This window comes from Methanomassiliicoccaceae archaeon DOK (assembly GCA_009911715.1).
Lineage (GTDB): Archaea > Thermoplasmatota > Thermoplasmata > Methanomassiliicoccales > Methanomethylophilaceae > Methanoprimaticola.
The window spans coordinates 1,494,254-1,551,307 of record CP047880.1; the positions used below are offsets into that span (position 1 = coordinate 1,494,254).

Annotated in this window: 56 protein-coding genes, 4 tRNA genes and 2 rRNA genes (2 of these 62 only partly in view); 27 read left to right on the forward strand and 35 right to left on the reverse strand. The window is 58.9% G+C overall.

Annotated features, from left to right (window positions below; translation table 11 throughout):
- From JS82_07440 to JS82_07475, 8 genes are all read right to left on the reverse strand, one after another.
- Positions 1–30 carry the 5' end (the start) of a hypothetical protein gene (locus tag JS82_07440; protein ID QHK17950.1) on the reverse strand. 831 nt of this gene lie to the left of the window's left edge, so 30 of the gene's 861 nt are visible here — the first part of the coding sequence; the start codon lies at positions 28–30; the stop codon falls past the left edge of the window.
- A gap of 91 nt (positions 31–121) precedes the next feature.
- Positions 122–967: a DNA-directed RNA polymerase subunit D gene (locus JS82_07445; GenBank protein QHK17951.1), complete on the reverse strand. Its 846-nt coding sequence runs from the start codon at positions 965–967 to the stop codon at positions 122–124.
- A 12-nt stretch (positions 968–979) separates the two neighbouring features.
- Entirely contained in the window at positions 980–1,366 is a 387-nt protein-coding gene (locus tag JS82_07450) for a 30S ribosomal protein S11 (protein QHK17952.1), read from the reverse strand.
- Positions 1,366–2,013 carry a 30S ribosomal protein S4 gene (locus JS82_07455; protein ID QHK17953.1) on the reverse strand — a complete coding sequence of 216 codons (648 nt, stop codon included), beginning with the start codon at positions 2,011–2,013 and terminating at the stop codon, positions 1,366–1,368. Before JS82_07455 ends, JS82_07450 begins: the two co-directional genes overlap by 1 nt.
- A gap of 10 nt (positions 2,014–2,023) precedes the next feature.
- On the reverse strand, positions 2,024–2,497 hold the full coding sequence (locus JS82_07460) for a 30S ribosomal protein S13 (protein ID QHK17954.1): 474 nt from the start codon (positions 2,495–2,497) through the stop codon (positions 2,024–2,026).
- A gap of 364 nt (positions 2,498–2,861) precedes the next feature.
- Positions 2,862–3,806: a deoxyhypusine synthase gene (locus JS82_07465; GenBank protein ID QHK17955.1), complete on the reverse strand. Its 945-nt coding sequence runs from the start codon at positions 3,804–3,806 to the stop codon at positions 2,862–2,864.
- Positions 3,807–3,822: 16 nt separating this feature from the next.
- Positions 3,823–4,158, reverse strand: coding sequence for a hypothetical protein (locus JS82_07470; GenBank protein ID QHK18431.1), 336 nt, complete (start codon positions 4,156–4,158; stop codon positions 3,823–3,825).
- 25 nt (positions 4,159–4,183) lie between these two features.
- A complete protein-coding gene (locus JS82_07475; protein QHK17956.1) occupies positions 4,184–4,513 on the reverse strand; it encodes a hypothetical protein in 330 nt (109 codons plus the stop codon).
- A gap of 83 nt (positions 4,514–4,596) precedes the next feature.
- Here JS82_07475 and JS82_07480 point away from each other — a divergent pair, with 83 nt between their 5' ends.
- Positions 4,597–4,926, forward strand: coding sequence for a hypothetical protein (locus JS82_07480; GenBank protein ID QHK17957.1), 330 nt, complete (start codon positions 4,597–4,599; stop codon positions 4,924–4,926).
- A gap of 32 nt (positions 4,927–4,958) precedes the next feature.
- On the opposite strand, the gene JS82_07485 is transcribed toward JS82_07480, so the two are convergent.
- The 6 genes from JS82_07485 to JS82_07510 form a co-directional block, all read right to left on the reverse strand.
- Positions 4,959–5,046: transfer RNA gene (locus JS82_07485), tRNA-Leu, on the reverse strand.
- 35 nt (positions 5,047–5,081) lie between these two features.
- A complete protein-coding gene (locus JS82_07490; GenBank protein ID QHK17958.1) occupies positions 5,082–5,972 on the reverse strand; it encodes a type II methionyl aminopeptidase in 891 nt (296 codons plus the stop codon).
- Complete coding sequence (locus JS82_07495; GenBank protein ID QHK17959.1) at positions 5,966–6,604, reverse strand: threonylcarbamoyl-AMP synthase; 639 nt, start codon at positions 6,602–6,604, stop codon at positions 5,966–5,968. Before JS82_07495 ends, JS82_07490 begins: the two co-directional genes overlap by 7 nt.
- Positions 6,605–7,246 carry an MBL fold metallo-hydrolase gene (locus tag JS82_07500; GenBank protein ID QHK17960.1) on the reverse strand — a complete coding sequence of 214 codons (642 nt, stop codon included), beginning with the start codon at positions 7,244–7,246 and terminating at the stop codon, positions 6,605–6,607.
- A 190-nt stretch (positions 7,247–7,436) separates the two neighbouring features.
- Positions 7,437–10,275: ribosomal RNA gene (locus JS82_07505) — 23S ribosomal RNA — on the reverse strand.
- Between the two features lie 498 nt (positions 10,276–10,773).
- The gene (locus tag JS82_07510) at positions 10,774–11,169 is read right to left on the reverse strand and encodes a DUF61 family protein (GenBank protein ID QHK17961.1); all 396 of its coding nucleotides are present in this window, start codon (positions 11,167–11,169) and stop codon (positions 10,774–10,776) included.
- 109 nt (positions 11,170–11,278) lie between these two features.
- Between JS82_07510 and nifB the strand changes: the two genes are divergently transcribed.
- The 3 genes from nifB (at position 11,279) to JS82_07525 (ending at position 14,827) form a co-directional block, all read left to right on the forward strand.
- Complete coding sequence (nifB, locus tag JS82_07515; protein ID QHK17962.1) at positions 11,279–12,538, forward strand: nitrogenase cofactor biosynthesis protein NifB; 1,260 nt, start codon at positions 11,279–11,281, stop codon at positions 12,536–12,538.
- A gap of 23 nt (positions 12,539–12,561) precedes the next feature.
- Positions 12,562–12,978, forward strand: a complete 417-nt coding sequence (locus JS82_07520) for a hypothetical protein (protein ID QHK17963.1) — start codon at positions 12,562–12,564, stop codon at positions 12,976–12,978.
- 70 nt (positions 12,979–13,048) lie between these two features.
- The gene (locus tag JS82_07525; protein QHK17964.1) at positions 13,049–14,827 is read left to right on the forward strand and encodes an alanine--tRNA ligase; all 1,779 of its coding nucleotides are present in this window, start codon (positions 13,049–13,051) and stop codon (positions 14,825–14,827) included.
- 261 nt (positions 14,828–15,088) lie between these two features.
- On the opposite strand, the gene JS82_07530 is transcribed toward JS82_07525, so the two are convergent.
- Positions 15,089–15,165 (reverse strand) — tRNA-Ala (locus tag JS82_07530).
- 302 nt (positions 15,166–15,467) lie between these two features.
- On the opposite strand from JS82_07530, the gene JS82_07535 reads away from it, so the two are divergent.
- From JS82_07535 to JS82_07565, 7 genes are read left to right on the forward strand one after another with little or no spacing between them, the layout of a single operon-like run.
- The gene (locus JS82_07535; protein QHK17965.1) at positions 15,468–16,262 is read left to right on the forward strand and encodes a fructose-bisphosphate aldolase; all 795 of its coding nucleotides are present in this window, start codon (positions 15,468–15,470) and stop codon (positions 16,260–16,262) included.
- A gap of 5 nt (positions 16,263–16,267) precedes the next feature.
- A complete protein-coding gene (locus JS82_07540) occupies positions 16,268–17,281 on the forward strand; it encodes a 3-dehydroquinate synthase (protein QHK17966.1) in 1,014 nt (337 codons plus the stop codon).
- Positions 17,281–18,588, forward strand: a complete 1,308-nt coding sequence (gene aroE, locus JS82_07545; protein QHK17967.1) for a shikimate dehydrogenase — start codon at positions 17,281–17,283, stop codon at positions 18,586–18,588. Before JS82_07540 ends, aroE begins: the two co-directional genes overlap by 1 nt.
- A complete protein-coding gene (locus JS82_07550) occupies positions 18,585–19,424 on the forward strand; it encodes a shikimate kinase (GenBank protein ID QHK17968.1) in 840 nt (279 codons plus the stop codon). The genes aroE and JS82_07550 overlap by 4 nt, the downstream gene beginning before the upstream one ends.
- Positions 19,421–20,680, forward strand: coding sequence for a 3-phosphoshikimate 1-carboxyvinyltransferase (gene aroA / locus JS82_07555; GenBank protein ID QHK17969.1), 1,260 nt, complete (start codon positions 19,421–19,423; stop codon positions 20,678–20,680). The genes JS82_07550 and aroA overlap by 4 nt, the downstream gene beginning before the upstream one ends.
- Entirely contained in the window at positions 20,680–21,744 is a 1,065-nt protein-coding gene (gene aroC / locus JS82_07560) for a chorismate synthase (protein QHK17970.1), read from the forward strand. The genes aroA and aroC overlap by 1 nt, the downstream gene beginning before the upstream one ends.
- On the forward strand, positions 21,741–22,793 hold the full coding sequence (locus tag JS82_07565) for a prephenate dehydrogenase/arogenate dehydrogenase family protein (protein ID QHK17971.1): 1,053 nt from the start codon (positions 21,741–21,743) through the stop codon (positions 22,791–22,793). The genes aroC and JS82_07565 overlap by 4 nt, the downstream gene beginning before the upstream one ends.
- Here JS82_07565 and JS82_07570 read toward each other — a convergent pair.
- The 13 genes from JS82_07570 to JS82_07630 all read right to left on the reverse strand — a co-directional run bounded on the left by JS82_07570 (position 22,786) and on the right by JS82_07630 (position 37,053).
- Positions 22,786–24,327, reverse strand: coding sequence for a carbohydrate kinase (locus JS82_07570; protein ID QHK17972.1), 1,542 nt, complete (start codon positions 24,325–24,327; stop codon positions 22,786–22,788). The genes JS82_07565 and JS82_07570 overlap by 8 nt on opposite strands.
- Positions 24,328–24,408: 81 nt before the next feature.
- On the reverse strand, positions 24,409–25,890 hold the full coding sequence (locus tag JS82_07575) for a PH domain-containing protein (GenBank protein QHK17973.1): 1,482 nt from the start codon (positions 25,888–25,890) through the stop codon (positions 24,409–24,411).
- Position 25,891: 1 nt separating this feature from the next.
- The gene (locus JS82_07580; GenBank protein ID QHK17974.1) at positions 25,892–26,218 is read right to left on the reverse strand and encodes a PH domain-containing protein; all 327 of its coding nucleotides are present in this window, start codon (positions 26,216–26,218) and stop codon (positions 25,892–25,894) included.
- Positions 26,219–26,251: 33 nt separating this feature from the next.
- Complete coding sequence (locus JS82_07585; protein ID QHK17975.1) at positions 26,252–26,422, reverse strand: hypothetical protein; 171 nt, start codon at positions 26,420–26,422, stop codon at positions 26,252–26,254.
- 231 nt (positions 26,423–26,653) lie between these two features.
- A complete protein-coding gene (gene ilvD, locus JS82_07590; GenBank protein QHK17976.1) occupies positions 26,654–28,306 on the reverse strand; it encodes a dihydroxy-acid dehydratase in 1,653 nt (550 codons plus the stop codon).
- Positions 28,307–28,472: 166 nt separating this feature from the next.
- Positions 28,473–28,643, reverse strand: a complete 171-nt coding sequence (locus JS82_07595) for a hypothetical protein (protein QHK17977.1) — start codon at positions 28,641–28,643, stop codon at positions 28,473–28,475.
- A 195-nt stretch (positions 28,644–28,838) separates the two neighbouring features.
- Positions 28,839–29,153 carry a 30S ribosomal protein S10 gene (locus JS82_07600; GenBank protein ID QHK17978.1) on the reverse strand — a complete coding sequence of 105 codons (315 nt, stop codon included), beginning with the start codon at positions 29,151–29,153 and terminating at the stop codon, positions 28,839–28,841.
- Positions 29,154–29,192: 39 nt separating this feature from the next.
- Positions 29,193–30,458: a translation elongation factor EF-1 subunit alpha gene (tuf, locus tag JS82_07605; GenBank protein ID QHK17979.1), complete on the reverse strand. Its 1,266-nt coding sequence runs from the start codon at positions 30,456–30,458 to the stop codon at positions 29,193–29,195.
- A gap of 78 nt (positions 30,459–30,536) precedes the next feature.
- Entirely contained in the window at positions 30,537–32,777 is a 2,241-nt protein-coding gene (locus JS82_07610) for an elongation factor EF-2 (GenBank protein ID QHK17980.1), read from the reverse strand.
- A 22-nt stretch (positions 32,778–32,799) separates the two neighbouring features.
- Positions 32,800–33,384 (reverse strand): 30S ribosomal protein S7, encoded by a 585-nt coding sequence (locus JS82_07615; GenBank protein ID QHK17981.1) that lies wholly within the window; start codon positions 33,382–33,384, stop codon positions 32,800–32,802.
- A 5-nt stretch (positions 33,385–33,389) separates the two neighbouring features.
- The gene (locus JS82_07620) at positions 33,390–33,818 is read right to left on the reverse strand and encodes a 30S ribosomal protein S12 (protein QHK17982.1); all 429 of its coding nucleotides are present in this window, start codon (positions 33,816–33,818) and stop codon (positions 33,390–33,392) included.
- A gap of 159 nt (positions 33,819–33,977) precedes the next feature.
- A complete protein-coding gene (locus JS82_07625; protein ID QHK17983.1) occupies positions 33,978–35,153 on the reverse strand; it encodes an aminotransferase class I/II-fold pyridoxal phosphate-dependent enzyme in 1,176 nt (391 codons plus the stop codon).
- Position 35,154: 1 nt separating this feature from the next.
- On the reverse strand, positions 35,155–37,053 hold the full coding sequence (locus tag JS82_07630) for a hypothetical protein (GenBank protein ID QHK17984.1): 1,899 nt from the start codon (positions 37,051–37,053) through the stop codon (positions 35,155–35,157).
- A 240-nt stretch (positions 37,054–37,293) separates the two neighbouring features.
- Here JS82_07630 and pyrG point away from each other — a divergent pair, with 240 nt between their 5' ends.
- From pyrG to JS82_07645, 3 genes are all read left to right on the forward strand, one after another.
- Positions 37,294–38,910: a CTP synthase (glutamine hydrolyzing) gene (pyrG, locus tag JS82_07635; GenBank protein ID QHK17985.1), complete on the forward strand. Its 1,617-nt coding sequence runs from the start codon at positions 37,294–37,296 to the stop codon at positions 38,908–38,910.
- A gap of 406 nt (positions 38,911–39,316) precedes the next feature.
- A complete protein-coding gene (locus JS82_07640) occupies positions 39,317–39,952 on the forward strand; it encodes a translation initiation factor IF-2 subunit beta (GenBank protein ID QHK17986.1) in 636 nt (211 codons plus the stop codon).
- Complete coding sequence (locus JS82_07645) at positions 39,952–41,181, forward strand: tRNA (N(6)-L-threonylcarbamoyladenosine(37)-C(2))-methylthiotransferase (protein QHK17987.1); 1,230 nt, start codon at positions 39,952–39,954, stop codon at positions 41,179–41,181. The genes JS82_07640 and JS82_07645 overlap by 1 nt, the downstream gene beginning before the upstream one ends.
- Before the next feature lie 3 nt (positions 41,182–41,184).
- Here JS82_07645 and JS82_07650 read toward each other — a convergent pair whose 3' ends face one another.
- Positions 41,185–42,081, reverse strand: coding sequence for a hypothetical protein (locus JS82_07650; protein QHK17988.1), 897 nt, complete (start codon positions 42,079–42,081; stop codon positions 41,185–41,187).
- 42 nt (positions 42,082–42,123) lie between these two features.
- Between JS82_07650 and JS82_07655 the strand changes: the two genes are divergently transcribed.
- Both JS82_07655 and JS82_07660 read left to right on the forward strand, forming a co-directional pair.
- Positions 42,124–42,702: a hypothetical protein gene (locus tag JS82_07655; protein QHK17989.1), complete on the forward strand. Its 579-nt coding sequence runs from the start codon at positions 42,124–42,126 to the stop codon at positions 42,700–42,702.
- 47 nt (positions 42,703–42,749) lie between these two features.
- A tRNA-Gln gene (locus JS82_07660) sits at positions 42,750–42,825 on the forward strand.
- A 1-nt stretch (position 42,826) separates the two neighbouring features.
- On the opposite strand, the gene JS82_07665 is transcribed toward JS82_07660, so the two are convergent.
- From JS82_07665 to JS82_07675, 3 genes are all read right to left on the reverse strand, one after another.
- A complete protein-coding gene (locus JS82_07665) occupies positions 42,827–43,300 on the reverse strand; it encodes a hypothetical protein (protein ID QHK17990.1) in 474 nt (157 codons plus the stop codon).
- Positions 43,301–43,463: 163 nt separating this feature from the next.
- A 16S ribosomal RNA gene (locus tag JS82_07670) occupies positions 43,464–44,941 on the reverse strand.
- A gap of 669 nt (positions 44,942–45,610) precedes the next feature.
- On the reverse strand, positions 45,611–46,018 hold the full coding sequence (locus JS82_07675) for a hypothetical protein (protein ID QHK17991.1): 408 nt from the start codon (positions 46,016–46,018) through the stop codon (positions 45,611–45,613).
- Positions 46,019–46,126: 108 nt separating this feature from the next.
- Between JS82_07675 and JS82_07680 the strand changes: the two genes are divergently transcribed.
- Together JS82_07680 and JS82_07685 are read left to right on the forward strand one after the other, a co-directional pair.
- Positions 46,127–46,214 (forward strand) — tRNA-Ser (locus JS82_07680).
- A 91-nt stretch (positions 46,215–46,305) separates the two neighbouring features.
- Positions 46,306–47,505: a hypothetical protein gene (locus tag JS82_07685; GenBank protein ID QHK17992.1), complete on the forward strand. Its 1,200-nt coding sequence runs from the start codon at positions 46,306–46,308 to the stop codon at positions 47,503–47,505.
- Here JS82_07685 and JS82_07690 read toward each other — a convergent pair.
- Positions 47,495–47,845, reverse strand: coding sequence for a DUF1648 domain-containing protein (locus JS82_07690; protein ID QHK17993.1), 351 nt, complete (start codon positions 47,843–47,845; stop codon positions 47,495–47,497). The genes JS82_07685 and JS82_07690 overlap by 11 nt on opposite strands.
- Before the next feature lie 283 nt (positions 47,846–48,128).
- Here JS82_07690 and JS82_07695 point away from each other — a divergent pair, with 283 nt between their 5' ends.
- The 3 genes from JS82_07695 to JS82_07705 are packed head-to-tail and all read left to right on the forward strand — an operon-like array spanning position 48,129 to position 50,804.
- Complete coding sequence (locus JS82_07695; protein ID QHK17994.1) at positions 48,129–49,139, forward strand: hypothetical protein; 1,011 nt, start codon at positions 48,129–48,131, stop codon at positions 49,137–49,139.
- Positions 49,111–50,571, forward strand: a complete 1,461-nt coding sequence (locus JS82_07700; GenBank protein ID QHK17995.1) for a hypothetical protein — start codon at positions 49,111–49,113, stop codon at positions 50,569–50,571. Before JS82_07695 ends, JS82_07700 begins: the two co-directional genes overlap by 29 nt.
- Positions 50,572–50,609: 38 nt before the next feature.
- Positions 50,610–50,804 (forward strand): hypothetical protein, encoded by a 195-nt coding sequence (locus tag JS82_07705; GenBank protein QHK17996.1) that lies wholly within the window; start codon positions 50,610–50,612, stop codon positions 50,802–50,804.
- On the opposite strand, the gene JS82_07710 is transcribed toward JS82_07705, so the two are convergent.
- Positions 50,764–51,369 (reverse strand): hypothetical protein, encoded by a 606-nt coding sequence (locus tag JS82_07710; GenBank protein ID QHK17997.1) that lies wholly within the window; start codon positions 51,367–51,369, stop codon positions 50,764–50,766. The two genes, JS82_07705 and JS82_07710, sit on opposite strands and share 41 nt — an antisense overlap.
- Positions 51,370–51,569: 200 nt before the next feature.
- On the opposite strand from JS82_07710, the gene JS82_07715 reads away from it, so the two are divergent.
- From JS82_07715 to JS82_07740, 6 genes are all read left to right on the forward strand, one after another.
- Positions 51,570–51,791, forward strand: a complete 222-nt coding sequence (locus JS82_07715; protein ID QHK17998.1) for a hypothetical protein — start codon at positions 51,570–51,572, stop codon at positions 51,789–51,791.
- Between the two features lie 4 nt (positions 51,792–51,795).
- Positions 51,796–52,761 (forward strand): tyrosine-type recombinase/integrase, encoded by a 966-nt coding sequence (locus tag JS82_07720; GenBank protein QHK17999.1) that lies wholly within the window; start codon positions 51,796–51,798, stop codon positions 52,759–52,761.
- A 178-nt stretch (positions 52,762–52,939) separates the two neighbouring features.
- A complete protein-coding gene (locus JS82_07725; GenBank protein ID QHK18000.1) occupies positions 52,940–53,419 on the forward strand; it encodes a GNAT family N-acetyltransferase in 480 nt (159 codons plus the stop codon).
- A gap of 62 nt (positions 53,420–53,481) precedes the next feature.
- Positions 53,482–55,389: a hypothetical protein gene (locus JS82_07730; protein ID QHK18001.1), complete on the forward strand. Its 1,908-nt coding sequence runs from the start codon at positions 53,482–53,484 to the stop codon at positions 55,387–55,389.
- Between the two features lie 33 nt (positions 55,390–55,422).
- Positions 55,423–56,067 (forward strand): phosphoesterase, encoded by a 645-nt coding sequence (locus JS82_07735; protein ID QHK18002.1) that lies wholly within the window; start codon positions 55,423–55,425, stop codon positions 56,065–56,067.
- Between the two features lie 78 nt (positions 56,068–56,145).
- The gene (locus JS82_07740; GenBank protein QHK18003.1) at positions 56,146–56,526 is read left to right on the forward strand and encodes a 30S ribosomal protein S8e; all 381 of its coding nucleotides are present in this window, start codon (positions 56,146–56,148) and stop codon (positions 56,524–56,526) included.
- A 95-nt stretch (positions 56,527–56,621) separates the two neighbouring features.
- Here the strand turns inward: JS82_07740 and JS82_07745 are convergent, their stop codons facing one another.
- Positions 56,622–57,054: the 3' portion of a hypothetical protein gene (locus tag JS82_07745; protein ID QHK18004.1), read on the reverse strand. 305 nt of this gene lie beyond the right edge of the window; only the last 433 of its 738 coding nucleotides appear in the window; the start codon falls outside the window, past its right edge — the gene reads right to left on this strand; it ends in the stop codon at positions 56,622–56,624.

Sequence of the window (57,054 nt, forward strand, 5' to 3'; positions counted from 1 at the left end):
CACCTTGCCGCAGGAAGGGCATCTCCTCATGTGCGACACTATGCGAAGGGGGATGATAATTGTTGGCTCGAAAGGGGTTGTATCGGCCCCTCCCGGAGAAGGGGAGGGGCCTTCAGTGGTTTCAGTTGGACTCGAGCTCCTCGAGCTGGATCTTGAAGTCCTTGGCCTCGTCGGCCAGGACCTCGAGGGCCTTGTCGAGGGTCTGCTGGGCCGTCAGGGACCCGTCCGTCTCGAACTTGAACAGGAAGTTCCTGTCGTCGGCGGTGATCCTGACGCCGCCCCTCTCGCCGAGGGACTGCTCGCAGGTCCTGCAGAGGCTGCAGTCCAGCGGGTTCTTGGCCACGAGCTTCCCGTCCTCCACGGAGAACACCTTCCTGGGGCAGATCTCCGCGCAGTTCACGACGTCCTCGTCGCCCGCCCTGGCGGGGTCGACCTCGACGCCGGGCATGTACTTGTACCCGACACCGTTGGCGACCTGCCACTTGACGTGCTTCCTGGCGGTGCCCATGACCGCTGTCGCGTAGATGAGCACGGCCTGTCCGTCGGTGAGCTCAACGATGGGTATGAACTCGTCCTTGACCCTGAGGTCGGGGTTGCCCAGAGGCTCGAGGTCTCCGGAGTACACAGTGCACGGCCCGATCTTGTTCAGGCTGTACATTATGGTGCAGTTGGGGCAGCCCTCCCCGCCGCAGGTGCATTCGCTCTGCGGGACGAAGAGGTCCAGATCGGTGGGCACAGGGACCATTCCCAGCCTGTGGGCGATGATCTCGTCGAACAAGGGCGTGACGCTCTCGTACTCCTTGTCATCGTACATGATCGGTCCGAGGTGGAACTCGACCTTGTCGATGGCCATCTTGGGGATGTCGGAGAGGAGTGTCCTCCTGAGGGCGTTAGCCATGGCCGGGGAGGAGTTCTTCAGGATGAACTTGGCCTTCCTCTCGGCCATTTCGAGAATCTCTATGTCCATAGGAGATCCCCCTCAGACCCTGCGTCCCCTGCGTCCGCCCTTCTTCTTGGTACCGTCGTGCGGTATGGGTGTGACATCCTCGATTCTGCCGATCTTCAGGCCGGCCCTGGTGAGGGCACGGATCGCGGCCTGGGCTCCGGGACCGGGGGAGACGGATTTGTTGCCTCCGGGGGCCCTGACCCTGACGTGGATACCGACGAACTCCTTCTCCTTGGCGACCTCGGCGACCTTCTCGGCTGCCTTCTGGGCCGCGTAGGGCGAGGACTCGTCCTTGGCCTGCTTGACGACCATTCCACCGGTGGCCTTGGTGATGGTCTCGGCTCCGGTGATGTCGGTCAGCGTGATCATGATGTTGTTGTAGCTGGCGTAGATGTTGGCAATTCCCCATTTCGCTGTCATCAGTGAACACCGTCCTCTGCTGTGATTCCCGCCTCCTCGGCGTCTGCCTTCGCGGCCGCGGCGTCGGCTGCGGCCTGGTCCGCCTCCGCCTTGGCCCTGACCGCTGCGTTGGCGGCGGCCTGCTCGGCGGAGATCCTCATGGGGTGCATCTCGTCGGTGAAGGGGGATGCGGGGTTGAACTCGATCGAGGACTCCTCGGCCCTGGTGACCAGGTATCCGGGGACGGTCACCCTGTGGCCGTTCATGAAGATGTGGCCGTGGGTGATCATCTGCCTGGCCTGCTTGATGGTGCTGGCCAGTCCCTTCTCGTAGACGATGGTCTGCAGGCGCCTGGACAGGACGTCCTCGTCCTTCAGCGCCAGGATGTCGTTCAGGTTGGATCCGACGGGCAGGTATCCCAGACGGCCGCACTTGGCCAGCAGGGCGTCTGCCTCGATCTTGGCCTGCTCGTCGCCGGTCCTCAGGCGTGCCTGGAGGTCCCTGGACTGCTTCCTCAGGTTCCTGAGGATGGTCTCGGCCTTCCAGACCTCGGTCTTGTTCTTGAGACCGAAGGCGCGAACGACCTCGACCTCGGCTTTGATCCTCTCGCCCTGCCAGGGGTGGGAGGGCGTGTCGTATGTCTTCCTTGAAAACTTAGGGTCTCCCATTCAAACCACCTCAGGATTTCCTCTGGACACCCATGGTGAGTCCGTGCCTTCCGTTGGACCTGGTCCTCTGTCCGCGCACCTTGTGGCGGCCCTCGTGCCTGATTCCGCGGTAGCAGCGGATCATCTTCATCCTGTTGATGTCATCCTTCTGGATGATGTCCAGGTCGTTTCCGAACAGGTGCATGTCGGCACCGGTCTCGTAGTCCATCTGCCTGTTGATGGCCCAGGAGGGGGCGTACTCGACGTAGGACTTGACGAGGGCCTCGATCTCCTTGACCTTCTCGTCGGAAAGGGATCCCATCTTGACGCTGGGGTCGACGTCGGCCTTCTTGGCGACGATCTGGGCGACCCTCTTTCCCACTCCTTTGATGCTCTGGAGTCCGACGACGGTCCTCTTCTGACCGTCGATGTCGGTGTTGACGATACGGACGATGAAGTTGAAGTTCTCGTCCTCCGTCTGCTGCTGCTCTTTCTTCTTAGCCATTTCGCTAAACCTCCGTAAATGCCTCCCGGTCTGGGCCGGGTTGGACGCAAGCTCCTTTCCCCCATGGGGAGGAGCTCTCAGTTTTCACCGTCCGGAACGTACGCCGAGCGAGGGTCCTGAGTTCACGTGGTTCGTGCGATGCCCTTCTTATAAATAAAGGATTGGTCGGGAGCAAACCCCTGTGTCCCGATGATGAGCATCGTGATACGTCGGCACAGCAGTAAGAACAGCATGTTCCGTCAGACAGACCCCCAAGGGACGGGAGACCTGAAAACAGCCTTTCCTAGGACTGCTGGCACATTGCAATGACGGGTGTTGCGGCCCCGGCAGAAGGAGGTCGCCGGGACCGCCAAGCGGTTTAGCGTCAGGGCCTTGTGTCCAACCTCTCCCGGAGGGCCGCATAGATGATCGGCAGCGATATCGTGGCGTCACCCTCCACGATCATCTTGGCCGCGTCCGGCTTGACCTTCCCCCAGGACACGGCCTCGCGGATCTGCGCCCCCGAGGCAGAGCCATCGTACTCCATGGCCGTGGTCAGGTACACGCAGTAGTCCAGCCCTCCGCGGAACTGGTTCCACCAGATGACATGGTGCTTCGAGATGCCGCCGCCCACGAGCAGTCCCCCGGTGCGTTCGGCATGGTTCGTCATCTCCGAGAGCATCTGCTCGTCACCGAACAGGTCGATCCTCAGACCCCGGTGCGTCTGGTAGTACATCCACAGCTGGCATCCGAAGGACCCGTCCGTGATGCCTGGGACGACCACCGGCACACCGTGCAGATGGCATTGACGGAGCAGCGAGCCCTCGTCCTCCATCCTCGCACCGACCTCGTCGATGATCTCATGCGTGCTGAGCGACTTGGTCTCCGCGAAGATCTCGTCGAACATGGGCAGGAGGACATCCTCCAGGACCTCTCCGTAGCACGAGTCCGGGACGAGCACATTGCCCAGCCTGCTGATGGACTCCTCCCTCAGTTCGGCATCGTCCAGCATGAAGTCCCCCTTGTAGTATGCCGCGTACGTCCTGGAGATGTCGTGATCCAGCGTCCCGCAGGTCGTGATGATCAGGTCCACCATGCCGTTCCTGACCATGTCCACGATCACCCCGCGGGTGCCGGTGGCCATGATGCACGCCGGGAACGACAGTATCCTCAGACATCCCTCGTCCCTCACCATGGACTCCACCACGTCCACGGCCTCGGCCAGCTTCCTTCCCGTGAATCCTCCCGAAGCCCCCATCATCCTGATGAGACCGTCCACGGAGACCTTCCCGTCTATCCTTATGTCGATTACCTCTTCGAGTCCTTCCATATGATGCCCTCTCTGTTCATTGCTCGCGGACGCCGCCGTGGCTCCTCCCGGTCGCCTGCAGCCCGATGACGCCGACGGCGACCATCAGCACGAACAGCAGCGACCCTGCGGAGAGGTGCTCCATGCCGATCAGCGAGCTCACTGCTACTGTCCCCAGCGCGCCTATGCCCACCCATGTGGCGTACGCACCGCCCACCGGGAGGCCGTGGTCGAGGGCCCTGGACAGCAGCCATGTGCTGACCGTCAGGAACAGAGCCGTGACCAGCGTCCATCCGACCTCCCTGAATCCGTCCGACAGCCCCATCGCGGTGGCCCACACCACCTCGGTGAGCCCCGCTGCCAGCAGTATCATCCATCCCCTCGAGTCCCCGTCCATGTCAGTGGCCCCCCGTCGTGAGATGCAGGCCGACTATGCCCGCCACTAGCAGAACCGCGAAGAACACCCTGGCCGGGGACATCGGGTCCCTGTACAGCACGACGCCCATGATCAGCGTCACCACCGCCCCTATGCCCGCCCACACGGCGTAGGCGACACCGGCGCCGATGGACCTCATCGCGACCGACAGCAGCGCCAGGTCAACCACGATCAGGACAACCGTGGCCAGGGCGAACCCGGGCCTGCGGAAGCGCTCTGAGCGTTCCATGGTGTACACCCAGCAGGGCTCCATCAGCCCTGCTATTACCAGCAGGATCCACGCGACATCCATAACATGATTATACGGCGTAGGATACTAAGAGACTCCCGCCAGGTGTATAGCCTATACACGTGAGGGCGGACGGGGACCGGACCATGGAGGAGGGAGACGGACTGAGGATGTTCGAACGGAAGCACATGTCAGCGATCATGCTGTACCTGCGTGCGAACGGCGGTTCCGCCACCAGGATGTCGATCTACAACGACATAGCCAACAACGACCACATGCCGGACAAGTTCGCAATCCTGGAGAGTGCGGGCCTCATAGTGCAGACAAGGGACAGGTTCACACGCGCCGTCACCCTGACCCTCACCGACAGGGGGCGGGCGGTCGCGGACGCCCTCGCCGAGCTCGACTCGATGGTTCTCGGGCGACGGCCCTCCGGACGGACGGCGCCGCGGATGTATGGAATGTGTACGTTCTGAAGAAAGCGGTCCGCAGGCACGGATGCATGGGATGGTGCTGGGGAAGGGATTCGAACCCTTGAAACCCTACGGTAAGGGATCTTGAGTCCCTCGCCTTTGACCAGGCTCGGCTACCCCAGCTTGGAGGATGAGGAAAGGGGTTTGATTGAAAACGTTTACGGAAGGGTGGTGACCTCACCGCGCTTCCCGTCGATGTAGAACGTGTACTCGTGCTGGGAGACGATTCCCCCGTCGACCTCCACCAGCTGGGCGTAGCTGGAGAGGACGCCGTGTCTGATCAGGGTCCTGACATGCTTCTCCGCATCGGGAAAGTCGCAGCTCCTGGCGCAGAACGGGAAGGTCTTGAACTCCCCCTTCACGTAGTCGAAGAACTCCTGGGTCTTGGGGTCGGCGATGGGCCTCTCCCTCAGGATCCTGACGATGTTCCCGGGCTTGCCGTTCTTGACCTCGCCCCTACCGTTGGTCGCGAAGGGCTCGACGGCCACGATCATGCCGGCCTTGATCTGCGTCTCCTCGCCGCTGGCGTAGCTGGGCACGGACATGCCCGCGTGGAGGTTGTACTGCTCGATCTGATGCCCGCAGAGGTTGACTATGGGGTGGAAACCCTTGCCCTCGATGGTCATCTGTACCGCGCGGCCGATCTCCCCGAGGGGGACGCCGTCCCCGATGAACTCCGCGACGGTGTTCCTGGCGGTCTTCGAGATCTCTACGAGATCCCTGTACGTGTTGGTCCCGACCTCGACGGTCCCGGCGGTGTCGCCGACGTACCCGTCGAGCTCCGCTCCGCAGTCGACCTTGACGACGTCGCCGACCTGGAACACGGACTTGTCCGTGCAGCTGGGCGTGTAGTGCGCCGCAATCTCGTTGATGCTGATGTTGCAGGGGAACGCGAGGCCGCACCCGTGCTCGCGGATGTAACCCTCCACCTCCTGAGCGACATCGTACAGCTTGACCCCTTCCTTCACCATGGAGAGGCCGAGCTCCCTGGCCGCTCCGGCGACCTTCCCGGCCGTGCGGAGCTTCGCCAACTGATCCTCGTTCAGCATTCTAAGACTTCCTTGATCTTGTCGACCGGGATCGCCCCCTGACGGACGATCTCGACCTGCTTGTCCATGAGCCAGACTATGGTCGAGGGCTGTCCCAGGGTGCACGGTCCGGCGTCGACGTAGGTGTCGACCGCGTCGCCGAAGTCGGAGATCGCGGCATCGACGTCGACGGCATCGGGACGTCCGTGGAGGTTGGCGGAGGTGGCCACGACGGGCCCCGTGCGCCTGATCATCTCCAGTGCGAACCTGTTGTCCGGGATGCGTATGCCAACCTTCTGGGATGATGACGTGACGATGTCTGGCACATCGGGCTGCTTCTTGATGATGATCGTCAGAGGTCCGGGCAGGAACGCCTTGACGAGCTTGTCGGCGTTCTCGTTGAGGACGGCGATGCTCTCGAGCATGGCCTTGTCCGAGACGGCGACGGAGAGAGGCATGTCGAACGGCCTGTTCTTGGCCACGTACAGGTTCTTGACAGTGGACTCGTTGTAGATGTCTGCACCGATTCCGTAGACTGTCTCAGTCGGGTACACGATGAGCCTGCCCGCTGCGAGATCCTCGGCAGCGGCGGCGACGGCCTCTTCGCAGTGGGCGTCGAAGCCGTGGGAGTAATCGCACTTGATGATCTTCATTCAAATACCTACCAGTGTCTTGATCCTCGCCATCATAGCTGGATCATAGTTCTCACAGATGTTTCCATGACCCGGATACAATTCCCTTATGTCAATGTTGCTCAGACACTCAATCGAGTGACGGAGGTCCCTCATGGATCCGCCGGGGAAATCCGTCCTCCCGACACCCGTGTCGAAAAGGGTGTCTCCCGAGAAAAGCGCCCCCGAGACCTCATCGTAGAGGCAGATGCCCCCCTCGGTGTGGCCCGGTGTCCACATCACACGAAACCTGGAATCCCCCAGATCGACCACGTCCCCATCCGATAGATCTAAGATCTCCACGGGCTCCACGGACCCTCCGAAGACATCGGAGAGGACATGACGTCTCTCGGCCATGCGGATGTACGGCGCGTCGTAGTGCCCCGCATACGCGGGACAGCCGAACTCCTCCATCAGCATCTTGAGGCCCCCGACATGGTCGAAATGACAGTGGGTCAGGACGATCATATCGAGCTTCGCATCGCCCAGGACCCTGCGGATGCCGTCGACGACACGGTCGTGACCGGCTCCCGACCCCGCATCGACGAGCATGTTCCTCTCGCCGGTGACGAGATAGATGTTGGAGTCATAAGGCACTCCGGAATCGATCCTCTGTATACACATCAATGAGGCTAGAGGCTGATTGTATTTAACCGTAGAGCCGAAGCTGAACAGATAGATGATGAAAAAATTAAGGGGGTTTCTTAGAGGATGAGATTTTGATTCATACGAAACCTGTTTAACTGCTAGATCACACTCCAGCGACGTTCAAAGAACTTTAGTAAGCCAGGACTGAATACCTCGGCGAACCTCGGCACTTACATCCGGCTTCTATCAAACTCGTCATTTACGAGCGTTCTATGGGTACCTCTTTTTTAAGGTGGCTTCGAGCTTAGATGCCTTCAGCTCTTATCCACTGCCGCGTGGCTACTCAGCGTGCCTTGTCAGACAACTGATAAACTAGAGGCGACGAACCCCTGTTCCTCTCGTACTAAAGGGTCCTTCTCATCAGGTACCAACACCTCCATCAAAAAGCAACAAAACTGTCTCGCGACGTTTTAAACCCAGCTCACGATCCCTTTTAATGGGCGAACAACCCCACCCTTGGCAGCTGCTGCACCACCAGGATAGGGAGAGCCGACAGCGAAGTAGCAAGCCACGAGGTCGATATGAACTCTTGCTCGTGACAACTCAATTATCCCCAGGGTAATTTTTCTGACATCATCCACCCCCATTCAGGAGGTTGGATGGTTCGCTAGGCCATAGTTTCCTATCTCCGAACCCTATTGTCTGGTTCCGAGTCAAGCTAGCTTATACCCTTACATTCTTCGGTAGATTTCTGACCTACCTGAGCTAACCTTTGGGCGCCCTTGTTATCTTTTTGAGGGCGTGGCGCCCCACCCGAACTGCCTGCCTATAGCTGTTCCTCCGGAGAGGTGAGTCGTAAAAATTGACAAGGGCGGTGTTTCATCGGTGACTCGGAGAGATGCTAGCGCACCTTCCTGGGTAACGTCTCCCGCCTACCCTACACATGCCAATTCTTACAACAACAACAGGTTGCAGTGAAACTCCATGGGGTCTTCGCTTTCAGATGGAGGGGTCTGGATTGTGCACCAGACTGATTGTTTTCACTAGCGTCATGGCGGGGACAGTAGAACACTCGTTGAGCCTTCATGCAAGTCGCCAATTAAGCGACAAGGTATTACGCTACCTTAAGAGGGTCATAGTTACCCCCGCCGTTTATCGGTCCTTCGATCCGTTGGAACAGATTTTCAGATGCCGACACTGGGCAGGCTTCGGCCTCTATACACATCCTTTCGAACTAGCAGAGACCTATGTTTTTATTAAACAGTCGGTGTTCTCTTGTCACTGCGACCAGTAGCTCTCACTACTGGCACCCCTTATCCCGAAGTTACAGGGCTAATTTGCCGAGTTCCCTCGCCACGATTATGCTAACACGCCTTAGGCTACTCACCTAGGGACACCTGTGTCGGTTCTTGGTACGAACAATAAGATTGTAACTATGAGGTTTTCACGGGGACCAGGAATTATCGAAAGCAGGCTTACGCCTGCCCCATCACGCATTCTCCAACTTCTCACCATTACGGTTCTTCATCGGATTCGGCGCTTAGATACAGTGACTGCTGTACATCAACTATCCCGATCCATCAACATAGGCAAAGATCTTACTGGTACAGGAATATTAACCTGTTTCCCATTCGATAGCTTCGATTAAGAACTACCTTAGGATCGACTAACCCTTGGCTGACGAACATTGCCAAGGAACCCTTGCCCCTGCGGCGACACGGATTCTCACCGTGCTTTGCTGCTACTCACTCCAGGATCCTCGTTGGTACACGGTCCACAGGACTTCACAGCCCCGCTTCTGCCCATGCACCACGCCCCCTTACCAAATTACTTTGCAGTATTCTACAGTATCGGTACTCGGTTTAGCCCCGTCCATTTTCTGGGCCCACAATCTAGACCGGTGAGCTGTTACGCTATCTTTGAAGGATGGCTGCTTCTAAGCCCACCTCCCGGTTGTTTTAGACTGCCGACGCCATTTCGTATTACACTTGACCGAAATTTAGGGACCTTAACTGTAGTCTGGGTTGTTTCCCTTATGGCCACCAAGCTTACCCCGGATGGCCTCACACCCGACGTCTACGGTGAACGCAAGTTCGGAGTTTGACAAGATGCCGAGGAATTTCTTCCCCTAAGCACCCAATCGGTGCTCTACCTCACGTTCTGCCTCGATCGAGGTCTAGCTGCGACTAGTTTCAGGGGGAACCAGCTATTTCCGGCCTAGATTGGCCTTTCACCCCTATACCCAAGTCATCCAAACGATTTGCACATCAGAACTGGTTCGGTCCTCCACCTCCCCTTCGAGAGGCTTCAACCTGCTCAGGCATAGATCGACCGGCTTCGGGTATCCGCACCATTGACTCCAGGCGAGCACACCTTGCCCCTCGTAAAAAACTGCGGGCTATCGGTTTCCCTTCGGCTACCTGATTGAACAGTTAACCTCGCCAATGACCAGAACTCCCTGGATCGTTTTTCGAAACGAACAATATAACACTGGTCCACCTTACGGTTTCTTCCCTTTGATGCTATATAAATCTTTGACCGTATGGTTTCAGGTCTTTTGACCTCCCGTTAAGGGTACTTTTCAGTCTTCGCTCACGCTACTACTGCACTATCGGACTAGAGACGTATTTAGGGTTGGAAGTGAATGCCTCCCAAATTCATGCGCGATATCCAACGCACACTACTCAAGAACATCGAAAATCACCATATTCACCTTCCTCTAAGGGGCTATCACCCTCTATGGCCTGGCTTTCCAGCCAAGTTTGAGTCTTTGAACTTAGGTGTAAACGAGCCTATAACTCCACATCTCCCTTGCCTTTCGGTAGGGATTCGGTTTGCCCTATACCGCGTTCGATCGCCTTTAATAACGGTATCTCGATTGATTTCTTTTCCTGCGGGTACTAAGATGCTTCAATCCCCCGCGTTCCCGATCATTACTGATCATTCCGAAGAATAGGAAGTCCCATTAGGTAATCGTCGGATCATAGGCTTCTTGCACCTACCCGACGCATATCGCAGCTTGACACGACCTTCTTCAGCGCTCTAGCCGAACCATCCCCCATACGGCGTAGCATCGCCGCTGGCGTATGATCTAGCACACGTCCAGGTTTCGTATGATTGGTGATCATCGGGCTTTATCCGCTCTCATCCTCCGTTTACGGAGCCCTACACCACTTCCCCAGAACAGGACCTCTGTCTGGGTGCATGTTTTGATTCTGATTCTGAATCCCTGCCAGTTTCTGACAGGAGCGGAACCCCCGTACACATCGGAGGTATATAAGCCTTCCGATGGACCCGGTTGTTCCAAAGATTCCTTGTGTTCGGAATCACCGATCCTCGGCTTTCCGCCGGGACCGCCCGATGCTTCACATCGCGCAGAATCGGGTAAAGGGCAGAAGTATATAAGTCTTCCGCTCGGCCCCGGTTTTCCGCGATCGAAGCAAGCTCCGAACCACATCGAATCGGTCTAACACTCCGGATTTTCTCCGTGTGTCACACGATGCCACACATCGCGCAAACCCCTCTACACACATGTAGTATAAATATTTTTCGTAACCTCGAGCTCACGGAGTGAAGACGATCATCACACAATCGGGGATTTTCGCCCTCAAATCCTTCAAATCGGGGTGATAGAGCCTGATGTAGTCGTCCCTGTGGAGCCTCTTGCCGAGTATCGCCGCCACCACCGGCGCCTCCACGCAGCCGTCGACCTTCCACGCGGCGCCTTCGCCGCCGATGTCGGTGGACACGTAGATCGGCAGACGGAGCGAAATGCGCTGCCTGTCGTCGCATACCCCCCACAGGAACTCCAGCTGCTCCTCCGGGATCTCGACGACCGAGCCGTCCCTCGTCCTGTAGGTGTGGTCCCCGCTGTCCATCATCTGCTCGATCGTCCTCTTGTTGACGGCGAGGTTGGAGTTGAGGTCCTTCATGATGGAGTTCACGAATGATTCTTCCATGTTTCAGTAATATTATATTATTATATTAAGGGAGACAGGGTTCACGCCACTACGAAAAGCGGCTAATAACGGCGTTAATTTTAATATCCGAGCGCAATCACTGGACCGCATGTTTCAGAACCAGCAGTTGGAGGAAGCGCTTTCCAGGCACCCGTGCTACAACAGGGATGCCCACCGTGAATTCGCGAGGATGCACGTCCCCGTGGCACCGCGCTGCAACATTCAGTGCAACTACTGCAACAGGAAGTACGACTGCTGCAACGAATCCCGTCCGGGGGTGACCAGCGAGGTCCTGACACCGGAGCAGGCGGCGGAGAAGGTCGCGTACGTGAAGTCGCTGATCCCCAACCTCAGCGTCGTCGGGATCGCCGGACCAGGGGACCCCCTGGCCAACGAGGAGACCTTCCGCACTCTGGAGCTTGTGTCGAAGGAGACTCCGGACCTGACCCTGTGCGTCTCCACCAACGGCCTCGCCCTCCCCGACAGCGCCCAGAGGCTGTACGACCTCGGCGTCAGGTTCATCACCGTGACCATGAACGCCTACGATCCGGACGTCGGGGCCGAGATCTACGGCTCCGTCCGCTGGGACGGCAGGGTCCTGAAGGGCAGGGAGGGGGCGGAGCTCCTGATCGCCCGCCAGACCGAGGGGATAGAAAGGTGCGCCGCGCTGGGGATGCTCATGAAGGTCAACATAGTCATGGTCCCCGGGATCAACGACGGGCACATCCCCGACCTGGTGAAGTACGTCAAGGGCAAGGGCGCCTACATCGTGAACATCCTCCCGCTCATCCCTGTGGAGGGCACGCCGTTCGCGGACCTGAGGGCGCCGACGCCCGAGGAGAGGAGGGAGATGATGGACCGCTGCTCCCTGGACGCCAGGATGATGCGCCACTGCAGGCAGTGCAGGGCGGACGCCATCGGGCTCCTTGACCAGGACCGCTCCCAGGAGTTCGTGAACTTCGGCGGCTGCGGATCCGGCTGCGGACCGCAGGGACAGGCCGCCGCCCCCAACGTCTTGTTCCGCGACCCGAAGATGGTCGCGGTCGCCACGTCCGACGGCGTGTCCGTGGACCGCGGGTTCGGCAACGCCTCCGCGTTCAGGATCTACAGGCGCGTCGACGACGGATGGGAATTCTTCCGCGAGGTCTCCGTCGACACCGGCGTCCCCGCGTCGGGAAGCGGCCACCGCGAGCACATAGCTTCCGTGGCTGCCTCCCTGGGGGAGTGTTCCACAGTCGTCGTCACCGAGATCGGGCACATGCCCTCGAGGCTCCTGGGCGAGATGGGCGTGACCGTAGTCGAGACGGACGTTCCCGTCGACAAGGCGCTCGCATCCCTGGGCCTCCGAGACCCCGGATACAAGTTTTAAGGAGCGAAGACCATATCCCCTCCATGAGAACCTCATGGGTCATCGCCGCGCTGCTGGTCCTGGCATTGGTCGCCTCCCCCGTCTTGGCGTCGGATGACTCCGAGGCGGCCGACGGCCAGCCCAAGCAGGTGGTCTTCATCGACCGCGGAGAGGTCCATGCCGTCATGTACTATACGGACGGGTTCCACGCCCCGGACGACCCGAGGCACCGCGGGCTGAGGCTGGTCGGCTGGGCATACGGCGACGATGTGGTGGACGTCGACACCTTCGACTTCGACACCGTTCCCGAGAACCCCGTCTACCTGTATGCCGTCTACGAGGAGGACCCCGTCGGGGGCGCCGTCAGCGACATCGCGTACTACGGCGCCATCGCCTTCATCCTGTTCTGCGCGTTCCTGGTTCTCCTCTGTCTGAGAGGCACTTTCCGCAGGTCGGGATGAGACGCCCCGCACCATCCAACATATAAATAGAAGCTGAGGATAGTCCACGTCAGTTACAGGAGTGTACATCATGGACGCTCAGCAGATGAGAGAGACATACATCAACTTCTTCAAGGAGAGGGGCCACGCTCAGATCAGCTCCGCTCCGCTCATACCCGAGAACGACCCCACCGTTCTCTTCACGACCGCCGGCATGCACCCCCTGGTGCCCTACCTCCTCGGCGAGAAGCACCCCGCCGGCAGGAGGCTGACGGACTTCCAGAAGTGCGTCAGGACCGGCGACATCGACGAGGTCGGCGACGCCAGCCACCTCACGTTCTTCGAGATGCTGGGCAACTGGTCCCTCGGCGACTACTTCAAGAAGGAGTCCATCGGATGGAGCTACGAGCTCCTCACCGACGTCCTCGGCATCAGGAGGGACCAGCTCGCGGTCACCGTCTTCGCGGGGGACGCCGACGCGCCCAGGGACGACGAGACCGCCGACCTCTGGAGGAGCCACGGCATGACCGACGACCAGATCTTCTTCTACGGCAAGGCCGACAACTGGTGGGGCCCCGCCGGGCAGACAGGTCCCTGCGGACCCGACACCGAGATCTTCTTCGACGACGGCAGGCCGAAATGCGGACCCGACTGCGGACCCTCCTGCCACTGCGGGAAGTACACCGAGATCTGGAACAACGTCTTCATGCAGTACTTCAAGGACGCCGAGGGCAAGTTCACCCCGCTCAAGCAGATGAACGTCGACACCGGCATGGGACTCGAGAGGATCCTCCGCGTGCTCAACCACGTGGAGACGGTCTACGACACGCCCCTGTTCACCGGCATCATCGCCAAGGTGGAGGAGATCACCGGCAGGAAGTACGGCTCCGACGAGGAAACCACCCGTGCGTTCAGGATCGTCGCCGACCACCTCAGGGCGGCCACGTTCATCCTCGGAGACGGCGTAGTCCCCGCCAAGATCGGACAGGGCTACATCCTCAGGAGGCTCATCAGGAGGGCCAGCAGGTACCTCTCCAAACTGGGCATGGACGACGTCTGCATGCGCCAGGTCGCAGAGGTCGTCGTCGAGCAGTACTCCAAGGCGTACCCCGAGCTGGAGAGGAACAAGGACTTCATCTACAGCAACATCACCGCCGAGGAGGAGAAGTTCCACAAGACGCTGGTCAAGGGACTGAGGAGGTTCAACGAGATGATCGCCGAGGCAGGCGACTCGGAGACCCTCCCCGGCGACATGGTGTTCAGGCTCTACGACACCTTCGGGTTCCCCGTGGAGCTGACCCAGGAGCTTGCCGCGGAGCAGGGGAAGAAGGTCGACATCAACGACTTCCAGGAGAGGTTCAAGGCCCACCAGGAGAACTCCAGGATGGGCGCCGACCAGCAGTTCAAGGGAGGTCTGGCAGACCACGCCGTCGAGACCACCAAGCTGCACACAGCGACCCACCTGCTGAACGCCGCGCTGAGGAAGATCGTCAGCCCCGACATCCAGCAGAAGGGATCCAACATCACCGCCGAGAGGCTCAGATTCGACTTCAACCTCGACAGGAAGTGCACCCCCGAGGAGCTGAAGGCCGTCGAGCAGTACGTCAACGACGCGATCAAGGCCGCCATCCCCGTGGTCTGCGAGGAGATGCCCATCGAGAAGGCCCGCGAGCGCGGCGCCATCGGGGTCTTCGGGGACAAGTACGGGGAGATGGTCAAGGTCTACACGATCGGCGACGTCTCCTGCGAGATCTGCGGAGGGCCCCACGTGTCCAACACCTCCGAGCTCCAGGGATTCAAGATCAAGAAGGAGGAGAGCTCCGCCGCCGGGATCAGGAGGATCAAGGCGGTCGTCGGCAAATTCGACTGAGCCCCTCGTGAATCATCCGGGACGTCTCCGGACGTCCCGGGAAACCCACTTACTTCTCAACACCGACAAAATAATTCCAGCAGTGCCAGACAGCGAAGGGCATCCTCCGTGACGCATCCAAAGAATGCGCATGGCTAGCCGTCTCGGAACAAACGATACGACACAATGCGTCCCCGGATGTCCGCTTAGGCTGACGCCATGCGAACGTTCTTCAAAAAGCTCGAATTACAACCCGCATGGGTAGATTTTCAAATGATAAGATGGTGGACTGGGCGAGATTCGAACTCGCGACTTCTGGCTTGCAAAGCCAGCGATCTAACCAGCTGATCTACCAGCCCACTGAGACTGCTGTAAAAAGGACAGCGATATAAACCTATCGTGAGGGAGTTCCGGCGCCCCCCAGAGATCGTCCCAGATGCCGTCCATTCCCCAGTGCTTCGCCGAGACGTATGTCTCGAAACATCCTTCCACGGAACTCAAATGTCTATCCAGTCGAACAGGTTCAAACCACTATAACCGATTCCTTAAAGAACACGCGTGCATACGCCCATATATTACGCGCGGGCGCACGCGGGAGCGTCGCCCGTCGACACGTTGAAATAGAATGTGGCGTGTTAACACGTAGCACGGGGTGAACCCAATGTTCGGAAAAAGCATCAGAATCGAGAGGATAATGGACAGGAAAACCGGGAACTGCGTAATAGTTCCCATGGACCACGGGATCTCCGCGGGACCCATCGAGGGACTGATCGACATGAAGAAGACGGTCGACGACGTGGCGAACGGCGGAGCCACGGCTGTGGTCATGCACAAGGGACTGATCCGTTATAGTCACCGCACCAGCGGACACGACATCGGTCTGATCCTCCACCTATCCGCTTCCACCGACATCGGCGTCACCAAGAACAGCAAGGTGCTGGTCGCCTCCGTAGAGGAGGCCCTCAAGATCAGTGCCGACGCGGTCTCCGTGCACATCAACGTCGGAGCCGAGACGGAGCCGGAGATGCTCGCCGACCTCGGACAGGTCGCCAAGGACTGCAACGAGTGGGGAATGCCCCTCCTCGTCATGGCGTACCCCCGCGGACCCAAGATCGAGAACTCCTACGACCCCCAGGCGGTCGCCCATGCGGCCAGGGTCGCCACGGAGCTCGGCGCCGACATCGTCAAATGCAGCTACACCGGGGACATCGACTCCTTCAGGGATATCGTGAGGGGGACCCTGGCCCCCGTCGTGATCGCCGGAGGACCCAAGATGAACTCCGACGACGACATCCTCCAGATGGTCTACGACTCCATCCAGGCCGGAGGACACGGCGTGTCCATCGGCAGGAACGTGTTCCAGCACAGGAACGTCGAGGGCATGACGAGGGCCATTTCGGACATCGTCCTCCGCGGATACACCGTCGAAGAGGCGAAGAAGGACAACCTGAGCTGATCCCCATGGACAAGGAGATTTGGGTCAGGGCCGACGTGCCCGACAGCAAGGAGGAGCGCAAGAACATCGTCCTCTCCGCACTGGAGACCGGCATCGACACCGCGATCGTCAGACCTGGGGACGAGGACTTCGCCGAGCTCGGCAAGGTCACCCTGCGCATCAACGACGGCGGCTCCCTTTCCGACGGCTACGAGATCGTGGAGCTCAGCACACCCGAGGACCAGGACAGGGCCATGGCGATGGCCGGGAAGAGGGCGGGGGTCATCCTCGACTCCTCCGACTGGACCGTCATCCCCCTGGAGAACCTCATCGCCAAGTTCAGGAACTCCGGGACCAAGGTCCTCGCCTGCGCATCCGACAAGGAGCAGGCCAAGCTGTACATGCAGACGCTGGAGAAGGGTGTGGACGGCATCGTGGTCTCCACCGACGACCCCAACGCCATAAGGGGGTTCGCCGGGATCGTCTCCGGAACCTCCGATGTCGAGCTCACCGAGCTGGAGGTCCTGGATGTCAGGAACATAGAGATGGGCGACCGCGTATGCGTCGACACCGTGTCCATCATGGTCCCCGGCGAGGGGATGCTGATCGGCTCCCAGGCGTCATGCCTCTTCCTGATACAGTCCGAGAGCGAGGACAACGGCTACGTCGCCGCCAGGCCCTTCAGGGTCAACGCCGGCGCCGTTCACGCCTACGTCATGGGCCCGGAGGGGAGAACGAGGTACCTGGGCGAGCTGAAGTCCGGCGAGCCCGTCGTCCTCGTCAAGAGGGACGGGACCACCAGGCTCTCCGCCGTCGGGAGGTGCAAGATCGAGCAGAGGCCGCTGGTCCTGCTTACCGCCACCGACGGGCAGAGCAAGTACTCCACCATCCTGCAGAACGCCGAGACCGTCAGGCTCGTGACCAGGGACGGCTCCTTGTCCGTCTCCGCCGTCAAGAAGGGCGACAGGGTCCTCGGAAGGCTGGAGTCCGGCGGAAGGCACTTCGGGATGAAGATCGACGAGACCATAAGGGAGATCTGATGAGGGTCTGCGCATCGCTCAGCAGCGCGTCCGACATGGACGCAGCCATGGATGCCGACATGGTCGAGGTCCGCCTCGACCTCCTCGGATCGGTCCCGGACACCCGCGGGAAGGACACACTCGTCACATACCGCGACCCGGTGGACCTGTCGGTCCTGCCGGATGGCTTCTCGGGGATGATCGACGTCGGCGAGCAGCCCAGGCCCGACACGGGCCTCACGGTGGTCGGCTCGTACCACGACTACCAGTCCACCCCTGGATCCGACTGGATAGCGTCCAGGCTGAACTCCATGGACGCGGACGTCCGCAAGGGCGCGTTCAGGGTCAACAGGCTGGCCGACCTGGCGTCCGTACTGGACGCCTCGAAGGCGGTGGATGGCAGACACGTCCTCCTGGGCATGGGCGCCCTGGGCGCCGTCACCCGCATCAGGGCGGATGTCCTGGGCAACGAGTTCTCGTTCGGATACGTCGGCGAGCCGACAGCCCCCGGACAGTTCAGCGTGGAGGAGATGCTGGGGATGGGCGACGGATGCACCGTCCTCGGGATACTGGGGAACCCGCTCGGGAAGAGCAGGTCTCCCGCCATGCACAACGCCGCGATGAGGGCGAACGGCATCAGGGGAGCTTACCTCCCGTTCGAGACCCCGGACCTGGACAGGGCCGAGGACGTCATCCGCGGATACGGGATCCGCGGGGTGAACGTGACCATCCCTTACAAGAGGGAGATTATGGACCACCTCGACCGCATCGACCCCGTCGCAGAGAGGATCGGCGCCGTCAACACGGTCGTCAACGACGGGGGCGTCCTGACAGGGTACAACACCGACGTCATAGGCATAGGGGTCGCCCTCGAAAGGGCCGGGATCGACGTGACCGACAGGCGCGTCGCCGTCATGGGCTCCGGAGGGGCCGCCAGGGCATGCATGCAGTACCTGGACGAGCACAACTGCAGTGTCACGGTCGCCGCCAGGAACGAGGAGACCGGAACGGCGCTGGCCAGGGAGTTCGGGCAGACGTACAGAAGACCAAGCTCCGTGTCGCTAAGGATGCACGACCTCCTCGTCAACTGCACGCCAGTAGGCATGTACTCGGACGGGCCTTACCCTGTGAGCATCGAGGCCCTCGACCACGGGGTCGCGGTCTTCGACATGGTCTACGGACCGACCCCCCTGACAAGGAGGGCGGAGGAGACCGGCTGCAGGATCGCGTACGGCGCGGACATGCTGGCTGGACAGGGCGCGGCGTCATTCGAGATGTGGACCGGCGTGAAGGATTCCTTCGATACCATGAGGAAGGAGTTGGAATGACCGGAGAGGGCAGGTCCCACGGCTCGATCACCGTGATCAACGCCATGCCCTGCGGCATAGGCGCCACCATAGGCGTCGGGCTGAGCACATCGGCCAGGTTCTCCGAGCACGGGGACGCCAGGGTCGTCAGGATAAACAACGACGTGTCCGAGGACACGAACATGGCGCGCATCTGCGTCAGGAGGGCGTACGAGCGCGCCGGGATCGAGGAGCCGGAGGGATGGTCCCTCGAGACCGACTCCCAGATCCCCGTGTCCAGGGGTCTGAAGAGCTCCAGCTGCGCGTGCAACGCAATACTCAGGGCGGTCTTCTCCCACCTGGACTTCTCCATGGACCCCGTGGACCTAATCAGGCTCGGGGTCGAATGCGCCAGGGAGGCGAAGGTCACCGTCACGGGGTCCTTCGACGACGCCTGCGGCTGCGGGCTCGGAGGGCTGGTCATGACGGACAACCGCAGGGACGAGATCATCGACCGTGCGGACATAGGGGACTACGATGTGGTCATCCACGTCCCCGCATTCAAGATAAGGAAGACGGGCCTGCCTCTGGACAGGCTCCATGAGGTCGCACCGCTGATCCAGCGTGCGATAGACATCACGATGAGCGACCCGTTCGCCGCCATGACCATGAACGGCCGCATCATCTCGGAGGCCTCCGGCGTCGACAACTCGGTCGCCGAGAGGGCGCTGGACATGGGGGCCCTCGGGGCGGGCATGTCCGGCTCCGGACCCGCGGTGGCCATCGTGGTCGCCGAGGGGGACGGGAAGAGGTTCGCAGAGGACATGGGCATGACGAGTGAAGAGACCATACTCACAGTGACGAGGTGCGGAGAATGACATCCATGGCGTTCCACGGAGGGAGGCTGGAGGGGACCGTTTCCCCGCCTCCGTCCAAGAGCCACACCCACAGGGCGTTCTTCCTCGCATCCATGGCCAGGGGCAGGTCGGTCGTTTCCAACGCCCTGATGTCCGCCGACACCAGGGCCACCCTGGCGGCGTGTAGGGCCATGGGCGCCGATGTGGAGGGAGACGGGGACGTCAAGACGATCACGGGCGGCGACCTCCATGCGCCCGGGTTCGTGGACGCCGAGAACTCCGGGACGACCATGAGGATCTTCGCTGGCATCTGTTCGATGTTCGACGGCGAGTCCACCATTACGGGGGACGACTCCCTCAGGAAGAGGCCGATGGGCCCGCTCCTCTCCGCGTTGGAGCAGACCGGGACCGTCTGCGGATCCGACAACGGGCTCCCTCCGGTCACCGTGAGGGGACCCAACCGCGGCGGCAGGGTTTCGATCGACGGGGGCGTGAGCTCCCAGTTCATCACCTCCCTCCTGATGGTCTCGCCGATGCTGGAGCGCGACTCCGAGATAACGGTTGAGGGGGACATGGTCTCCGCGCCGTACCTCGACGTAACCCTGCACATGATGCACCTCTTCGGCGCGGACGCCGAGAGGGACGGGAACGTGTTCAGGGTGAGGGGCGGGACCGGCTACAGGCCGTTCGACTACATGGTCCCCGCGGACTTCTCCTCCGCGGCGTTCCCCCTGGTCGCGGGTGCGCTGGGAGGCAGGGTGACCGTCAGGGGCATGGACATGGACGATCCCCAGGGCGACAAGGCCATAGTCGACATCCTCAGGATGGCAGGCGCCGACGTGGAGGTGAACGGCACGGAGATAACCGTGTCCGAATCGGAATTGAAGGGATGCGAGGTCGACATGGGCAGTGTCCCGGACCTGTTCCCCGTCGTGGCGGTGCTGCTGAGCACCGCGAAGGGCGACAGCCGCCTGTACGGTGCGCCCCAGCTCAAATTCAAGGAGAGCAACAGGATCGAGACCGTCGTCAACATGATCAACGCCATAGGCGGAGATGCCGTCGCCACCGACGACGGATGCATCATCCACGGCAGGCCGAGACTGAAGGGCGGCGCCATCGTCCACAAGGGGGACCACAGGATCATGATGTCCGCGGCGGTCGCATCGATCGTCTGCGACGGACCGGTCACCATGGACGACGTGGAGTGCTGCGCCGTCTCCTACCCGGGATTCCCGGAGGAGATGGCCGCCATAGGCATGCGCGAGGAGGTCATCTGATGTATTCCACAGGAGAGAAGTTCAGATTCACATTGTTCGGGAAGAGCCACGGGCCCTTCGTCGGGGGGATACTCGAAGGTGTCCCCGCCGGATTCAGGATAGACATGGAGAGGGTGGCAGCCGAGATGGCGCTCAGGAAGCCCACGGGCGGCATAGGCACGCCCAGGAAGGAAGACGACGAGGTCGAGTTCGTCCAGGGTGTCAGGGACGGTGTGGCGGACGGCAACCCCGTGCTGCTCAGGATCGCCAACAGGAACACCGACAGCTCGAAGTACCAGGAGTTCTACGACAAGCCCAGGCCGGGCCACGCCGACCTTCCGGCGCTGCTGAAGTTCCCGGACCACGACCTCAGCGGGAGCGGCCAGTTCTCGGGCAGGCTCACTGCGGCGATCGTCGCCGCAGGGGCGATAGCCAAGCAGATCATAGAGCAGAAGGGCGTCCGCGTGGACGCGTTCACGAGGTCCATCGGTGACCAGAACGACAGGTGGATCCGCGTCCCCGAGGAGGCCCGCATGTCCCCCCAGTACCCGACAAGGTCGTGCAGCAGGAGGATGGACGCCGCGTTCACGGAGTGCATCGAGAAGGCCGCGGCCGAGGGGGACAGCGTGGGAGGTGTGGTGGAGTGCTTCATCACCGGCCTGCCCATCGGCTTCGGGGGGATATGGTTCGAGGCCCTGGACGCCGAGCTGGCGAGGGCCATGTTCGGCATACCCGCGTGCAAGGGGGTCGAGTTCGGCGACGGCTTCGGTCTCGCCAGGATGTGCGGCTCCCAGACCAACGACGCGTACCGTTTCAAGGACGGCAGGATCGTCACCGCCACCAACCATCTGGGAGGCATCGTCGGCGGCATGTGCGACGGGGCCCCGGTGTGCTTCCGCGTGGCGTTCAAGCCCACGCCGTCCATATCGATCGAACAGCAGACGGTCAACCTCAGGACCGAGCAGGACGACACCGTCTCGGTCAAGGGAAGGCACGACCCGTGCATCGTCCCGAGGGCCGTGGCAGTGGTGGAGGCGATGGCGGCGCTGACCGTCGCGGACCAGATGGCGAGGGGGCTCCGATGACGCTGGAGGACGTGCGCACGGAGATCCAGGACATCGACCTCCAGCTCCTGAGACTCATGAAGAGGAGGCTCGAGCTGGCGAAGCTCGTGGGAGAGGACAAGGCGTCGAGGAACGCCGCCGTGAGGAACATCCCGCAGGAGAACAAGGTCATCGACAGGTACCGCGGGTTCGCCCTGGAGAACGGGATGAACCCCGTCTACGCCGAACAGGTCTGCAGGGTCCTGATGCAGGAGTCCATAGAGATCCAGGCCGCGATGCCCAGGCCCTCCTCGAGGATCCGTCACATCGCGATCGTCGGAGGATACGGGAAGATGGGACGCTGGTTCGCCGACCTGCTCAAGGACGCAGGCCACCGCGTCGACATCATCGACCCGTCCTCGGGGAACGGGCTGGTCATCGAGGACGCCAAATGGGCGGACTCGGTCATCGTGTCCGTGCCGATATCCCGCACCGGATCCGTGCTCAAGAAACTGGACGAGATCTGCAGACCGGAGACGCTCATCTTCGATGTGGCCTCGCTGAAGTCCCCGTTCATCGACGTACTGAAGGATATGGGGTCGAGACGCCGCGTATGCTCCGTGCACCCGATGTTCGGGCCTTCCGCGGAATCGATGTACGAGAGGAACCTGGTCGTCTGCGACTGCGGGTCGGAGGAGGCCACGGACGAGGCGATCGAGCTGCTGGGCAACCACGGCGCCGACGTCCGCAGGATGCCCGTGGAGGACCACGACATGTACATGTCATACGTCCTGGGGCTGAGCCACGCGGTCAACATCGCGTTCTTCACCGTCCTGGACAGGAGCGGCATAGACTTCCAGGACATGAAGTCGGTGGCGTCCACCACGTTCAACAAGCTGATGGACACCAACGAGTCCGTCGCCCTGGAGGACCCTTACCTGTACTACGAGATCCAGCACCTGAACTCGAACAGGGAGCAGATGCTGAGGGAGTTCGACTCCGCCGTGCACGACGTCGTGGACGCAGCCCTCAGCGACGACCCGCGCGCGTTCAAGGAGCTCATGGACAGGGGAAGGGAGTACTTCACCTGAGACCGCCCATCGCCTTGAGCGTGCCGAAAACATCTTTCATCCCCTTCACCACGGACATGCGCTCGGCGTAGAACCTGCGGTAGAGCCTTGTGTTCGCTTCGTCGGGGTGGAACGTGCGGTCCACCTCGGCGGATTTCTCGAGCACGGACAGCAGGTCCTTCTCGTCGCCGACCGCGAACGCACCCATGGCGCAGTCGGTCATGACGGCCCCTCCGCGGGTCCTCATCACGACGGCTTCGCTCCCTATCATGTCGGACTTCATCTGGTTCCACACATCGTCCGCGCTGCCGCCCTCCGTGATTGTGATCCTCGACAGATCCACCCCGGCCTCGCGGTACTCGTCAGTGACCCCCATGTAGTCGTATCCGATGGCCTCGAGGACGGACCTCCAGAGAGCGGAGCGGTCGGTGTCCAGGGTCATGTTCAGGAAGGCGCCGCTGGCGTCCATCATGTCGCCGTAGCCTCCCGTGAGATAGGGGAGGAACGTCACCCCGCGTGAACCGGGCGGCACCTCCGCCGCTTCGCGGCTGAGCTCCTCGTAACCCACGTTCCCGCCGTAGACGCTGTCCTTGAACCATCTCAGGGACAGCCCGCCTGTGCGGATGAAGCCCCAGTAGAAGTACGAGTCGTCGAGCGACCCGCTGTTGAATATGAGTCCGGTCCCATGACTGCTGAGCTTCGGGACGATGCCGTCCGTGGACACGCAGAACATAGCGCATGTCCCCGCGACGTCCACCGCCATCCCGGGCCTGAAGACCCCGCATCCGAGCATGGACTGCATGGTGTCCCCGGCCCCTCCGCACACCGGAGTGCCTGCCCTCAGACCCGTGGCCTCCGCGATCTCGGAGGGGATATGCCCTATGACGTCCCACGGCTTGACGATCCTGGGCATGTAGCCCGGGTCGATGCCGAGGATCCCCAGCTGCTCCTCCGACCATTTCTTCTCGAGGACGTTGTAACCGAGTCCCCAGCCGGACATGGTGCCCTGGTCGATGAACGCGTCTGACGCCTTGAGTCCGGCGAGATGCATGAGGATGTAGGGCGCGTTGTGCACGAACCTGCATCCGCGCTCCCGGAAATCTTCGGAGTTTTTGAGGAACCATCTGGCGAACATCGCCGGGAACATGCAGCTGGCATCGGCGTTGCCCGTCTCCTGGCCCCATATGTCGAGACCCATGGCGTTTACGGAGTCGGCGTCGTCCTGGGTCCTGGAATCCAGATAGTTGATGAACGGCGTCACGGAATCGCCGTTCTCGTCCACGCCGGTTATCCCGCAGATGATCCCGTCGCCCATGACGGAGCGGATCGCCAGGGGATCCAGGCCCTTGGAGAGCATCTCCTCGGTACATTCGCGGATCCCCTGGATGGTCAGACGGAGGTACTCGTCCGGATCCATCTCGACACAGCGTGGCTCGGGATAGCGTATCGTGGTCGGGTGCGAGACCTGTGCGACGCATTCCCCGTCGCCGTCATAGACGGCGACCTTGACGCTCTGTGTGCCGGCATCGAATCCGAGATAGTATCTGTCCGACATGTGATCGGTCGGTCTACGGCCGTCTGAATAAATACGATTTAGGTAGCTATATAGAAAATTGGTAAGTGGTTTGTATAGCGTTCAGAGATACCTGCGGTAGTCGTACCTGCCGTCGGCGATCCTGGCGTTGACCTCGTCGGCGACCCTCTCCAGGTCGTCCGGCTCGAACAGACCGGAGGTGATCTCCTTGAACCCGACGGATGACATCATGTTCACCGTGCACTGGGCGAGACCGAAGGGCCTCTGAAGCGGTCCGGAGGTCACACGGGTGAACTGCACCTTGTCGTAGTTGATGAACTCGGTGCATATGTCGTAGCCTCCGTAGACGAACATGAACGAGTCCTTCCCGGTGTCGAACGTGCGGTGCCTCTGCGCCATGCCTGAGCGGCCGAAGATCAGTATCGGGACGACCACTGCGGCGAAGAGCTCCGTCGCCCTGACTGCAAGTGTCAGCGTCTCGCTCTCCCCGACGAGGTAGGTCTCGGCGGTGAAGAACAGGGCCAGACAGACGCCCACGATGAACACCGTGGCGATGGCGTCGGTGATGAGCATGGGAACCAGGGCCCTTCTGGGCTGACGCTCCGGCGCGGACTCGAACACCAGCTCGGGGAGGAGCCTGTTCAGGACGTCCTCCACGTCCTTCCTGCCCTTGAGGGGACAGAGCACGGGGGCGTTGTTGTTGTCCTCATCGGCCATCCCGACGACCTCGGCCTCGAGCATGGCCTTGTGGAACAGCCTGGCGAGCAGGGGCTCCCTTATCCTGACTGAGTTGATCTTGTTGACCTTGAACGAGCGGCGCTGGGATGTTATGAGTCCGCTCTCGACGGTCACGGTGTCTCCGACCCTGTAGATCCTGTAGTTGTAGTACTTGAGGATGACAGAGATGAATGGCAGAACCTCTCCTATCCCGAACAGGACGATGGCTGTAAGGAATCCGCCGCTGCTCTCTGCGAACAGCATCACGACGGCGTAGAACAGCATCAGCAGACCGAACAGGGCCTGCCAGGTGGGCTGCCCCAGTATCGCATGTAGGACGATGTCCGCGTTTGACACGCGGACCAGCGTCTGGCATTCGACGAGCTCCTGCTCGACGGTGACCTGCTTCTCGAAGATCATGGAGTTCAGCTGGTCCCTGAGACGGTCGGCCATCTGCTTCTTGAGGACCAGGGTCGCCTCGGCGGAGGCGGCGTTCATGCTGGAGTTCACGTTGAAGATCAGGGTGGAGGTCCCGAAGATCCTGTTGACCAGATCCCTCTTGACCCCGACGGATGCGAGCCTCGTGTACTGGATGTGCTTGTCCATCTTGTAGATGGCATCCCTCGTCACATGGATCTCGCTGTCCTCGAACACGTAGAACGTCCTCTTCCAGAAGAAGTAGGCCCAGCCCAGCGTGGCCAGCATGACGAGCGCCACTATGATGATGGTCTCGAACTTGTTGTCCCAGGCGTACTCCCTGAGACTGAGGAAGACCAGGACGATCATCACGATGGCAGCGGTGAGCAGGTAGCTCACGATGACCGACGGGTGATTGCGGAACACGCGCTTGCTCTCATCCTGCTGCAACTCAGTCCCTCTCCTTCAGGAGCTTGATGACCTTCTCGTTAAGCTTGGACGCGATAGCCTCCGCGACATCGGATTTAAGGTACTCGATGGTCACGACGCCTCCGGCGGTCGTGATGTTGACGTTGGCGAGACCGTACATGCGGTTGATGGGGCCCTCCGAGACGTCCACCTGATGGACCCTCTCGATGGGGACCATGTCGTGCGTGATGTAGATAATCCCCCTGCGGACCTCGATCTTGTCGTCGTCCATCCTGTACCTGTAGCGCATGTACGTGATCTGCGGCTCCACGAGCCCGTAGACCCCGATGACGACGAGCAGGACGTACATGCAGATGCATGCGGTGTCGTAGTAGTCCCCGATCTAGGCATCCCCGTATCTGACGACCAGCAGGATTATGGCGGCGGCGATGACGAAGAATATGACGTTGCCGAGATACATCGACTTCTTGCTCTCGGGTTCGAGACATCTGTAACCGTCAACGGTAAGGCCGTTCTCGTCGACCTTGAAGCGGTTAACCTTCCCATCCTTCATAAATTCCCCATCGGAGGATCGATATTTAACGATAATCGTTAAATCAAACGTTCGGAAGGAACCTCCCGATCGTCTTCCGAACGCCCTTCGGCACTTGTCATCACATTTCACAGGCTGCCGGAGGACTCCTCCGGAAACCGCGGCGGAAAGCCGTCGACCGAGAAAACCGGACATCGGAGGATTCCACACCGATGATTGGGAAAGATGTCCGGGGAGGGCCCCGGATGTGTTTCAGTCGCGGTTAAGGTACGCGCCGGTCGCTCCGGAGGAGACCAGCTTCCTGTACTTCTTCTGGACGCCGGTGACCGGCCTCTCGACGGGCTTGAAGTCCTTGAGGCGGGCGGCGATCTCCTCGTCGGAGAGCCTGACGTTCAGCGACCTTGCGGGGATGTCGATGTCGATGATGTCCCCGTCCCTGATGGCTGCGATGGGGCCGCCGGTGTAGGCCTCGGGCGAGACGTGTCCGATGGCCCCTCCGCGGGAGGCGCCTGAGAACCTGCCGTCGGTGATCAGCGCGACGGACTCCCCGAGCCCCCTTCCCACGATGAGACTGGTGGGAGAGAGCATCTCGGGCATCCCGGGGGCCCCCTTCGGACCCTCGTTCCTGATGACAACGACATCGCCGGCGACGATCTTCCCCGATGTTATGGCCTCGGCGGCGTCCTTCTCCCCGTCGAAAACCTTGGCGGTGCCGGTGAACTGCATCATCTTGGGACTGACCGCGGCCTGCTTGATGACGGAACCCTCGGGAGCGATGTTGCCCTTAAGGACGGCGATCCCTCCCTGCTGATGGAAGGGCCTGTCGAGTGGCCTGAGGACCTCCTCGTCGTTGACCTTGGCCGCGTCGGCGATCTGGTACACCGTGGTGCCGTTCCCGGTGGGGGTGTCGGCGAGACTGTCCCTGAGGACCTTCAGGATCGCGGGCACACCCCCGGCCCTGTCCAGGTCCTTGATGGCGTAGGGGCCGGCGGGCCTGAGGCTGGTAATGTGGGGCGTGTCCCTGGAGATCTCGTCGAAGTCGTCCAGTGTGACGGGGCATCCGAACTCCTGGGAGATGGCCGGGAGATGCAGGGCCGTGTTGGTCGAGCCGCCGATGGCCATGTCAACGCGGATGGCGTTGCGGAACGAGTCCCTCGAGACGATGTCCCTGGGCTTGATGTCCTTCCTCACCAGCTCCACGATCCTTCTGCCGGTCTCCCTGGCGATCTGCAGCTTCCTGTTGTCGTCTGCGAGGGATGTCCCGCACCCGGTCAGGCTCATCCCGATGGTCTCGGTCAGGCATGCCATGGTGTTCGCCGTGAACAGACCGGAGCAGCTCCCCCTGCCGGGACATGCGGTGCACTCGACCATGCGGAGCTCGTCCTCGCCTATGGTGCCGGCGCTGTAGGCTCCGACGGCCTCGAAGACGGACTGGAGGTCCATGTTCCCGTCCTTGCCGACGCCGGGCTCCATGGCTCCGCCCGTCACGATCAGAGCGGGGACGTTCATGCGTCCGGCGGCCATCAGCATTCCGGGAGTGACCTTGTCGCAGTTGGAGACGCCGACCCATCCGTCAAGCGCGTGGCCTTCGACCATGACCTCGCAGCAGTCGGATATGACCTCTCTGGAGATGAGGGAGTACCTCATCCCCTTGTGGCCCATGGCGATGCCGTCGCAGACCGCCGGGACCCCGAAGACGAACGGCTTCCCGCCTGCCTCGATGATGCCCTCCTTGACGGCCTCCACAATCTCGTTGAGATGGATGTGCCCGGGGACGATGTCGTTCCAGGAGTTGGCAATGCCGATGAACGGCTTCTCGAAATCCTCGTCGTCCAGACCGTCAGCGCGGAGCAGGCTCCTTGCCGGTGCCTTGTCCAGACCCTTCTTAACAGCATCACTTCTCATGATGATCACATCGGTTGAATGGTTTGGCATCATGGGGACGTATGTTAAGTTTGCGCATATACGCAGCGTTACTGTCGACCGTACGATGCGGTGCGGCTCCGTAAGGTAGACGGATGTCTAGAACCTGAAAGGTTTTGGCGAGAGGCTGGAGCCCCTCAAATGGGTTTCAGATGACCGTCGAGGAGCCTTCCAGATACACCGTGTAGAGATCCTCGCCGACGATGGTCTCCGTCACGAGGTTCTGGGTGCGGTACCCGTCGGAGTCCTCGTAGATGTCGACGTAGATGCGGTAGTCTCCCACCTGCATCTCTCTCCTGTCCTCGGAACCGTCGTCCATTTAGAGGTACGAGAACAGCAGACAGACGACGATGACGACCGCCGCCACGCCCATGAGCTTGACGTTGTTACTGTTCATGGGAACGAATCAAAGTGACGGTTCAAAAAGACGACAGGCGGAACGGGTGCGGAATCTGTTCCGAAAAAATAGATAATGGTAAGGGACGGGGTTTCCCCCGTCTTGATTGTAGAGGTTTCAGACGCTGCGGAGAACGATCTCGATGTTGACGCCATCGGGAACCTGGATCCTCATGAGCTGCCTGAGGGCGCGCTCGTCAGCGTCCAGGTCGATGAGCCTCTTGTGGATACGCTTCTCCCAGTGGTCCCACGTCTCGCTTCCCTCTCCGTCAGGACTCTTCCTGCAGGGAACCCTGAGCTTCTTCGTGGGAAGGGGCACGGGGCCGCGGATGTCCACTCCGGTCCTCTGCGAGATACCCTTGATCTGGGCGCAGACGCTGTCGACCTTTGCGGAATCCTCGCCGCTGAGAGAGATTCTTGCGCGCTGTGACATCTTTTATCCCTTAGAGATAAAGTGAAGGGGAGAGGGCCTTCAGGCCTTCTCGACTTCGATGCACATTCCAGCAGCGACGGTCTGTCCCATGTCACGGATGGCGAACCTTCCGAGAGGCGGGAACTCTTTGGCGGTCTCGATGACCATGGGCTTGGTGGGCTCCAGCTTCACGACGGCGATGTCACCGGTCTTGAGGAAGTCGGGGTGGTCGGCCTTGACCTGTCCGGACTTGGGGTCGATGGTCTTGACGAGCTCGACGAACCTGCAGGCGGTCTGGGTGGTGTGGCAGTGGAACACGGGGGTGTATCCGACTGTGATGACCGAGGGGTGGTTCAGCACGACGATCTGAGCGGTGAAGGTCTTGGCGACGGACGGAGGGTTCTCGATGGGTCCGGCGACATCTCCCCTCTTGACGTCGTTCTTGGCGACTCCACGGACGTTGAATCCGACGTTGTCACCGGGAAGAGCCTGGGGCAGCTGCTCGTGGTGCATCTCGATGGACTTGACCTCTCCCTGAACGTGGGAAGGCTCGAACATGACCTTCATGTTGGGCTTGAGGATTCCGGTCTCGACACGTCCGACGGGAACGGTTCCGATTCCAGTGATGGTGTAGACATCCTGGATGGGCAGCCTGAGGGGCTTCTCGGTGTGCTTCTCGGGGACCTTGAGGTTGTCGAGGGCCTGGATGAGGGTGGGTCCCTTGTACCAGGGCATCTCAGCGGAGGCGACCTTGATGTTGTCTCCGTTGTAGGCGGACACGGGGATGAAGGGGACCTCGTCGGTCTTGACTCCGACCATCTTCATCAGCTTGGTCATGGCCTCTTTGGCCTCGTTGTACTTGGCCTGGTCGTACTTGACGGCGTCCATCTTGTTGATGGCGACGATGATCTGCTTGACACCGAGGGTGGTGGCGAGGAAGACGTGCTCCTTGGTCTGAGCCTGGGGTCCCTCGATAGCGGAGCAGGTGATGATAGCGGCATCGGCCTGGGAGGTTCCGGTGATCATGTTCTTGACGAAGTCACGGTGTCCGGGGGCGTCGATGACGGTGAAGTAGTACTTGTCGGTGTAGAACTTCTTGTGGGCGACATCGATGGTAACTCCCCTCTCCCTCTCCTCTTTGAGTCCGTCCATGACCCAAGCGAAGTAGAAGGATCCCTTTCCTTTCTCCTCTGCCTCTTTCTTGTATTTCTCGACGATGTGGGGGTCGATCGCGCCGGTCTCCAGGAGGATCCTTCCGGTGAGGGTGGACTTTCCGTGGTCGACGTGGCCGATGATGACCAGATTCATGTGCTCTTTCTCTGCCATTTTCATTCCTCCGATATGGAACGCTATTGTGAGCGATAAGGGGTTTGGTATATAAGGTTTACAGACTGCGGCTCAGCCTCAGAGGCCGGCGTAGTACTTGTCGTCGTAGGGCTCGGGGTTGAGTCCCTTGCGGGTCCTGATCTCGGTGACGATCTTCTTCTGAAGCTCGGGCGGGACCTGGTGGAACCCTGCGTTCTCCAGGGACCAGATTGCGCGTCCCTGGGTCGATCCACGGATGTCGGACGAGAATCCGAACATGTCCGCGACGGGCACCTCGGCGGTGACTGTGGAGTCGGAACCCTCCTGACCCATCTCGAGGATGGTTCCGCGGCGCTGGTTGATCAGGTTGACAGCTCCACCCATGTAGTCGGGGGGAACTGCGACGTACAGCTTCTGCATGGGCTCGAGCAGGATCCTGCCGGCCTGGCACATGGCTCCGTAGATACCGTCCCTGACTGCGGGGATGATCTGGGCGGGTCCCCTGTGGATGGTGTCCTCGTGCAGCTTGGCGTCCATCAGGCAGACCTTGAGTCCGGCGACCTTCTCGTTGGCGAGGGGTCCCCTCATCATGGCCTCCTCGAAGGACTGCTTCACGAGCTCCATGGTCTCGTGCAGGTACTGGATTCCCTTGGTGCAGTCGATCAGGACGTTGTTGTTCTTGAACGCGACGACGCCCTTGGCCTCGACATCGCTCATTCCGAGTCCCATCAGCTGCTGGGCAAGGGCCTTGGGGTCCTTGATCTTGGAGTCCACGTCGATCTCGTTCCTCCTGATGGCGTCCTTGACGGACTCCTCCAGGGGGCTGACGATGAAGTAGAACTTGTTGTGCTTGTTGGGCGACTTACCCTCGAACTCGCTGGGGTTGGATCCCTTGACGGACTCCTGGTACACGACGATCGGAGGGGACGCGATGATGTCGACGCCCTGCTCGTTCTTGATCCTGTACTCGGTGATCTCCAGGTGGAGCTCTCCCATTCCGGACATCAGGTGCTCGCCGGTCTCGTTGTTGATCTCGATGTTCAGCGAGGGGTCGGCCTTGGCGATGACCCTGAGGACCTCGACCAGCTTGGGCAGGTCGGCCATGTTCTTGGCCTCGATGGCCTTGGTGATGACGGGCTCGGAGTAGTGGGACATCTTCTCGAAGGGCTCCATGTCCTTGATGGAGGACACGGTGCTTCCGGCGATGGCGTCCTTGAGTCCGGTCAGCGCGACGATGTTACCGGCCTTACACTCCTCGATGGGTGTCCTGTCGGCTCCGACCATCAGGGCGACGGTCTGGACCCTCTGGGGGTTGGGCTGTCCGGCGATGTACAGGGTCTGACCCTTCTTGACGGTACCGGAGAACAGCCTTCCGATGGCGATCTCTCCGGCCTGCTTGTCCATGATGATCTTGGTGACCATCATGGCGACGTCTCCGTTGGGGTCGCAGTTCAGCATCTCCTGACCGATCTTGGACTTCAGGTCTCCCTTCCAGATGACGGGGATACGGACCTTCTGCGCGTCGGGCGGGCAGGGGATGTGGTTGATGGCCATCTCGAGGGCGACATCGGCGAGGGGGATCAGCTTGGCCAGCTCGGCCTGTCCGCCCTCCCTTCCGCAGTACTCGAAGACCTTGGTCAGGTTCATGCCCATCTTCTTGAGCTCGGGCCTCTGGAGGTAGGGGATGGAGACCGCCCAGTTGTTGTAGGCGGATCCCAGAGCGACGGTACCGTCCTGGAGGCTGACCTGCCACTGCTTGTTGAGGGGTGCGGGGAGGATGTCGGCAATCTTCTTGTTGAACTCGGTGATGATCTTGGAGAACTTGTCGATCATCATCTGGGGGGTGAGCTGCTGCTCGACGATGGCCCTGTCGACCTTGTTGATGAACAGCATGGGCCTGACCCTCTCCTTCAGAGCCTGCCTGATGACGGTCTCTGTCTGAGGCATGATTCCCTCGACCGCGCAGCACAGGATGTAGACACCGTCCAGAGCCCTCATGGCCCTGGTGACGTCTCCGCCGAAGTCGACGTGTCCGGGGGTGTCGATCAGGTTGACCAGGTAATGGTCGACCTTGTTGGTTCCGGGCTCCCTGTAGGGAACGACCATGGCCGCGGACGCGGCGTTGATGGTGATTCCCCTGGCGGCCTCCTGCTCGTCGTAGTCGAGCAGGCGCTGCTCTCCGGCTGTCTCGGAGGACATCATTCCGGCACCTGCGATCAGGTTGTCGGAGAATGTGGTCTTTCCGTGGTCGATATGCGCGGCAGTTCCGAGGTTCCTGATGAGCTTCTGGTCTTTCATCAGCTCGACTGCTTTCTTTGCGTTGTCTTCTCTGCGGCCCATGTTCACTCACCTTTTATCGTTATCATCTGGCCGACTGGGCGACCCTCTCGACCTCTTCCTTCTTGGCGACGGAGTAGGAGGTGATGTCACCCTTCGCGGCGAGCATCAGCTCGTCGGCGAGGCACTCGTAGATGGGTTTCTTGTTCTTGGTGGAAGCCTGTACGACACCGGTGCTGAGGTTCCTCAGGGCGATGTCGAGCCTCCTCTGGGGGGAGATGTCCACGGCCTTGGGGACGGAGATTCCTCCGAACTGCAGCCTGGTGACCTCCTCGCGGGGGGCGGCGTTCTCGAGACCCTCGATCAGGACCTGGACCGGGTTCTTGTGGGTCTTGGCGGCGACGATGTCGAACGCCTGGGCCACGGTCTTGTACGCCTTCATCTTCTTTCCGGTGTACTTCTCGGTCCTCATGATGTTGTTGATGAGCCTCTCGACGATGCTCAGCTTCGACTTCCCGAACCACCTGTTGGCGTGCTTTCCACCGGAGTGGGGGACGTTGGTGGGCGTGAGGTCGATGTATTTGGCAAGTCCTCCGTCGTTGACGACGACCTCGGAGGTGTCGTACTTGCCGAAGATGAGCGCTTTCTGTGCTACGATCTCGTCTGCCATGTGAATCATCTCACGGGTTTGTCCGTCCTGCCCCTGACCATCTGGTCCAGGGAGACGTTGTTGACTTTGATGACTTTGTAACGGACTCCGGGAATGTCTCCGTAGGACCTTCCCATCCTTCCGCCGATACCCTCGACCATGACCTCGTCGTGCTCGTCGATGAAGTTGATGGCTCCGTCTCCGACGGCGAAGGCAGTGATCTGGCGTCCATTCTTGATGAGCTGGACCTTGACGCACTTCCTGATCGCAGAGTTGGGCTGCTTGGCCTCGATACCGACCTTCTCCAGGACGATTCCACGGGCCTGGGCGGATCCCTCGAGCGGATCGGACTTCTCCCTCAGCTTGAGGACCCTCTTCTTGTAGCCCCTGTCCAGCCAGCGGAACTTCTGGCGGTCAGTCTTCATTTTCCTTGCGGTGTACAGACCGTTTCCCACTTTTTCACCTCGAATTTCTCTTGATTTCGATTGGAACGTCGATAGCCCGACCTAGGTCGGACCTCTAATGCTAAGGTGGCTAGCCTCACATGATATTTAAAAATATTCAGATGGAGGGCTTAGTTTCAGGACCCCTACGTACAGATGGGTAAAGGACCGTTAACTATATAGGTCCCTGCATGCGGCCCCGAGCACCCTCATGCCGTCCGCGATCTGCTCGTCAGACGGGGTGGCGAAGTTCAGCCTGATCGTGTTGGCTCCGCCCCTCACGTGGAACGGGTGCCCCGGCATGACCACGAGCTTGCCCTCCAGGGCCCTCTCGTAGAGCCTCATCGCATCGGTCCCCTCGGGGGTCCTGAGCCAGACGAACATCCCGCCCTCCGGGTCGTTCCAGGACACGGTGTCCGGGAGGCAGTCCTCCATGGCGTCCATGAAGACCTGCTTCTTGCGGGCGTAGCCCCTGCGGAGGACGTCCAGGTACGAGTCGTAGTCGACGTCGGCCATGAACCTGTCGATGACCCTCTGGCAGAAGGTGTTGGACTGGAGGCAGCATGCCTCCAGGGACCTCCCCGCCTTCTTCCTCATCCACTCCGGGACCACCATCCAGCCGACCCTCATGCCGGGCGATATAGTCTTGGAGAAGGACCCGGTCAGGATGGTGTCGTCGGGGATCATGGACTTCATGGTCCTGCCGACCCTCCCGTGGTATCCCAGCTCGCCGTAGGCGTCGTCCTCCACTAGGACGCACCCCGACCCGCCTATGATCTCGGCGACGCCCCTCCTGGCGTCCTCGGAGTAGCTGACCCCCGACGGGTTCTGGTGGTTGGGGATCGAGTAGAACAGCCTGGCGCCGTCCCCCACCGCGGCGGACAGCTGGCCCAGGTCGGGGCCTTCGCCGTCGATGTCGACGCCGCGGAAGTCGGGCGAGTAGGCGGAGTAGGCCTGTATCGCGCCCAGGTAGCCGGGGTTCTCCACGGCCATCACGTCGCCGTGGTCCAGGAACATCTTCCCGATGAGGTCGAAGCACACCTGGGAGCCGCTGGTCATCAGCACATCCTCGTACCCGACGTCGAACCCGAGGACCCTGCCGCACCTCTCCGCGATGCGCTTCCTCAGGGGGATGTATCCCGTGGGCGTGTCGTACTGCAGCGCCCCGCAGGGGTCCTCGGACATGACCTCCTCCATCGCCCTGACGAGCGCCTGGGTGTCGAACAGCGTGTTGTCCGGGAGACCCGTGGCGAACGAGATCATCCCGGGCCGGGCCGCGACCTCCACGAGGCCCATGATGAACGAGTCCATGGTGGACTCCGCCGAGCGTGAGAACCTGCGCTCCATGTCACCACTCCGCGGTGTCGAACGCCCTCTGCATCATCTGCGTGGTGACGTCCCTGAGCTCGGGGTTCATGCGTGTTATCTGATCGTGCCAGGCCCTGACCCTGGCCGCGTCCGGCCTGCCCGCCGACACCAGGTCGTCGGGGAGCGGGATGCGCTTGCTCCTGCTGACGTATAGCCAGAACTCGCCGGTCTCGTCCCTCCAGAGGAACGGCAGCGGTCTGACGGACACTGGCACGGACGCCCTGTCCCTCCCGTCGTGGACCTCGGCCACCTCGGCCTCCACCACATCGGCGGACACCGGGACGGTGTTGGACCCGGCCTGGAGCGCGACCTCCTCGACGGTCTTGTCCATCCTGTAGAGGCGGCAGACGTAGTCGCCCGTCTGGGAGACCTCGGCGATGATGCTGCCGTCCGCGAAGGAGGCGGACATGCGCGGAGGGTTCCTTATGGTCATGAACCTCCTCATGGGGAACGAGTTCACCGTGATGTACACCGTGAACTCAGGGGCGTTGGACGAGTACACCTCATCCTTGATTGGATCCAGGGGGACCCTGTAGGTGTCGTCCGTCCAGTCGGGGGTGATCTCCCTCTTCTTGCCCTTCTCGCCACCGAAGAACAGCGCCTTCTTCCTGGCGCCGGTGACCGTCACGATGAGCGTGTCCCCCAGCTCGCCGACGTCCGCCGAGAACGGCTCGAAGCGGACGGGCCCGGCGCCGATGTCGTAGGTCACGGCGGGGATGTTCCAGAGTATGGTTATCTCCTTCCCGTTGCGGGTGACCGTGTACGGGCCCTCGTAGATGTCGGTCTCGACGGTCTCGCCGAACGCGGTGAACGTGAGGCCCGGATCCGCTGGGATGTCCCCCTTGCCCGGACGGCTGCACTCGAGGTCCGGTATGTAGACGAACCTCTCGGATGCCAGCACCTGCGCGTCCCTGCTCAGGACGATCTCGAGGAGGCCGTCCGACCCGGTCTCGAACGTCATGTTCGCCGACACGGGGGCGGTCCCTCCGGCGATCTCCGCGCCTGACGCGTCCTTGAGAGACACGGTGCACTCCTCCAGCTCGCAGTTCTCCACCGACACGGTGAACGCAGGGAACCTCCTGTGGATCTGGTAGCGGACGCCGTCCACGGAGGCCTCAGCCTCCTGCACGCCGGCGGGGACCTTCAGGGACCCCTTGGCCTTCTTCCTCTTGGCCTTCGGCTTCGCCTTCGGGGCCTCCTCGGCGGTCGGCTCAGGGGTCGCGGCGACGTCCTCGGCCGGCTGATCCCCCTTCATTGCCGCATCGGAGGGCCTGTCGCGCCTCCTGTCGTCGAGCCAGATGCCGCCTGCGACGGAGACCTCCGCCCTGACGACCACGGCGTCGCCCACCTCGATGGTGTCCAGGACCTCGGTCTTGACCGTCCTCAGGGACGTCCCCCTGGCATGGACGGCGTAGACCTCGCCGACGGGTCTCCCGACCGGGAGACCGATGTTGTTGAAGAAGAGGACGTTGCGCGGCTTGTAGCGGAAGGCGTCCTCGCCGTCGATGACGAGGGTGAACGGCTCCAGCGGCGAGATCCCAGCCTCGGTGATGTCCACCGTCGTGGAGCGGCTGAGCCTGCCGCCTGCGCGGGGTGCGGACTCCAGCCTTCCGAGGGGGACCACGCCCTGGGCGCAGTCCACGGCGACCTCGAACCTGGCGTTCTCGCCCGACCCGTACCTGGGTATGTAGAGCAGGAACCTTCCGTCCTTGTAGTTGATCTTGGGGCTGACGCTGCCGAAGCCCGTCTGGACGTCTCCCTTCTGCTGGGCCTGGCGCTGGCGCCTGGGCTCCTGTGCGGGCACCTGAACCGGCGCCCTGTCCTTCTCGGAGAAGAATTCCTCGAAGCTCATCTCGGAAATGTCCTTGTGCCCTTCCATTCACTAAACACCGTTTCCCTGGATGGGTCGGTTGTAGATAATTATGACGAGGGAAGGAACGGTGCCAGAGGCGGCACCGTTGTTTGTCTCGCCTTATGCCGACGCGGTCGTCTGTTACCGACGAGCTCCATTGGCATTTGTCTTATATTATTATGCGTATCACAACAATTGTCTAAATAATTCCGATAAACAGAATCCTTTATCTAGTAAATATGCCTACATCCAATCCCGTTGATTCGAATGAAGTTGATTTTCGTCAGCGGAGGCGTGATTTCCGGCCTAGGCAAGGGGATCACGGCATCGTCCATCGGCAGGCTGCTTGAGTCCCGCGGGATCAAGGTGTCCGCCATCAAGATCGACCCGTACCTGAACATAGACGCGGGGACCATGAACCCGTTCGAGCACGGCGAGGTGTACGTGCTGGACGACGGAGGGGAGGTGGACCTGGACTTGGGCAACTACGAGAGGTTCATGGACCTCCATCTGACCAAGGACCACAACATCACCACGGGCAAGGTGTACCGCTCTGTCATCGAGAACGAGAGGCGCGGCGAGTACCTGGGGAAGACGGTGCAGATCATCCCCCATGTCACCAACGAGATCAAGCGCAGGATCACGACCGTCGCCAGGGAGTCCGGGGCCGACGTGGTCATCGTCGAGCTAGGAGGGACCGTCGGGGACATGGAGTCCATGCCGTTCCTCGAGGCCGCGAGGCAGCTGGGCAGGGACCTCGGCAGGGAGGAGAACGTCATGTTCGTCCACACCACGCTCATCCCGATCATGGGATCGGTGGGGGAGGAGAAGACCAAGCCGACCCAGCATTCCGTCAAGGAGCTCATGTCCATCGGCATCAGACCCGACATCATCGTCGGAAGGTGCTCCGAGCCCATATCAGCAGCGGCCAGGGCGAAGATCGCCATGTTCTGCGACGTGCCCGAGGAGGCCGTGATCTCCACGCCCGATGCGAGGTCGATCTACGAGGTGCCGCTGAACCTGGAGAGACAGGGGGTGGCGGACTACATCATAGACAAGATGAAGCTGGGACCCATGACCACAAGGAGGGACATGGACTCCTGGGAGAGGTTCGTCAGCAGGATCGTCAATCCCAGGAGGGAGGTCACCATCGCCCTCGTCGGGAAGTACACGGCCTTGGCCGACTCCTACCTGTCGCATCTCGAGGCCTTCACCCATGCCGGCGCCGCCAGGGAGTGCAAGGTCAGAATCAGGTTCATCGATTCGGACGACCTGCTGAAGGAGGATCCGGAGAAGCTGCTCGGAGGAATCCACGGCGTCATCGTCCCGGGAGGTTTCGGCATAAGGGGGGTCGAGGGGAAGATCGTCGCCGCCCGTTACGCCAGAGAGAACATGATCCCGTTCCTGGGCGTCTGCCTGGGATTCCAGATAGCCACCATAGAGTTCTGCAGGCACGTGCTGGGCCTCGGAATGGCCAGCAGCACGGAGTTCGACCCCCAGACCCCCGACCCAGTGATATGCATCATGGGCGAGCAGATAGGTGTCACGGACATGGGTGCGACCATGAGACTGGGGGCACAGGACGTCGCCATCACCGAGGGTTCCAGGGCCCATGCCCTGTACGGCACCGCCCGCATCTCCGAGAGGCACAGGCACAGGTACGAGGTGAACCCAGACTACATCCAGAGGATGGAGGACGCCGGATGGAGGTTCACCGGCAGATCAGAGTGCGGCACCAGGATGGAGATCGGGGAGTTGGAGGGCCACCCGTTCTTCGTGGCGTCCCAGTTCCATCCGGAGTTCAAGTCCAGGCCGGGCTCGCCGTCGCCGCTTCACCAGGGTCTGGTGGACGCCGCGATAGCGTACAAGGAAGGACATGACTGATTCAAAAAAGGGGGATTGTCTCCCGGGAAAACGGTTTCAACTGAGGTCATGGGACGTGGTTGTTGAGAAGATCGGCTGGCCGACGATGTCGGATCCCGCGAAAGGGTTGCCGTTTGCACCCGGAGCGTTGCGCGTCCTCTCCGTCTGTACACCCGGACGTCACGGTGTCCCGTCATTGCAGTCCTGTGATGCGAAGGTGCTGCCACCGCCCCGTGGACCTACTGCAGCTCCGAACTCGGCTGGATGAGTACGGACACGTGCATCCGGCCAAAACTCGTGGAACCGCCGCCGGAACGACACAGACGGAGACTGGAAAATCGTCGAACGACGAAGAGACTAGCACACGCACGTGCGCGATACAAGGCTTTATAAGTAACCCTATAATAGCCGTCCCAAGGTGTTTGAAATGTCCGATGAAGATGACTACATGGCACTGCTCAACAGAGCGAAGATCGCATGCCCCGAGACCATCGAGAACCACGAGAGGTTCGAGATTCCCGAGCTGGAGATCCTCCAGGAGGGCAAGATCACCGTGTTCAGGAACTTCATCGACGTCACCGACAAACTCAGGCGCGACCCGCAGCACGTTCTCCAGTTCCTCCTCAAGGAGCTGGGCGCCCCGGGTAACGTCGAGGGACGCAGGGCCGTTTTCAAGGCCAAGATCAGCCCCAACCAGATCAACGACAAGATCCAGATGTACACGGAGACGTACGTCATCTGCTCCGAGTGCGGACTGCCCGACACCAAGATGATCAAGGATGGGAGGACGCTCATGCTCGAGTGCGAGGCATGCGGGGCCCGCAGGCCCATCACCGTCAGGAAGTCCGTCAGGGCCGACACCGCCAACACCCTCCGCGAGGGCGACATCATCGAGCTGCAGATCACCGACGTCGGGAAGAAGGGCGACGGTGTGGGCAAGTTCCACGACTACCTCGTCGTCGTCCCCGGAACAGTCAAAGGCGCCAAGATCCACGCGAAGATCTCCAAGATCTCCGCCAAGACCGCCTTCGCCGTGCCCACGACCGAGGCCTGCACCCGCTGATGAGGTACTACGTCGAGACCTATGGATGCACCATGAACTTCGGCGAGGGCCGCGAGCTCTCCGAGGTCATGGCATCCCTCGGGTACGAACCGGCGGACAGCGCCGACGATGCGGACGTCGTCGTCCTCAACACATGCACAGTCGTGGAGACCACCGAGAAGCGCATGCTCTCGAGGATCTCCGAACTCAAGAGACAGGGCAAGAGGGTCGTCGTCACGGGATGCATGGCGCAGGTCCAGCCGAAGCGCATCCGCATAAGGCTCCCGGACTCCCCCGTCGTCAGGTTCGAGGAGTACGGCAGGTTCGGGGAGATAGTCGAAGGATGCTACGGGAGGGCGGGTTCGCCGATCCGCCTGGAGACCGGGTCCGACGCCATCCTGCCGATAGCCCAGGGGTGCCTTGGCCACTGCTCCTACTGCATCACCAAGTTCGCCAGAGGGGACCTACGCAGCTACCCCGCCGACACGCTTCTCGCAAGGTTCGACGGGTTCCTCGCCGGAGGTGCCAGGGAGATCCTGATAACGGCCCAGGACACCTCCAGCTACGGCAGGGACATCGGAACGGATCTGCCCGCTCTCGTGCGTTCGATGCTGCAAAGGGACGGGGAGTACAGGATCAGACTGGGGATGACGAACCCCGACAGCCTGTCCAGGGTCGTGGACGGCATCCTCGAGGCCATGGACGACGACAGGATGTACAGGTTCGTCCACATCCCGGTCCAGAGCGGCAGCGACTCCGTCCTGAGGGGCATGCGCAGGAAGTACACCGTCGAGGGGTTCATGGAACTGGTCGACACCCTCCGCGCCGGATGCCCCGACATAAGCATAGCCACGGACCTCATCTGCGGATTCCCGGAGGAGACCGACGAGGACCACGAGAGGAGCGTCGGGCTCATCAAGGAGCTCAGGGCCGACACGGTAAACATCACCAGGTTCTCAGCCCGTCCCGGGACCGATGCCGCATCCATGGAGCAGGTCCACGGCAGGATCTCGGCGGAGAGATCGGCGGAACTGACCAGAGTCAAGAACGAGACAGAGCTAGACGTCAACGCGACAATGGTCGGCAGGAGGTACCGTGCGTTGGCGACTGAGTCCGGCAAGGATGGAACCATCCTCAGGACCGGCAACTACAGACCCGTGGTGGTCAGGGACGCCGTCCCCCTTGGGACGTTCGTCGACGTCGAGGTCACGGAGAACCGTCCGACGTATCTTCTCGGAAAACTTGTCTGAGGTTCAGAAGAGGGACCTCACTATTCTGGTGGCAGCGCCCATCTTGGCACCCTCCACCGGCCTGACGCCCTTTCCTCCCTCGATGCGGATGATGGTGTCCAGGACCTCCTGCTCGTATGCCCACTGGTTGTGGATGTGGATGTTCATGTTACGGCAGGCGAGCAGGAACAGGACCAGTGAGAACAGACCGAACGTTATCACGAAGAGCACGCCCACGATTATCCTGTGGGGCTTTCCAACGATAGGCTTCATAGACGGGAAGCTCAGGCCGACGTCGTCCATGCGGCGGGAGAACTCATCGGTGAACTCGACCTGGACCTTCTCATGCTTGTATGGGAAGCCGTATGTGGCGCCTGTCGAGAGCAGGAACTGGAGCAACAGCAGGACATAGGATATCATGCCCAGGAGATAGACCCTCTGATCCAGGGGCTCAGACAGGAGACCCAGATACACACCGAGCAGCAGGAGGAACAGAACAGAGAAGCCCCACATCACCAACGAAAGGGCCCTGAGCGGTCCCCTCCCCCTCCTGTGCATCCTTCTCGCGAGATCCTCCATCCCCGAGGTGTCGGCACCCTTCGACCGGGCGTAGCCGATGAGCGCTTCCGCCCAGATGTCGTCGCGTTTCTGATGGCGCGCAGTCCTTCCGGACAGCATGTAGAGCATGTATCCGATCACGCAGCACTCGGTGACGAGAGCGACCAGGATTCCTGCGCTCACGCCCTCCTCGGTGAAGTTCACACCGATGTTCACATCGATTACGATCGTCACGACGGCCAGTGCCAGAAGCGCAGGCAGAGCCATGGTCAGAAGGATGATTCCTGGCTTCATCACGGTGTCGTACTCCGTGCGTCTGACCACACAGTCTGCGAACATGTCCGCGTACGCGTTGCGCTCCATCGGGCACGGGGATGATATATACAGTAAAAACGATGTCGCCTCATGCCTGACAGCCCCGAGGACATCCTGAGGAGGATTCCGGTAGCCGGAAGCGTGATCGCGGGTGCCGAGAGGATCGGAAGGCAGATTGAAGGGCATGAGCGCCTGCCCATCCCCCTGTACATCGCGGAGCTCTTTCTCTTCCTCATCATAGCGGTGTACTTCATGCAGCTGGCCGTTCTCGGAATGGGCATAACCAGCGACTACGGGGATGTCGTCATCAGCGTGGCGACCTACATCATCGACGTGATCATGATCATAGCCACCGTGGACGCCGTCCTGGGCATATCATCCAAAAAGCCGTCATCGTGGCGCAAGGTGATGAGGGGTGCCCTGCTCCTGTTCGTGTTCTCCATAATCGGTGCAGTCCTGGGATCCGCATCGGCCACAGGACTTGTGACGCTCAGTCCGCTGTTCGTCACCGTGGTATGCATCCCGATCGCGGCGATCATGATGCTGAAGTCCGTCAGGAGATACTATGTTCCTCCGATGCTCGAGATGCCGTCCGCCGGACGCTGGCTCGGTTTCGTCCTGTTCACCCAGCTCTTCCCAGCCAGGGAATATGAGATAGACTACGGGTGAGCTCCGACCAAAGAGAATTATAAATGAAACACCTGGGGGCTCTCCATAGTCCCGTGGTGTAGTGGTCAATCATGCTGGCCTTTGGAGCCGGCGACTTCGGTTCGAACCCGGACGGGACTGCCATTCATCCCTTCGATTCCACGAACATCACGATGGAATCCAGATATTTCTCGTCATAGAAGCTGCCGCCCTCCATCATCGCGTCGAATACAGCCTGGTTGTACTCGTTGAGGCCCTTCAGCTTCATCATCGCGCTTACCCATGTGAGAACGGCCTTCTCGATGATATTCAGCTTGGATCTGTCGATCCATCCGCGAAGATAGTACACGGGAACCTTGACACCGTTCTTCTCTGCGACCCTCGGCCTGTCGAATCTTCCGACATCGTCGAGGCCGATGACACCGACGGCGATCAGGCGGGACTTGTCCAGGCCCTTCAGACCGACGATCTCGTCGTTGCGCAGCCATCCCATGAAGATGATCGCCCCGGATTCTGGTTCCTTTCCGAGCGGATACGCTTCAAGCCCTGTCTTCGATGAAAGTGACAGGGCGTACTTCTCGGTAGAACCGGATTTTGAAGAATAGACGATGACTGTCATGGTGAACAACAGATAATCGAAGTGGAATAAAAGGAAGTGACGTTCGATGCTACGTTTAGTGCATGGTAAGCTGCCAAGGAATTGCCGGGAAACTCGCTCGGAGTTTCCTTGCAATATGTACTCGAAAGTACGGTGTGTTGAGGGTGGGGTTTGAACCCCACCCTGCGTAGGAGGTGATCCATCTGCAGGTTCCCCTACAGATACCTTGTTACGACTTAACCTTCCTTGCTAAATCTCAGTTCGAATACCCTAATTAGAGGCAACCTCACTGAAACCCAACTCGGATGGTTTGACGGGCGGTGTGTGCAAGGAGCAGGGGCATATTCACCGCGAGTTGTTGATTCGCGATTACTACGGAATCCAGCTTCATGAGGGTGAGTTACAACCCTCAATCCGAACTATGGACGGGTTTCGAGATTACCTTCGCCTTTCGGCGTCGGAGCCCATTGTCCCGCCCTTTGTAGCGCGCGTGTAGCCCAAGAGATTCGGGGCATACTGACCTACCGTTGACCTCTCCTTCCTCTGACTTAGCGCCAGCGGTCCCAATAATGTGCCTCCACCCCGGAGGATGGAGTAGCAATTATCAGTGAGGGTCTCGTTCGTTATCTCACTTAAGAGAACGCCTTACGGTACGAACTGACGACGGCCATGCACCACCTCTCTGAAAATCTAGCAAGGTCATTAGCCTGGCTTTCATGTAACAGTCGCCCTTGGTGAGTTTTCCGGTGTTGAATCCAATTAAACCGCACGCTCCTCCCGTTGCGGTGCTCCCCCGCCAATTCCTTTAAGTTTCATCCTTGCGGACGTACTCCCCAAGTAGCAGACTTAACAACTTCTCTCCGGCACTGAATGCCCCCGAAGGGCCTCCAACACCAAGTCTGCAGCGTTTACACCCTGGACTACCGGGGTATCTAATCCCGTTTGCGACCCAGGGCTTCGTCCCTCACCGTCGGATCCGTTCTAGCAAGACGCCTTCGCCACCGGTGGTCCTTCTAGGATTACAGGATTTTACCCCTACCCCAGAAGTACCTCTTGCCTCTCCCGGTCCCAAGTCTGGCAGTCTCCTCGGAAGTCGGAAAGTTAAGCTTCCCGATTTACCCAAGGATTTACCAGACCGGCTACGAACGTTTTAGACTCAATAAAATCGACCACCACTTGGGCTGCAGGTATTACCGCGGCGGCTGGCACCCGTCTTACCCAGCCCTTATTCCTCAAGTTATCTACGCTTGAGAAAAGCTAGAACAAATGTCCTAGCACTAGGAATTCCCTCATCGGGGTTGCCCCCAGTGTGAAGTTTTCGCGACTGCTGCGCCCCGTAGGGCCTGGATTCGTGTCTCAGAATCCAACTCTGGGCTCCCTCTCTCAAGGCCCATACCCGTCGTCGGCTAGGGGGTACGTTACACCCACTACTACCTGATAGGCCGCAGAGCGATCCTTAAGCGCCGGAACTTTCAACCATGGGTCATTCCAGATCCCATGATCTATGGAGTATTATCCTCAATTTCCCGAGATTATCCTCCACTTAAGGGCACGTTCTCCACGTGTTACTGAGCAGTCCGCCGAGTCCCGAAGACTCTCGACTCGCATGTCTTAATCGAATTCCTATAGCGGTGGCCGCCGGCAGGATCAACCGGAGTCAAATCTTTGACTTTTCGTCTCTGATGGATGAAAGAAACTGGCAGTTTACCATGTTTCACCGCTGTCCCGCTAAACGGCACACTCAATCGAATGATCCGTCTAACGGAACATTCGTAGCATCGAACGTCAGAATTCATGAGTGCACTCCCTCGCAGGGAGGAGATCATGATTCTCCATCTTCGCAAGCCGCCTTGGCGACCCGCGCATTCCCGTGTATATCGAAGAGGTATATAAGCCTTGTGTTTCAGGCTCTTCCTCGCCGACATACAGGTCGTCGTGACTTGGATCGGTGGTTTCTCACCAGGTGAGTCACCCCGCCGCATCGCGCATTCCCCTGTATATCGCAGAGGTATATAAGCCTTGTGTTTCAGGCCCTTCCTCGTCGATACACGACTTGCGACTTGTCCAGTAGAAGCCCACTGGAGTGGGTCTCTCCGACGCATCGCACAATACCCTTGACACACAACCTCTATTTAAAGTTTTCCTATATTGGAAGAATTTGAATGATTATTTAAGTTGTTTAATGTATAATATAATACATCATTCTCGGATTCGTTTGCGGACGTAAGCGGCGGAGTCCCGGAACGGGAGCCGCCGCCACCCGCGGACTGTTTTCCCTTGATTATTGATAGGTTAATATTACCTATAATAGAGGAGGGGATCCCGGCCGGATCACTCCGAAATCGGGACGCCATTCGCCTCGCACCATGCACGCGCCTCGGACTCCAGGAAATCCTGGCGGAAGCTCTTCCACACATCGAGGATCCCCGAATCCTCGACCACGTTCCTGAAACGTCTCATACCTCCGGCTGAAACCGCCTCAGTAAGCCTGTCCTTCAGATCGCCTTCGGGCTGCGAGACTGCGAACGCTTGCATGGCGGCGTAACCGATGTTCTCGACAGGATCGACCATCACGAACTTCGCACCCCCGTCCGACTCGACCCTCTTGAGCAGACTCCTCTGCGCGGGGAGGAACGCGTCGATGATGCACACCACCTCGTCTTCCTTTCTGTCGTAGTAGAACCGGACCGTGCTATTGCTGGAATCCAGGACCTTTGCGACATCGCTTAACTTGACCATGGACCCCGGAACCGACTGTCAGGGTTAATATTTGTACGGAACTCGTCGACGTGGCAAACCGTTCAGGCAAAGTTTTAAAGAGAATGCACGCTTCCCGCGTACGTAACTGTGGAGATGGCCCAGCCTGGTAAGGCGTAGGACTGCTAATCCTATGTCCCAAAAGGACCCGGGGGTTCGAATCCCCCTCTCCACGCCAATTCGCCATCTGGCTGTGAATTCAATTTTTTCGAGCCGGAATTTTCCAAGCTGATTTTTTCCGAAAATTACGACGATCGTCGGAGGTACTCATGACCTCCGTCGGCTACCTCTCGCAGCCGACACTGGAGGGGTTCGGACCTCCGCCGGAGGACGATTCCCGTCCGGAGACCTGCTGGCGCACGAACTCCGACGGCGGATGGGTCGATTCGCATTGGCTCTACGAGGCCCTGATCGGAGGCGACGTCTTCCTCGCCGACGACTGGCTGCAGGAGACCTTCCTCGACTACATCGAGAAGCAGGTCCGCATCGAGTTCTACAACTACGATACCCACGAGTTCTTCTATGCTCCGGTCGCCAAGCGCGGGAACCTGTACTACGCGATGAAGAAGGGCGCGGTCCGCGACGAGATCTCCGAGGCCATGTCCGGCATCGCATTCGACGAACCCGTCCCGGGATTCAGAAACCTAAGGAGGACCAGACTTCTCTTCGTGACGTTGACCTTCGACCCGAGGAAGTTCACGGCCGAGAGGGCCTGGGCGGCTTTGAAGTCCACCCGCCCCGAGGGCATGGACAACATCTATAACGTGATCAACGGGTTCACGGCCAACATCTCGAAGATCTTCGGGACCAACGGGAAGCTCGTGTCGAAGGAGGCACAGGCCAACGGCTATCCTGCACCGCATCTCCTGATCGTCCTTGACGAGCCCGTCCTCGTCCGCAGGAAGAAGGTCAGGGGAGACATAGTCAAGTGGTACATCGAGGATCCGGCGATTCTGAGACGTCTCGGGAAGGACGACGAGTCCAGGAGACTTGTCAGGTCGGATTACAGGGCGGCGATAGACTCCAACCCCGTCTGGAAGCACGGGTTCTTCGACATCGAGGGCGTGGTCTCCGACCAGAAGTTCAACGGCAGGAAGAACGTCTGCGCATACCTGTTCAAGTACATGTCCAAGTGCCTCACCAGGGACCACTGCCACTCCACCTCGTCCCTGAGGACCATCAAGGACTGCAAGGACCACAACCTCCTGGTGGCCCTCCACACCCACATGTGCAACAAGTGCTTCAGGAACAGGGACATCACCTACGGGAAGGGGTTCAGGGATAGGATCGGGCTACTGCGCGAGAAGCGGGAAGAGACCGAAAGTGAACCGTCGCCCTGGACCTACCTCGGCATGGTCGATGAATCCATCGTCCTCGAACACGTTCGTCATCACAGGAACGGAACTGTCACCGAAGACTCACACGACATTGGACAGAACGGTCATGGTTCAGACCGGTTCACAGATTGATGAGGATCAGAGTCAGAATCCCCAACTCCAACAGAAGGAAGAAGATACTTACCCCGATTGTCGTTCTGTGCATGAACATCTCACTGGATTTGCCGTCCCCGTACGTCTCCCCTTTCACGACTCTCGTGACGCCCATGCAAGCCAGACATATGATTGTAAAAAGCGTGGGTGCGATGATGAGTTCGAATTTCGAACCCCAACGGTTGGGTTCTGTTGAATCGAAGCCCCAGTGTGCAGGAATCGTATCCGGCAAGAAGATGATGGCCACAATCACCACCGCCCATAAGATCACCAGTATCACGAAAGATGCACGGTTCTCGCGGTAGACCTCAACCATCATGCAGGATGAATCCAAAACAGACCTTATCTTTGTTTCTTTGTTTTATCAAGACAGGCTTGAGATGTTCTCCGAATCTCTCTGCACTTCCAACCATGCTCTGTCCCAATCACCGCGTCAGCGGTGACAGCGTCGGACGGTCGCCGCCCGTCCCGCCTTTGGCGGAGGGCGCGACCGTACGGCGCTCGGGAGCCGCGAAGCGGCGACCGACCCGAGCGTAGCGAGGGTCAGACTTGATAGAGAATACATCAGTTAAAACTATTATTTTGAACTGGTATGTCTGAATATGCGTAATGCAACACCAACTCAGACTGGCTTTCATTTCCAGGATTGTGCTGGTGTTGTTTTGTTTTTTGACTATATCAAAGATGTCGATTCATTGAGAATTGAAGGATCAGAGGAGGACATTGCACTCTTCCTTGATGACGGAAGCAAAATCCTCTCTCAAGCTAAATATTGTGATCTTGACCTTCAATCAAAATACGCGATCCGTGATTTGAAAAAGGCTCTGTCCACCCTGTCTGAATCCGACTCTACCGACTGTCGCAGGTTGATTTATGCCACAAATATTATATTTCCATTGGGTGAAAAATCTGTTATCAATTTTGGTTCACAAGACAGAACCATACACTATTCAGAGTTAACCGAAGATGGAAAAAATTACATCGATGAAATAATTGAAAATAATAAGCTGTCATTAAATCCAGAGAAATTGTCTTTCAGGATAATCAGTTTCTATGGCATAGATTCGCGTTCTCGTTATGAAGTGATGTACCGTAGTTTGAATCGCTTTTTGTCTAAACTTGGCAATAATCGTATTTTTGATGATGAAAAAATCCTATCGTTGATTCTCAGCATTATTGTGAATAATAAAACTGAACGGGACCTATCCGTAACTATAAGCAAGAACGACATAGTTTGGATTGTTGTTGAACAAGTTTTATCGGATATCTGCAGCGAGTTGGATACATTAGATGAAGCAACTCGGTTTGAAGTTGAAAGCATGTATCATGAAATAATTTCAATTCATCAAGAACGTATTGATTTTGCTTCAAGAGTGCATTATGACTTTGCGAAATGGAGACGTGATCTGCCAAGAACTGATGAAACAATACGTCAATTCATAACGCTTCAGTGGAATCAATATGCAGATGAATTTGACAATTGCGGCATAGATCCAGAAATAAAAACAACGCTCATATCGATAATTCTATCCAAAATACTGGGACTTAGATATCTTTTGCCTAAAATCAAGGAGGCATCTGGAATTGTTGATAAAAGAGATACATCTTATTGAAGGTTCTTTTGAAAAACATATTGTTTTTGATAATGGAATTAACCACATATTTAGTGGAAACAATTCATGTGGAAAAACGACTCTGATTCGTTTTATTCTTCATGGCTTGGGCTTCGCCATACCAGATTTAAACCAACTGTCTATGGACCAATGCCATGTAAAGATGATTATAGAGTCTGGAACCCATACCATCCATACGTCACGGAAGGATCAATACATTACAGTAAAGCATGAGAGTGAGTCAAAATCGTACAGACTGCCTCGCCAGTCTAATGAAGTTCTCCAAGAACTATTTCAAACAGATAATGCCGGACTCCTCGAATGTATACTCGGAGCAATGTATATTGATCAAGATAAGGGCTGGTCGTTATTGAATCGTGGAAAAGTTATAGGAAAAAATATATTTGACATTGATAAATTTCTATCCTCATTTACAAATGGTGATGTATACGCCCTTGTTGATAAAAGAAATGCTCTTTCAAATGAATTAAAAAGATACAAAAAATTAATATCGCTTTTTGATAGACAAAGAACTTTAGAGAATTATTCGACAGATGGTGTTGACCTTAGAACCTTGGAGTCATTACAAATTCAACTTAGTTCAGAAAAGTCAATAATGTCGACATTAAAAAAAGAAGAGAATAGACTCAAACACTCTTTGGATGACAATAAGAGATTTCTAGATTTTGTGGATCAGATGAAACTTGTTTTATCGGTTGATAATAAAGAAATTCTCCTAACTCATGATATGATCGTCTCTTGTCCTGACAATTTAAGTTTAATTGATGCTCGTTTAAAAATAATTCAATCCAGGATTGAAACATCAAAACAATTAATATTTAAATTAGAAGAAAAGATTGATTCATATATTAAAGAAAAACAGTCTGAAACTTTAATAGAATCATTTTCAGTGCTGCCAATTTCTAAAATCAACCTAGACCCAATAGAAATCCAATCCTCCATAGAAGTAATGGCCAAATCAGCCTCTGATTTAAACGATGAAATACGTCAAGCGATCAACAGTGATGATGCAATTCATATTTTAGATGAATTTATTATTCGTAATACAAAGACGCTGAAGGTCTACGAATATATAGAAAATAAAACCCCTCATTGTTTCATTAAGGATTTAAAAAAATATTCAGGAACTGATTATAAAAAAATCATCTTTGCGTACAGACTAGCATATAATTCCCTGATAGAAGAGAAAACGGGAATTGTTCTACCTATTATTGTAGATTCTCCAAAAAATGAAGTGGATAATGATAATTTGAATCTGATGATGGATCTTCTCAATAGATTCTACAGACATCACCAAATAATCGTTGCTTCGATAGATGAAATTCCATACTCTGATACTATCATCGAATTGAAAACAGTAAAACGGTTGATTGATGAACCACGCCAAACACATCAAGAAACAATAATATGATACAAGACCTTTAAAAATAAACCCTCAGACATGATAATGTGAAGAAATCACCTGAACAAATCCATTACAATATGTCACGTATCCGTTCAAAAGATACCAAGATAGAAGTAGAACTCAGAAAAGAACTTTGGTCCCGCGGACTTCGTTACCGTAAGAATGTCAACAATGTTCCGGGCAAACCTGACATCGCCTTCATCGGGAAGAAGAAAAAGGTCCAAACAACACTCGATTGACGTTGCCCAGTTCCTTCCTTATCCGTTCCAGCTCCTTCTCCAACGCCTTGCCGTTATCCCTGGTAGACTGGAACTCTGAAACCACTTCCAATCCATTCTCCACATCCCCCATATGGTTCAGCATCCAGTGGACAGCAGTCTTAATCAGTTCCTGATTACTCGAGAACAGATTCGTTGACTCCACCGTTCTGAGGATCCTATCGTTGAGTCCCGTTGGGAAGCTCACCAGAACGCTGATATCCTGACCCTTCGGACTGCCCTCCTTCGACTTCCTGTAGGATTCCGTCTCGGGGAACATCCTCTCCCCCATCCTCTCGATGAAGAACATATCCTTGGCCTGGCGGGAAACGTCCACCGCCTCGATCTCAGTGATGACCGTCGCCGCCTCCCTGACAATGTGCGGAATGTACTGACGAACGGAGTCGATGACAAAATCCGGGCGTGAGGAGTGGGTGTCGCCGGCGTAGTCGTCAATCCTCTCAACGGTGTACTTCGGGAAACGCACCATGACCTGCTTGGTCCTCTTCCCATCGGAATCTGTTACCTTTCCCTTTCCTTCCGCCATTGAAAGTAATACTTTGATTAGTGTTCATAAACAGTTGCTAAGTTTTCACTTACATACTTTTAAATTATGCTTAGTGTTTACTTACATCACAGAGGAGGTAAACATACATGCCTAACATGTCCGATCAGAGCCATGCCATGGTTCCCGTGTGTGCCGTGGCAGCGAAGTTAGCTGCGACCGCCCAAACCGGTTTAGAGGAGGTGATAACAGGCCTCCGTCCGATCGACCGCGAGGCCGAACCCTTTCCGAAGATCCCCTACCACCAGTTCTCCCGTCTGATAGACGTCTGCTGCATCGCCAACATCCTCCGCGAGTTCCCCATGAGCTCCCTCCGCGGGGACGAGATCGACCGCTTCCTCGAGCTCCAGTCCTTCTTCATCCGCCTGGAGTCCCGCTGCCTCGACGAGGCGGGGTTCGAGTGATCCCATGGGCCGCTATCCGTTCCGCGAGTGCGTCAACGAGGTCATGCGCCAGTACACGGGGAACCGTGCCGAATCGACCCTCGAGATCATGGAGAGACGCTACAACCGCATGGAGAAGGACCTGAATCTCCTGAGGTCCGAGGGCAGGATATCCACGACCTCCCCCAAGCACCTGACCGTGGAGGACATCGCGGTCTACCACGAGTTCCTGAGGACCCGCCTTGTGAACGGAGGGCACGTCTGTAACGACTCCATCAAGAAGGACTTCATCGACCTGGACAAACTCTGTTCTTACTACGGGAACGGGTGCATCCATGACTACAAGGCCAGATGCCCGTCGCTGTCCTCCAGGAAGAGCTCCCACCGCCTTCCGGTGATGTCCGAGAAGGACCTCGACCGTATTCTGGAGATCGCCTCCGAGGTCCCCGACAACGACTTCTGGGGGCTTCGCGCGTTCGCCCTCTTCGCGCTCTACGCGGGGGCAGGTCTCCGCACCGTGGAGATGGTTCATGCCAAGGCGGAGAACATCATTATTGAGGACGAATGCGCCACCATATTCCTGGATCACGTGAAGGGCAACGACACCTACGGCGAGCCGAGAACCGTGTTCATAATCCCGAAGTTCGTCCCCGCCATTGAGCGCTACCTCCGCATACGCCGGCAGTACCTGGACCTGTGCGGTGCCGAGTGCGAATACGTGTTCTTCTCCCACAAGCGCTTCGAGATCCTCACCGACAAGTCCATCCGCCAAATCCGCGGGAACGTTGAGAAAGCGTGCGGTATGAGATTCGATGGCCGCATGTGCCGTCGCACCTACGGGCAGTACCTCAAGGACAAGGGGGTCTCCATCGAGAACGTCAGCGTGAACATGGGCCACAGCTCCACCAAGACCACCGAGCGCTACTACGCCCGCCAGAGGTCCGAGAGGGCCATCCGCGAGACCAAGAATTCGTTCATTGACGGAGAGTGACGGATTGGGCCTGTTATCGTTACCGTCTGGATGCGAAAAGGTTTGGTGCACCCCTCTCCACGCCATACATTTCTTATCGAGATTATCGAGTCCCCTCTGCACTGTCCTTTCCGACAACAGTCGGGATACTCTGGAACCCACTGTCGATTTTATCTTGATAGACCAACATGGACCCTGCATGATTGACCTCGAGTTCGTCGGACCGGATGAGGCGGAGACGGTCTCGGAGATCGCATATCCACTGTTCTACGAGGTCTACGGATACGAACCGGAGGATGTGGTCCGGGAGTTCCTGGAAGACAACCAGTCCCCTGATGCGATAAGGAGACATATGTCCGAGGGCATCCGCTACGCCTTCATAATGTACGACGGCGAGCGTGCGGGCTACGTGGCATTCGGTATCGCCGGGGAAAGCATGGTCCTCAGCAAGCTCTATCTGTTCGGGGAGTTCCGCGGAATGGGGATCGGCACCCTGATCCTGCACATGGTCGAGGATCTGGCCCGGTCCGAGGGCATATCCGCCGTCCGGCTTGACGTGAACGTCGAGAACTCCGGCGCACTGCGCCTGTACGAGAGATCGGGGTACGTCGCGAAGGGGAGGATGGGACTCCACAACAGACGCCTCGTCATGGAGAAGCGTCTGGATACGGACCTCTGAGATCATGCAGGCATCGGTGAAGTTTCCGCCGTTTTTTTATGGAGGGAAGGCCTGGCTTGAGCATGGACGGCAGGACTCTGGGCGGCAAGACGGCCATGTTCCTCATCATAGGGCTCTTCATGGTCGTGTTCCTGGCCCTTTTCGGGACCTCGTACGCGGTGGTCGGCGTGACCGTCGCATCGGCCGCCATGATCATGCTGTCCAAGGATCTGTCGGTGAGACCCTTCTCCAACCTGTGCAGCATCATGGTCTTCATGGTCCTGATGGGCGTGGGCGCGTTCCTAGCGTCCCTGGACCCCTACCTGGGCCTCCTGATGAACTTCATCGTTGTGTTCCTGGTGGTCTTCCTGTCCATGCAGGACCTGAAGTCGCCGATGCACTTCCCGATGCTGCTGTTCTACGTGACGATGGTCACGACCCCCATCACCATATCCGAGATGCCGGACCGTCTCCTGGTCCTTGCCGTGAGCGCCGTGTTCATCGTCGGACTGAACGTGGTCATGAACAGGGGGAGCCGCAGCAGGACCAGCCACAACGGGATCGTGGCGATGTGCGAGGAGATACGCAGGTGCTCGGAGGCTGTGCTCCGCGGAGAGTCCCCCGACCACTCCGAGATCGACAGGCTCGCGGCCGACCTGAACCGCAACATGTACGACAGGCTGAAGAGCCACTTCTTCACGACGCCCAACGACCGCACTGTTCTTGACCTGGCGGTGTCCCTGGCTGACCTGGGCCGCGTGGTGTGCAGGGGCGACTGGTCCGAGGACTCCCTGAGGAACCTCGGGTCCGTCCTTGATGCTGTCGTCTCCCACGAGAGAGGAGAGTGCGGCGCATCGGATGTCAGGGGCGCGGTGGAGTCATACCTCGCCTCCAACCCCGGGGCTGCCGGCGGGACCGACCTCATCCTGAGGGACATACACAGGGAGCTGGCCTACCTCGAGTCCGGCGGGGACGACAGCACGTACGGGTCGGAGAGGGGCCGCGACATCGGCACCGTCGTCAAGGCCCTGAGGGAGGAGGCCCGCCGCGACTCCGCCAGATTCACCTTCGCGGTTCGCATGGGCCTCATCTTCGCGATGGTCGCCTTCGCCTGGGAGTACTGGGGCTGGGAGAACGCGCAGGTGCTGCTCTACACAGTCATCGCACTGATAGTGCCCTATGTGGAGGACTCCTGGAAGATGTCCGTCATGCGTTTCAGCGGAACCGTGCTCGGAGTCCTGGTGTTCGCAGTCGCGGTGATCGCCACCGGCGACAACAGCATCGCCCTGACGGCCGTGGGTGTGGTGGCCGCCTACGTCTACGTGCTCCTGGACGACGGACGCTACGACAGGAAGATGTTCCTGTTCACGCTGCTGGTCATGATAGTCTCGTCCCTGACGGCCGACACCCCCGAATCCGGGATGGTCACGGACCGTGTGATGTTCACCGCCGCGGGGATCATGGTGGCCACCATCGCCAACCGCGTCGTCCTCCCGTACAGGGTCAGGGACGAGAACGTGGAGCTCTCCGTGAGGTCGGTACGCATCAGCCTGGAGAGGATCCACAACATACGCGATGCCCTGGATGGCAGAAAGGACCCCGAGGAGGAGGCGGGACTCACGGTGCTCTCGGCCAGCATCTCCCAGAAGATGATGCTCAACGCGGACAGGGAGTCCGACCCCCTCGCCCGCAAGTTCCTGATGAGACAGGACTCCCTGTCCATCCAGTGCTCCTCGCTCTACAAGGCCATCCCCCAGCTGTCCGAGGATGGCAGGAGGGCGGTGGCGGACGTCATGTCGGACGACCCGGACTCGGATACTGCGAGAGGCGTGGCGGAAACCGACGGCCTCGAACCGTTCGACATGGAATGCGTCCGCAGGGCGGAGGCGGTCATGGCCACCTACAGGAAGAACCGCCGTATGATGATGGACATGATTGTCGAAGGCTACCTCAAGGACGGCCCGGTCGCATCCCTCAGGGTCCGACCGTGATAGTTGTAAGTACGGATGATGCGATTCGGGTGCATGAAATTCCTCGTCATCACCGACCTGCACCAGAACGAATCCATGATCGACCGTTTCAACGCGGAGATCGAGAGGAGCGGGGCCGAGTTCGTCGTGTTCCTCGGCGACGTGACCGATTTCGGAACCGGGGAGCAGGCCGCGGAGATCATATCCAAGATCAAGTCCAGGGTCTACGTCATCCCCGGCAACTGCGACCCGCTGGACCTGCCCGAGAAGATCAGGGATGTAGCGGTCGACATGCACGGCAACTCCGCAGCGATGGGCGGATACAGACTGGTCGGCCTCGGGGGCTCCAACATCACCATATTCCACACCGCCTTCGAACTGGAGGAGGATGACCTGTACGAAGGTCTGAGGAAGAACGCTTGCGAGGGCATGATCCTCATGACCCATGCCCCGTCGTTCGGCATCCTCGACGAGATCCCCTCCGGAGCGCATGTGGGAAGTCCCGCGGTCAAGAGGATCGTCGATGAGTTCCATCCCATCCTGGCTCTCTCCGGGCACATCCACGAGGCCATCGGATGCAAAGTCGTCGACGGCACCACATTCGTCAACCCCGGACCGGCGAAGGAGGGATACTGCGCCGTAGTCGACATCTCCGACGGAAAGGTCGAGGTTGAGATGCTCGGCCCGGCATCCGCATGAGAGTTGTCCCGGGGAGATGCCCCGGGTCCCCCACGCTTAACTTTAAATATGGAACCATGATTAGCCTGCTTGATTACAATGGCACTTTGGCAGGGTAAATCCAACAGGAAGCCCACAGGCGGCAGGCTCGTCGCCAACCAGGGCAAGAGGAAGTTCGAGATCGGCAGAGAGAAGCAGTTCACCAGAATCGGTGAGCAGAGCCTCAAGCAGTATCGCGGAGCCGGCGGAAGTGTCAAGGTTGGAATGCTCAGCGCCCAGTACGCCAATGTGGTCGATAAGAAGACCAACACAGTCAAGAAAGTCAAAATCCTGACTGTGAAGTCCAACCCGGCTGACCCCAACTACGTTCAGCGTAACATCATGAACAAAGGGGCGACCATCACTACCGAGATCGGCGACGCCATCGTCACGTCCAGGCCTGGACAGGATGGCGCCATCAATGCTGTTCTGCTTGAGTAATCGAATCCATTAAACCCCTTACCGGCCCCCGTGGGCCCGGTTCTCATATTATCCTCACGAGTTCGTGTTCATCAGCTCGCAGGACTCTCCATGATTCAATCCTGATGGTTCTCACGATACAACTCCGGCAGCATCCCGTCAAGACAGGCGTACTGACGATAGCATACCTCTGCGAGACCCATCATTCTCCGCTCGTTCAGAAGGAGCAGACGAAGCAACAGGTTTCCGTTGTTGCGGCCTATCCAGAATCTCGCGTTGAACAGACTGCCGTATTCCGTAGGGTACACAGAGTAGACGAAGTCCGAGTAGAGGAACTTGCCCTTGCGGGCCATCATGTGACCGCATACCAGCAACGGGTCCCCTGCCTCCTCGATGTCCTTCTCCGTGAAGCCGAATTGGTCCGGCATGACCAGATCTATCCTGAACGGCAAGAAGAAATCGCCGACCGCCTGGTTCGGATAGAGCGTGACGGGACGGAAGGACGGAACATCCTGCGCCATGAAAAAATCGCGGTCGTCCTCGGAGTAC

What these genes read in the sequence shown, in the direction of transcription:
- JS82_07725 (QHK18000.1), top strand. Translation starts at nt 52,940, where the DNA reads ATGATTGACCTCGAGTTCGTCGGACCGGATGAGGCGGAGACGGTCTCG.
- JS82_07490 (QHK17958.1), bottom strand. Translation starts at nt 5,972, where the DNA reads ATGCTGAACGAGGATCAGTTGGCGAAGCTCCGCACGGCCGGGAAGGTC.
- JS82_07650 (QHK17988.1), bottom strand. Translation starts at nt 42,081, where the DNA reads ATGGAGCGCAACGCGTACGCGGACATGTTCGCAGACTGTGTGGTCAGA.
- JS82_07550 (QHK17968.1), top strand. Translation starts at nt 18,585, where the DNA reads ATGACCGGAGAGGGCAGGTCCCACGGCTCGATCACCGTGATCAACGCC.
- JS82_07500 (QHK17960.1), bottom strand. Translation starts at nt 7,246, where the DNA reads ATGTGTATACAGAGGATCGATTCCGGAGTGCCTTATGACTCCAACATC.
- JS82_07520 (QHK17963.1), top strand. Translation starts at nt 12,562, where the DNA reads ATGAGAACCTCATGGGTCATCGCCGCGCTGCTGGTCCTGGCATTGGTC.
- JS82_07580 (QHK17974.1), bottom strand. Translation starts at nt 26,218, where the DNA reads ATGTACGTCCTGCTCGTCGTCATCGGGGTCTACGGGCTCGTGGAGCCG.
- JS82_07720 (QHK17999.1), top strand. Translation starts at nt 51,796, where the DNA reads ATGGGCCGCTATCCGTTCCGCGAGTGCGTCAACGAGGTCATGCGCCAG.
- JS82_07495 (QHK17959.1), bottom strand. Translation starts at nt 6,604, where the DNA reads ATGAAGATCATCAAGTGCGATTACTCCCACGGCTTCGACGCCCACTGC.
- JS82_07540 (QHK17966.1), top strand. Translation starts at nt 16,268, where the DNA reads ATGGACAAGGAGATTTGGGTCAGGGCCGACGTGCCCGACAGCAAGGAG.
- tuf (QHK17979.1), bottom strand. Translation starts at nt 30,458, where the DNA reads ATGGCAGAGAAAGAGCACATGAATCTGGTCATCATCGGCCACGTCGAC.
- JS82_07455 (QHK17953.1), bottom strand. Translation starts at nt 2,013, where the DNA reads ATGGGAGACCCTAAGTTTTCAAGGAAGACATACGACACGCCCTCCCAC.
- JS82_07655 (QHK17989.1), top strand. Translation starts at nt 42,124, where the DNA reads ATGCCTGACAGCCCCGAGGACATCCTGAGGAGGATTCCGGTAGCCGGA.
- JS82_07640 (QHK17986.1), top strand. Translation starts at nt 39,317, where the DNA reads ATGTCCGATGAAGATGACTACATGGCACTGCTCAACAGAGCGAAGATC.
- JS82_07475 (QHK17956.1), bottom strand. Translation starts at nt 4,513, where the DNA reads ATGGATGTCGCGTGGATCCTGCTGGTAATAGCAGGGCTGATGGAGCCC.
- aroA (QHK17969.1), top strand. Translation starts at nt 19,421, where the DNA reads ATGACATCCATGGCGTTCCACGGAGGGAGGCTGGAGGGGACCGTTTCC.
- JS82_07740 (QHK18003.1), top strand. Translation starts at nt 56,146, where the DNA reads ATGGCACTTTGGCAGGGTAAATCCAACAGGAAGCCCACAGGCGGCAGG.
- JS82_07570 (QHK17972.1), bottom strand. Translation starts at nt 24,327, where the DNA reads ATGTCGGACAGATACTATCTCGGATTCGATGCCGGCACACAGAGCGTC.
- JS82_07480 (QHK17957.1), top strand. Translation starts at nt 4,597, where the DNA reads ATGGAGGAGGGAGACGGACTGAGGATGTTCGAACGGAAGCACATGTCA.
- JS82_07465 (QHK17955.1), bottom strand. Translation starts at nt 3,806, where the DNA reads ATGGAAGGACTCGAAGAGGTAATCGACATAAGGATAGACGGGAAGGTC.
- JS82_07535 (QHK17965.1), top strand. Translation starts at nt 15,468, where the DNA reads ATGTTCGGAAAAAGCATCAGAATCGAGAGGATAATGGACAGGAAAACC.
- JS82_07675 (QHK17991.1), bottom strand. Translation starts at nt 46,018, where the DNA reads ATGGTCAAGTTAAGCGATGTCGCAAAGGTCCTGGATTCCAGCAATAGC.
- JS82_07460 (QHK17954.1), bottom strand. Translation starts at nt 2,497, where the DNA reads ATGGCTAAGAAGAAAGAGCAGCAGCAGACGGAGGACGAGAACTTCAAC.
- JS82_07450 (QHK17952.1), bottom strand. Translation starts at nt 1,366, where the DNA reads ATGACAGCGAAATGGGGAATTGCCAACATCTACGCCAGCTACAACAAC.
- aroC (QHK17970.1), top strand. Translation starts at nt 20,680, where the DNA reads ATGTATTCCACAGGAGAGAAGTTCAGATTCACATTGTTCGGGAAGAGC.
- JS82_07585 (QHK17975.1), bottom strand. Translation starts at nt 26,422, where the DNA reads ATGAAGGATGGGAAGGTTAACCGCTTCAAGGTCGACGAGAACGGCCTT.
- JS82_07615 (QHK17981.1), bottom strand. Translation starts at nt 33,384, where the DNA reads ATGGCAGACGAGATCGTAGCACAGAAAGCGCTCATCTTCGGCAAGTAC.
- JS82_07625 (QHK17983.1), bottom strand. Translation starts at nt 35,153, where the DNA reads ATGGAGCGCAGGTTCTCACGCTCGGCGGAGTCCACCATGGACTCGTTC.
- JS82_07685 (QHK17992.1), top strand. Translation starts at nt 46,306, where the DNA reads ATGACCTCCGTCGGCTACCTCTCGCAGCCGACACTGGAGGGGTTCGGA.
- JS82_07710 (QHK17997.1), bottom strand. Translation starts at nt 51,369, where the DNA reads ATGGCGGAAGGAAAGGGAAAGGTAACAGATTCCGATGGGAAGAGGACC.
- nifB (QHK17962.1), top strand. Translation starts at nt 11,279, where the DNA reads ATGTTTCAGAACCAGCAGTTGGAGGAAGCGCTTTCCAGGCACCCGTGC.
- JS82_07525 (QHK17964.1), top strand. Translation starts at nt 13,049, where the DNA reads ATGGACGCTCAGCAGATGAGAGAGACATACATCAACTTCTTCAAGGAG.
- JS82_07600 (QHK17978.1), bottom strand. Translation starts at nt 29,153, where the DNA reads ATGTCACAGCGCGCAAGAATCTCTCTCAGCGGCGAGGATTCCGCAAAG.
- JS82_07645 (QHK17987.1), top strand. Translation starts at nt 39,952, where the DNA reads ATGAGGTACTACGTCGAGACCTATGGATGCACCATGAACTTCGGCGAG.
- JS82_07735 (QHK18002.1), top strand. Translation starts at nt 55,423, where the DNA reads ATGAAATTCCTCGTCATCACCGACCTGCACCAGAACGAATCCATGATC.
- JS82_07610 (QHK17980.1), bottom strand. Translation starts at nt 32,777, where the DNA reads ATGGGCCGCAGAGAAGACAACGCAAAGAAAGCAGTCGAGCTGATGAAA.
- JS82_07690 (QHK17993.1), bottom strand. Translation starts at nt 47,845, where the DNA reads ATGATGGTTGAGGTCTACCGCGAGAACCGTGCATCTTTCGTGATACTG.
- ilvD (QHK17976.1), bottom strand. Translation starts at nt 28,306, where the DNA reads ATGAGAAGTGATGCTGTTAAGAAGGGTCTGGACAAGGCACCGGCAAGG.
- JS82_07595 (QHK17977.1), bottom strand. Translation starts at nt 28,643, where the DNA reads ATGGACGACGGTTCCGAGGACAGGAGAGAGATGCAGGTGGGAGACTAC.
- JS82_07665 (QHK17990.1), bottom strand. Translation starts at nt 43,300, where the DNA reads ATGACAGTCATCGTCTATTCTTCAAAATCCGGTTCTACCGAGAAGTAC.
- JS82_07695 (QHK17994.1), top strand. Translation starts at nt 48,129, where the DNA reads ATGCGTAATGCAACACCAACTCAGACTGGCTTTCATTTCCAGGATTGT.
- JS82_07730 (QHK18001.1), top strand. Translation starts at nt 53,482, where the DNA reads ATGGACGGCAGGACTCTGGGCGGCAAGACGGCCATGTTCCTCATCATA.
- aroE (QHK17967.1), top strand. Translation starts at nt 17,281, where the DNA reads ATGAGGGTCTGCGCATCGCTCAGCAGCGCGTCCGACATGGACGCAGCC.
- JS82_07470 (QHK18431.1), bottom strand. Translation starts at nt 4,158, where the DNA reads ATGATACTGCTGGCAGCGGGGCTCACCGAGGTGGTGTGGGCCACCGCG.
- JS82_07630 (QHK17984.1), bottom strand. Translation starts at nt 37,053, where the DNA reads ATGGAAGGGCACAAGGACATTTCCGAGATGAGCTTCGAGGAATTCTTC.
- JS82_07565 (QHK17971.1), top strand. Translation starts at nt 21,741, where the DNA reads ATGACGCTGGAGGACGTGCGCACGGAGATCCAGGACATCGACCTCCAG.
- JS82_07510 (QHK17961.1), bottom strand. Translation starts at nt 11,169, where the DNA reads ATGGAAGAATCATTCGTGAACTCCATCATGAAGGACCTCAACTCCAAC.
- JS82_07445 (QHK17951.1), bottom strand. Translation starts at nt 967, where the DNA reads ATGGACATAGAGATTCTCGAAATGGCCGAGAGGAAGGCCAAGTTCATC.
- pyrG (QHK17985.1), top strand. Translation starts at nt 37,294, where the DNA reads ATGAAGTTGATTTTCGTCAGCGGAGGCGTGATTTCCGGCCTAGGCAAG.